The organism is Cohnella silvisoli (assembly GCF_021190915.1).
Taxonomy (GTDB): Bacteria; Bacillota; Bacilli; order Paenibacillales; family Paenibacillaceae; genus Cohnella; species Cohnella silvisoli.
This window is the reverse complement of the sequence record NZ_JAIOAP010000016.1, coordinates 115,344-173,014: the sequence shown is the minus strand read 5'-3', so window position 1 is coordinate 173,014 and position 57,671 is coordinate 115,344. Positions and strand designations below refer to the sequence as shown.

The following is a 57,671-nucleotide window of genomic DNA, read 5'->3' as shown; positions in this document are numbered from 1 at the left end:
TCCCGATCAGCGGGACGAATTAAAGATAGGGGGTATCCGGTCCATGACGAGACAGCCGGTGGTAGTTCGGCTTAAAACGGGTCTTCACGCCAGACCGGCGGCACTTTTCGTGCAGGAAGCCAATAAATTCTCCTCAGACGTCTTCGTGGAGAAGGATGACAAGAAAGTTAACGCGAAAAGCATCATGGGCATTATGAGCCTGGCGATCAGCTCCGGTACGGAAGTCGCGATCAGCGCGGAAGGTTCCGACGCAGAGCAAGCTGTAACCGCTTTAGTGCAGCTTGTAAGCAAAGAAGAGCTGGAAAACCAATAAGCGTTATTCGCATCAAGCTCCCGACAGGGAGCTTTTTGCATTTTTATTGAATTTAATGAAACCTTTGGAGGGCTAATTGCGTCATAAGGTCAAACAAGCTGAAAGGGGTAATTAATCATGAAAAACCGGACGTTGCAAGTGTTAATGGTTACGATGGCGGCTGTCGTTATCGGATGGTTCGGATTCGGAAGAGGGGCAGGGGATGTCGTGTCTGCAGAATCGTCTCCGGCGGCGACAACGCCGCCCTATACGGTAACGGTGGGGGCCAGCGGTTCAATCATGGTGGAGCCGGACGTCGCGTATTTGAACTTGGCGGTTGAAACACGCGGCACTAAAGCCGCGGATGCGCAACAAGCGAATGCGGATAAGTTCGCCGGAGTCGAGAAGACGTTGTACGAGAAATTCGCGATCGATAAGAAAGACGTGAAAACAACCGGATTTAATGTGCAGCCGGAATACAACTACACGGAGAAGGACGGCCAAGTTCTGAAAGGGTACATCGCGGTTCATTCCATTCAAGTTACCTACCGGAAACTGCCGGAAATCGGCAAGCTGTTCGATGCGTTGACCGCGGCCGGCGCGAATCGTCTGGACGGAGTGCAGTTCGCAACGGAGAAAAACGATCAATACGAATTGGATGCGTTGAAGAAAGCGATGACTAATGCCGCGGCTAAAGCGGGCGTGCTCGCGACTTCGGCGAATCGTCAGTTGAAAGGCGTCGTTAATATCGTGCAAGGCGATGTTTCGAGCAATCCGATCTTGTACGTGCGGGAACAGGCTAAGATGCAGATGAACGATATGGCTGCGAGCGGAGCTTCCTCATCCGTGCAATCCGGGCAAATTGAAATCAGAACGCAAGTAACGGTTCAATACGAAATGCAATAGGTTTGTAGCGAAAAGGAAAAGAGGCGGGAGTTATTCCGCCTCTTTTCCTTTGTGTTATGGGGGTCAACATGACATGTATGCGGGAGAGCCCCATCTAGGTGTACTAGCGAGCTTTAAGCCTCTTTGTAATGACCCATCTCGCGGATGGAAAGCGCCTCTTCCAACAACTCGATGAATTCGTTGGACAAGTTCATTTTCTTAGCTTCCCTGTAAACTTCCAGCAGATGCTCATCTTTCAACGGGCGAAGCAGTGAAGCTTTATCACTCAACCGACGAGCGGCTACCATGTCGATATGGCTTCCGTTGGCGCTTCTTATGGGCATTCTGTCTTCAGATGACTTGTTTACAAGGTGAGGATAGGACTGTGGTGACATAAAGATCCCTCTCTTCCAGAGTTCCTAAGAGATAACTAGAATTGGATGTATATGGTATAACCTTATAAAACAGTCTATCATGGATTGTCCGGCTCGCAGAGAGGGCATTCAAAGTTTTGAATTTTTATTGACATGGGAAACAATGTATGTTAAAAACCTCTTCGCCCCTTATTACAGGGAGGAAGAGGTTTTATTTTCAAGCGATCCTGATGGATTAAACAACTTTGTCGATGACTTTGTCGATCAGTCCGTATTGCTGGGCTACTTCGGCTTCCATGAAATTATCGCGGTCCGTGTCTTTCTCGATACGCTCGAGGGGTTGACCGGTGCGCTCCGCAAGAATGCCATTCAGCTTATCGCGCAGCTTGAGGATCCGGCGGGCCCGAATTTCGATGTCGCTTGCTTGACCTTCTGCTCCGCCGAGCGGCTGGTGAATCATGACCTCGCTATTCGGAAGGGCAAACCGTTTGCCTTTGGCGCCTGCCGCTAGCAGGAAAGCGCCCATCGATGCGGCCATGCCGACGCAGATGGTGGAAACGTCGGGTTTGATGAACTGCATCGTATCGTAAATGGCCATTCCGGATGTGATGGAGCCGCCGGGGCTGTTGATGTAGAGGTGGATGTCTTTTTCCGGATCCTCGGCCGCCAAGAACAGCAGCTGAGCGATGATGGAGTTGGCAACCACGTCATTCACCTGTGTACCCAGAAATACGATTCGATCTTTAAGCAATCGGGAATAAATGTCATATGCCCGTTCTCCGCGGTTAGTTTGCTCGACAACCATAGGTACGAAACTCATGTTTGACGTCCCTCCTCATGTTTTTGTTTTATTATCATAGCGAATCCGAATGTAAAAGTCAAAGAAAGTCAAAGAGGTTATCGAGTTGCTTGGAGCGTGGACACAAAAAAACCGACCGTATGGAACGGTCGGTTGTGCTGTATGCTATTGTTTGGTGAAAAATTGGCGCGCCCGTGAGGAATCGAACCTCAATCTCAGCCTTCGGAGGGCTGCGTCATATCCGTTGGACCACGGGCGCTCATTGTAACAGCAAGAGTTATTATATGGGATGACGGGAGAAAAAGCAAGCAAATAGACGATGGTAAATTTGTTATTTTGGTGTACGGAAAGGGTTGCAACAGGAGAGCAAATTGGATAAAATAAGAGTGGGACTTAAAAATGCATAGCGGGACGTTTTTCGTCCAACATTCCAGATGTTCGCATGACTGCCGATGATGGCCATCCGGTCACAGGAGGATACGCGAAGAGAATGCGGAAAATCGTAGAGATTCAGAAGAAATTGTTGCCGGACCTCCTGCAAGTGATGGAGAAAAGGTATGAAATTTTGCACCGGATACACTTGGAGGGAACGATAGGGCGGCGCACGCTGGCAACTAGCGTTGACTTAACGGAGCGCGTGCTTAGATCGGAGCTCGAGGTATTGCGGGCGCAAGGGCTGCTTGATACCGCTGCGGCAGGAATGACGCTTAGCGAAAGCGGACGGCAGCTAGTGGAAGAGATGGAGCCGATCGTGAAGGAACTGTTCGGGCTCTCGGCTTTGGAAGAGGCGGTTCGTACGGCATTCGGACTGAAGCGAGTCATTATCGTGGCTGGCGATTCCGATACCTCCGATCATACTAAAATGGAGTTAGGCCGGGCGGGAAGCCGAGTCTTGCGGGATAGCCTCACTGCCGGCGATGTCGTTGCGGTGATGGGCGGATCGACGATGGCCCGAATGGCGTCGCAATTCGCTACCCCTTCGCAGATGAAAGACAATTGGTTCGTGCCAGCTCGGGGCGGTTTGGGAGAAAGCGTAGATTACCAGGCGAACACGATTGCCTCGGAGTTGGCCAAACGCACCGGTGCACGATATCGAATGCTCCATGTACCCGATCATCTGAGCGAAGAAGCTTATCAGACCATTATGCAAGAGCCCAATGTTCGCGAAGTGGTCGATATGATTCGGAGCGCGCGCATAGTTGTTCACGGTATCGGGGATGCGGCGACAATGGCTAGAAGACGGAAGCTCAAGGACGAGACGAAAGAAGAGCTCGTCAAGGATGGCGCGCTTGCGGAAGCATTCGGTTATTATTTCGACCGCAACGGCAAAGTGGTTCATCGGATGGCGACGGCAGGCTTACGGCTGGAAGATATCGAAGCGGCGGGCATCGTCATCGGTATCGCGGGCGGAAGCAGCAAGGGTGACGCCATCGCGTCGGTAATGAGATTCGGGCATGACGACGTGCTTGTGACCGATGAAGCGGGAGCAACGGAGGCATTGAGACACGTTTAATCTTGATCATTAAGTTACAAGCTGGAAAATAGGGTAATCCTACTCATAGTGGTCTCGGCGTTAACGACGCCTGATATATAGATCAAAAAAATCGTTATCATCCCAAGGAGGAACCAAACATGGCTGTAGTAAAAGTTGGAATTAACGGATTTGGACGTATCGGACGTAACGTATTCCGCGCTTCGCTGAAAAACCCGAACGTAGAAATCGTTGCAATCAACGATCTGACCGACGTTAGCACGCTTGCTCACCTATTGAAATATGATACGACTCATGGCAAATTAGACGGAACGGTTGAAGTGGGCGAAGGCGCGCTTATCGTAAACGGCAGAACGGTTAAAGTATTCGCTGAACGTGATCCCGGCAACCTGCCTTGGTCTTCCGTAGGCGCTGAGATCGTTGTCGAGTCCACGGGTATTTTCACGGCTAAAGAAAAAGCAGAACTTCACTTGAAAGGCGGCGCGAAGAAAGTTATTATCTCCGCACCTGCTACGAACGAAGATATCACGATCGTTATGGGCGTAAACAACGACAAATACGATCCATCCGCCCATACAATCATCTCCAACGCTTCTTGTACGACGAACTGCTTGGCGCCTTTCGCTAAAGTATTGAACGACCAATTCGGAATCGTTAAAGGCATGATGAACACGATCCACTCTTACACGAACGACCAAAGCGTTCTGGATCTTCCGCATAAAGACCTGCGCCGCGCGCGCGCTGCCGCCGAGAATATCATTCCTTCTTCCACGGGTGCCGCTAAAGCCGTTTCTCTCGTATTGCCTGAATTGAAAGGCAAGTTAAACGGTATGTCCATGCGCGTTCCTACTCCTAACGTTTCCGTTACGGATCTCGTAGCAGAGCTGAAAGTAAACGTTACGGTTGAAGAAGTGAACGCGGCTCTGAAAGCTGCTTCCGAAGGTCCTCTTAAAGGCATTCTTAACTACTCCGAAGAGCCGCTTGTTTCCAGCGACTACAACGGCGATCCTGCTTCTTCCACGATAGACGCATTGTCGACGATGGTTGTCGAAGGCAACATGGTTAAAGTCATCTCCTGGTACGACAACGAGTGGGGCTATTCCAACCGCGTTGTTGATTTGGCTGCATTCATCGCCAGCAAAGGCCTGTAAGAAACAATTTCATGCTCATATCGCTAGCGTCCCGGGTTGCCCAGCAAACCGGGACACGCTTTTGCAAGGAGATTTGCAGCCACCCGAGGAGGTTTGACTCTTGAACAAGAAAAGCGTTAGGGAAGTCGATGTTGCAGGGAAGAAAGTATTCGTACGGGTTGACTTTAACGTACCGTTAGAGAACGGCGCCATTACGGATGACACTCGTATTCGCGAGACGTTGCCAACGATTAAGTATTTGATCGAGAAAGGCGCGAAAGTTATTCTGGCCAGCCACTTAGGTCGTCCTAAAGGCGAAGTCGTGGAAGAGCTGCGGTTGACTCCCGTTGCCGCTCGTCTTTCCGATCTGCTAGGCAAACAAGTCGTTAAAGCGGACGAAGTCGTAGGTTCAAGCGTACAGGCTAAGGTGGACGCGCTACAGAACGGAGACGTGCTCCTGCTTGAAAACGTTCGGTTCCACCCGGGCGAGGAAAGCAACGACGTAGGCTTGGCCAAAGCTTTTGCCCAATTAGCGGATCTGTTCGTGAACGATGCATTCGGCGCCGCTCACCGCGCGCATGCTTCAACGGAAGGCATCGCTCACCATATTCCGGCCGTATCCGGCCTTCTGATGGAGAAAGAGCTGGAAGTACTCGGCAAAGCTCTGCACAACCCGGAGCGTCCTTTTACGGCTATCGTGGGCGGCTCCAAAGTCAAAGATAAAATCGACGTTATCAACAAAATGATCGAGATCGCCGACAATATCATTATAGGCGGCGGACTTAGCTATACGTTCCTTAAAGCGCAAGGCAAAGAAATCGGCAAATCCTTGCTCGACAATTCCAAGCTGGAGCAATCCCTCGGATTCATCGAGAAAGCGAAGCAACTCGGCAAGAACTTCTACATTCCGGTTGATATCGTCGTAGCCGACGGCTTCAGCGCTTCCGCGAACACGGATATCGTGGATACCGACCACATTCCTGCGGAGTGGGAAGGTATCGATATCGGGCCGAAAACTCGCGAAATCTATGCGGACGTCATCAAGAATTCTAAGCTAGTCGTCTGGAACGGACCGATGGGCGTATTCGAAATCGAGCCTTTCTCTCATGGTACTCGTGCGGTTGCTCAAGCTTGCGCAACTACCGATGCATATACCATAATTGGAGGCGGAGATTCTGCAGCCGCAGCGGAGAAGTTCAAATTGGCGGACCAGATGGACCATATTTCCACGGGCGGCGGAGCGTCGCTAGAGTTCATGGAAGGCAAAGTCCTTCCAGGCGTTGTAGCGCTAAACGACAAATAGAGGTGACCTAAGATGAGCAGAACACCGATTATTGCGGGCAATTGGAAAATGTTCAAGACGGCAGGCGAGGCTACGGCTTTCGTTGCCGAGGTAAAAGGCAAGGCGGAGGTTGCCGGCGTGGAGAGCGTCATCTGCGCTCCATTCACCGCGCTGCCGGCTTTGGCAGAAGCGGTTAAAGGCACGACGATCAAGATCGGCGCGCAGAACTTGCACTTCGAAGACAATGGCGCATACACGGGCGAAATCAGCGGTGTGTTCCTGAAAGATCTTGGCGTTCACTACGTCATCATCGGACACTCGGAGCGCCGTCAATATTTTGCCGAAACGGATGAGATCGTCAACAAGAAAGCCCATGCGGCATTCCGCCATGGCCTTACTCCGATTATCTGCGTTGGCGAGAAGCTCGAAGAGCGCGAAGCCGGCCAGACGAAAGAAGTCGTGCGCGTTCAGACGGAAGGCGCTCTCGCTGGACTGTCTGCAGAGCAAGTTGCAGCTTCCGTTATCGCATACGAGCCGATCTGGGCGATCGGAACGGGCAAATCTTCGACATCCGAAGACGCGAACGAAGTAACGAGCTATATTCGCAACGTTATCGCTGGACTATATAGCGCCGAAGCAGCCGGCAAAGTTCGCATCCAATACGGCGGAAGCGTTAAGCCGAATACGGTTGCCGAGTACATGGGCCAATCCGATATCGACGGCGCTTTGGTCGGCGGCGCTAGCCTTGAGCCAGCTTCCTACGTGGCGCTAGTCGAAGGGGCGAAGTAAGATGGCAGCTCCGAAACCGGTTGCTCTCATTATTCTCGACGGCTTCGGCTTACGCGAAAGCAAGCACGGCAACGCCGTGGCGCTAGCGAACAAACCGAACTTCGACCGCTACTGGAATACTTACCCCCATACGACCTTAACGGCAAGCGGCGAAGCCGTCGGACTGCCTGAAGGCCAGATGGGAAACTCCGAGGTTGGACATCTCAACATCGGTTCCGGACGTATCGTGTACCAGGATTTAACCCGTATTTCCAAATCGATTCGCGATCAGGATTTTTACGATAACTCCACGTTACTCGGTGCGGTTAGACATGCGAAGGACAACAACAAGAAGCTTCATTTGTACGGATTATTGTCGGATGGCGGCGTACATAGCCATATCGCGCATTTGTTTGCTTTGCTGGAGCTAGCCAAGAAGGAAGGGCTGGAGCAGGTTTATATCCATGCTTTCCTAGATGGCCGGGATGTGTCGCCGGATAGCGCGGTTGGATACTTGACTCAACTGCAAGCGAAGATCGAACAAGTTGGCGTCGGTCGAGTTGCGACCATCCAAGGCCGCTACTATGCGATGGATCGGGACAAACGCTGGGAGCGGACGGAGAAATCTTACCGCGCCATGGTGTATGGAGACGGCCCGACGGCTGTCGACCCGGTTCAAGCGGTGAAGGAATCTTACGAGAATTCGGTATACGACGAGTTCGTTATGCCGACAGTGATCGTAGGAGCCGACGGCAAGCCGGTTGGCCTCGTGGAATCCGAAGATGCGGTTATATTTTTCAACTTCCGTCCGGATCGCGCGATTCAACTGTCGAACGTGTTCACGAACGAAGATTTCCGCGGTTTCGATAGAGGGTCGGGTTTTCCGAAAAACCTGTATTTCGTCTGCATGACGCTTTTCTCGGAAACCGTTGGCGGGTTCGTTGCGTATAAGCCTAAGGAACTGGACAATACCCTAGGCGAAGTTCTCGTGCAGCATGGGAAAAAACAGCTCAGAATCGCCGAGACGGAGAAGTATCCGCATGTTACGTTCTTCTTCAGCGGCGGACGGGACCATGTTCTGGAAGGCGAGACTCGCATCCTCATCAATTCGCCGAAGGTCGCTACCTATGACCTGAAACCGGAGATGAGCATCTACGAAGTAACGGATGCATTGCTCAAGGAAATCGAAGCCGAGCATCATGACACCATCATTCTTAATTTCGCTAACGCGGATATGGTGGGTCACTCCGGGATGCTAGCGCCGACGATCAAAGCGGTGGAAGCGACGGATGAATGTCTCGGCAAGGTTGTCGAAGCGGTGACGGCTAAGGGCGGCGTGTGCGTGATCATCGCCGACCACGGCAACGCGGACATGGTGATCGACGATAACGAGCGTCCGTTCACGGCGCATACGACGAACCCGGTTCCATGCATCGTTACCCAAGCGGGGCATACGCTCCGCGAAGGCGGCATTCTTGCAGACGTCGCGCCGACGATTCTTAAGCTGATGGAGCTTCCGCAGCCGGAACAGATGACGGGTAAGGCACTATTTTAACAAAATATAATCCCAAGGAGTGTTACTCATGACAATCATTTCTGACGTGTACGCGCGCGAGGTATTGGACTCCCGCGGAAATCCGACGGTAGAGGTTGAAGTACGTTTGGAATCCGGCGCGTTTGGCCGCGCAATCGTTCCATCCGGAGCATCCACGGGCGCTCATGAAGCGGTAGAGCTTCGCGATGGCGACAAAAACCGTTACTTAGGTAAAGGCGTTCTTAAAGCGGTAGATAACGTTAACACGATCATCGCTCCGGAAATCATCGGTTACGAAGCACTTGAACAAGTCGTTATCGACCAGAAGTTGATCGAGCTGGACGGTACTCACAACAAAGCGAAGCTGGGGGCTAACGCTATTCTTGCCGTTTCCATCGCTGTCGCTCGCGCTGCCGCTGAAGCTTTGGACGTTCCTTTGTACACCTATCTCGGCGGATTCAACGCGAAGACGCTGCCGGTTCCGATGCTTAACATCATCAACGGCGGAGCGCATGCGGACAATAACGTTGACGTACAAGAATTCATGATTTTGCCGGTAGGCGCTCCTACATTTGCTGAAGCTCTTCGCACGGGCGCGGAAATTTTCCACTCCCTCAAGAGCGTATTGAAAGCCAAAGGCCTTAACACCGCTGTAGGTGACGAGGGCGGATTCGCTCCTAACTTCGGTTCCAACGAAGAGGCGATTACAACGGTTATCGAAGCGATCGAGAAAGCCGGTTTCAAACCGGGCGTTGACGTATTCCTCGGTATGGACGTCGCTTCAACTGAGTTCTTCAAAGACGGCAAATACCACCTCGAAGGCGAAGGCAAATCTTACACGCCTGCCGAGTTCGTCGACCTGCTTGCTAGCTGGGCTGACAAATATCCGATCATCACCATCGAAGACGGCTGCTCCGAAGACGATTGGGAAGGTTGGAAGCTGCTTACCGACAAATTGGGCGGCAAAGTCCAACTCGTCGGCGACGATCTGTTCGTAACGAACACTGAGCGTCTTTCCAATGGAATCGACAAAGGCATCGGTAACTCTATCCTCGTTAAAGTGAACCAAATCGGAACTTTGACCGAAACTTTCGATGCGATTGAAATGGCGAAACGCGCAGGATACACGGCTGTTATCTCTCACCGCTCCGGTGAATCCGAAGACAGCACGATCGCGGACATCGCGGTTGCTACGAACGCCGGCCAGATCAAAACGGGCGCACCTTCCCGCTCCGACCGCGTCGCGAAATACAACCAATTGCTTCGCATCGAAGACAGCCTAGGCTCCACTGCGATCTATGCGGGCAAAAAAGCATTTTACAACCTTAAGAACTTCAAGTAATCCGAAGCAACACTTAATGACAACATAGATAAACACCACGACAACAAGAAGGCCGGACCCTTGTGCTTAATGCACGGTCCGGCCTTTTTATGTTGAGACCGTTACAAATGCAACGCTTGCAGCAACATGTAAATCATTTTCACCGTTTCGGCTCTGGTTGCGGGTGACCCTGGACGGAACGAACCGTCCGTATAGCCTCCGACAATCGCTTGGTCTACAACCGTCGCGACCGCATCAGAAGCCCAAGACGGAATGCTCTGCTGGTCGGCAAAGGCGGCACGGTCACTTGCTGGCGGGATCGACTCTCGTCCCAGCACCCGGGACAGAATGACCGCCATCTCGACCCTGGTAATCGTTTGATCGGGATGAAAGAACACTTTGCCATTTGCTTCATATCCTCGAATGAGTCCAGCCTCTACAGCCGAAGCAACCGCGTTTTTAGCCCAATCCGGAATGGTGGGACCGTCGGAGAACAATACCGTTCCCGAACCAGCGGGCTTCAACGCCATTGCTACCGCCAGCATTTTCACGAATTGCGCCCGGGTCACTTGCAGGTCGGGACGGAAAGTTCCGTCTCCAAAGCCATTGATGACGCCCATTCCGATCAGGCGATCCGCAAAGGCCTGCCCCCAATGACCTGCCAGGTCGGTGAAATTTGGTTGTACGGAAGCGAAAACGCCGAATTTCGTAAAGTGATTGACCGAAACCTCAAGGGTATCCGTCCCTTTTCGTACTCCTCCGATATAAATCCATCTTCTTTGCGTTTCGTTGAAATAATATACTGCGGGTTCGGCTCCGCTCGGCAGATCGTTCACCGAGAATCGAAGGGTCAACTGCAGCGGACGTAGAAATCGTGTTCCCGAACTGCTCGTAAATTCGATTACAGAGCTAAGCCTGATCCTATCTCCTGCGGAAGGTACCTGATCGGAAGCGGCTACAGATGCTTCAATCGTTCCATCTGCATGGAGCGCGCCGGCGGGAATGGAGACGGAAGCGACATCGCCCAACGAGACTGAGCCGCCTTCGCTCGTTTTGATGGTTCGCTCGACATGATCCGATGGTCGCGAGGGTATACTCGGCGGATTAGATGGTGCCGGATCTGCCGGCACCGGAGCCGGAGCAACCGCCGCATTCACCGTAACCGCTACGGATACGTTTACCTTATGACCGTGTCCATCATCCGCAATCGCCGTTACGGTGGCAGAACCGGCGCCGGCGCCGACTATTTTCAATGCCCCCGATTCGATCGATGCCGTAGCAACGGCACTATTCATTGATCTTGCGTCGCTTAGAGTCAGAACGTCCTGGTCCGGATCCGTCGCCAGATCCCCGGCCGCAAGCATTGTAATACCGCCCACCGTCGTCGTTCGTGTCAATCCCCCTAGGGCCTCGGGCGCGGCATTCGCAGCGGAAACGGTGACCTCGACCGTCGCCGTTTGCCCGCCGTACGACACGGCAACGGACGCAAATCCAGGTTTGTTCGCGGTCACTATGCCTCCCTCGACAGAAGCGATCGCGCTATCGCTGGACGTTATTAGGGCTTCTGAGGTTACCTGATGCAGGGAACCGTCGGAATAAGTTGCCGTTACCTCAAGCGGGTAACGCTGCCCCGCAGTAACGTTGATAGCCTCCGTAACCAGCGCAACCTTCGTTACCGTCGCGATGCGATGGACGATAAAGGATTCGGTCGTCTGCTGATCAAAGACGCTGTCTCCCGTATAGACGGCTGAAATGGAATGGTCGCCAGCCGGTAAATCATCAAGCTCGAATGAAGCTATTCCATTCGTTAAAATCGCTTGTCCCAGAATATTCGTCGTGCCCCCGGCTTCCTCGCCCAGCATGACGATCCCGTTCGGTTTTCGGGTTCCTGATTCCGGAACGACGGTAACGGTAAACCGCGCCGTCTGTCCCGCCAGAGTCGTGCCCGCGGACTGCTCCAGCAGCACTTGAACGGGCCGACGGTTTACAACGGTTTCCACCGGATCGCTACCGCTCTCCGCATGAGCCTCGTCACCCGAATAGTAAGCCCGTACGACATATGCGCCTCTCGCCATGTCGGACAAAGTTAACACCGCTTTGCCGTCGTTACTCAGCTCGGCCTGACCCAATGAATCGCCTTCGGAATTCCGGAAATCAACTGTTCCATTCAATGCGCCAGATCCGCCGCTTGTCACCGTTGCCGTCCAATTGACCGTATCGCCGACTTGGGGGTTGTTTGCCGATACGGCAACGGTTGTCGTCGTCGCCCGTTTGACGACTTCTTGAACCAATTGTCCCTTTGCGGACGTATACTGGCTGTCCCCGTTGTAAACAACGGTAACCGGATATGAACCGGCCTTTAGCGTCATCGGTGAGCCGGCGCTTGCCTGGGCAAGATCGCAAACGGCTTTGCCCGTGGCGTCTAATGGAAGAGCTCCGCAAACAAGGGTATAACCTATTAGGAAAGTCACGCTGCCCGTCTGAACAGCCCCGCCCGATTTGTTCGTCACTTGCGCCGTCCAAACCGCCGTTTCCCCGACCTTGATACTCTCGTTCGAGCTGGCTGCCTTCACGGTCGCCGTTCCTCGTCCTATGGCAACAGGGACAATGTCCGATCCGCTTTCCAAGAAATCTCCGTTTGCCAAGTAAGAAGCTGTGAAGGAATGATCACCGACGATAAGCGCTCCTACCTTAAGCTCCGCTACGCCGTTTTCATTTACGTCAGCAGTTCCCAGCAAGTCGTCTCCGTCATAAAAGGCAACCTGGCCGCTGGTTACGGCAACGCCCGAAGTCACGACGGCATGGAGCGTAACGGCGCCCGGGTAGGAAGCGTCGACGGATTGCACCTCAAGCTGCGTCGACGTCATGGATTGGGACGAAGGCGCAATGGATACCCGGCCGCTCGTTTCCGAACCTCCGTATCTTTTAGCCTCAATGGCGACCGTGCCCGGCTCGAGCGCCACGTTCAGCGCTGCAGCCCCCGATGAGGGGTCAAACTGGGCGTTGCCCAAGTTTTTCTCGTTCCCCGCGCTGTCATATCCGTAGAAAACGACGGAAAACGGAAAAGGAGTCAGACTGTTCGAGCTCCCGGGATAAGGCGTTCCGGACGCAGCCATATGCATTTGCGCCGCCAACTTTACCGGTACGCCAGGTATATATTCGGTCGGAGCGTTTGCGGTCAGGGTGAAGCTCTGATTTTGCGCAAGTGCCGCCCGCCCGTTCCCGTATACATAAAGCAGACCGCCGAATGAGCCCTCGATGGTGCCGATAGGAGGATTGCCGGCCAACGAAACCTGATCCGTTACGACCAAAGCTTGAGCGTCGAATTCTTCCACGATTCCTGTACCATTGGAGTTTCCGGAAACGAACAGCTTGCCGTTCTGCGCGACCAAGCCATTTACCGCAAACGGCAGCGAATCTGTTGCGGCTTCGAACGCGAGGCTGGGGTGGCCGGATTCCCCGTAAGACAAGGCATACCGAAGGATTTTCCGCGAGCCGGAATCAGTCGCATACAACATGCCGTCCTCGCTAACGTACAGCTTGGACGGAGCCAAGGAGGACAGGCCGTTATCCGGCGTATGATAGGAACCAAGAGGCGTTCCGTCAGCCCCGTACAGGTCGATTGCGTTCGAGCGGGCGATATAGAAGTTGCCGCGCCCGTCTACGGCATAATCGGTCAAGCTTCCGACTGCTGAAACGCTTGTCTGCCGGGAGAACGTGCGGTCCGTGCCGTTTACAATCAGCTTTACGATGTCGCCGTCGGCGATGATATAATTGTTTCCGTCTGCACCGTGCTTCAGCAAGGAATAAGAAACATCCCCTGAGGCGCTCGTCAAATTGGCGTCGCAGGTGTCATTACCCATGTAACATATCTGCCACATATAGAGAGAGCGGTCCATGCCCAGATAAACGAGTCCGCCGTTCGGCAGCGGAGCCGCTTGCTCGATTCCCGTACTGGACGAATTCAGGACTTTATTGGCCCACTCCGACAAATCTTTGACAACGGGATTCACTCGCTGCCGAATGTCGGGAGAATCCGATGGCAGGAATTTGTCGCTGCCGACATAATGAGCCTTGACGTAGCGGGTGCCCGCCGTCAGGCCGCTCGGTTTAAAAGACGCAACTCCACCGTTCAGCGGTACGGTGCCGACCTTCGACCCGTCCGCATAAAATTCGACGTCGCCCGTTACGGCCGATCCGCCCCCTGCCGTAACCCCGGCGGTCCAGGTCGGATCGTGCCCGAACAACACCGAGGCGTCCGAAGTGTCCAGCGTAACGGTAGTCGAAACAGCAGGAGCTGCATCCACCGTAATTGTCGCGTTCGCGGATGAGCTTCTCGAGTACGCAGAGGTACCGTTGTACTCCGCACGAATGGAGTGAGCTCCCGTAGTCGTCGGCTGCCAGTCGAACGAGGCGGAACCGCTCGAACTAACCGAAATCTCGCTGCCAATGAGGGTACTGCCATCGTAGAAGGAGACGGTACCGGAACTTACGGAGCTGCCTTCCGCCGAAACTCTCGCTTGCAAATGCACAGTTTCGCCCTTAACCGGACGAGTTGACGGATTCCCGTCCACGTCGGTTATCTCCAACTCGGTAGACGTCGCATACTGAACCTTCAGGGTCGCTTGGTCGACTAAAGGGTTGCCGTAAACGGAAATCTCATAGACGTCGGCCGGCAAATTCGCAACGACCGTCGCCTTCCCGTCCGAATCGACATAATTCAAGTTTTCGCTCACGATCAGGCTATTCGAACTACTTTTGACATAAAACCGGACATAAGGATTAGTGGGGTTATAGCTATGAATCTGTCCGGGGAACGGCGTACCCGCCGTCCGCATGGTTAACTGCGTTGTCAGCGTTACCTCCATGTTCGGCACGACCGTTGATGGCCCCGCAAACTTGGCCGAATAGGCCGTATCCTGCATCCGGTAAGCTTTCCCGTCGTTGGAGGCGACGATATACAAGTTGCTCCATGATCCTCCGGCCAAGGAAGCGATGCCGCCCGACACGGGAATCGTTTGGAGCAGGTACAGGTTGGAGTCTTTGTATTGACAGATACTGGATCCGAAGGATGCGTAGACATATCCGTTCTGAACGACTAATCCGCTTACGGTATCGCCGGCTGGGACGTTTTGTGCATTCGTTGCGGAATAATGACTGAAATCGGTCGAGGTATACTTGATAACGGAATGAGAGATGTCATCGTACAAATAAAGAGCGCCGTTCTCGCCCGGCTTTACGAACTGAACGCTGAGGGTGTCAGTAGGCCCGAGGAAATGCTTGATGCTGCCCAGCAATTGGTCGTCCGGACTATAGATGTCGACGGATGACCCTTTGTTCAGATACAATCTCCCCCCGGAGTCGACGCCGAAAGAAGTGATCCCTTGCTCGTTATGACGAAGCGTTGCATTGAGAATCCATGGCGGCTGATTCTCGTCCGTCGTCAGTTTATAAATATTTCCCATCGACTCGTAATACAGATTTCCGTCCGCGCCATATTCCAGATCGCTGCCGTAATACGACGTATCCTGGAAACCGCTCCAGTAAGAAGTCGTATAGTAGATTCGATAGTCCGAGCCGAGATAGTAAATCCCTTTGGGCGTTTCGATTGCTTTTTTCACGAATAGATTTGGCGGAAGCAAGTCATTCGTCACCCAATAATTCGTATCTGCGCCGGATGCGGCAGCCGGCCGTACCGGATCCGCGAACCACAAACCGTACAAGCCCACCGCCATGGCCAGGGCAACTCGTAACCATTTCTTCAAATGAAAATCCTCCTTTATCAAAACGTACGTCAAACGAATAATAAGCCGTCCAGTTTAAAATGCGTTTAAAAAAGGAGGGAAGATGTCTATTTTTGTAGAACGGCGAGTGATATTCTGATAGTAAGAAATCCCCCTTTGCGAGCAGGTGACTTCCTCTTGATCGTTAAACGAATCGCCTTCCTGCTTTTCCTTTGCTGCGCTGCGATTCCAGCGGCGTTTCCTGCTATCGCCGCAGCCGCGGGCCAGGCTGAATGGTCGGTCGGCAAGGCGGACCTTACCGGCTGGCTGCCCGACCGGGATGGTCCGGTCATCCTGAACGGCGCTTGGGAGCTTTATTGGCACTCGCTTCTTACGCCGCAGCAGCTTGCCGACGGACAAACCGACGTTCAACCGATCGCCGTCAAAGTTCCGTCTCCATGGAGCTCTTCCCGAATCGGAGGCGGCAAGCTGCCGAACCAGGGCTATGCCACCTACCGACTGCGGATTGAGCTGCCGACTCATTCGGAGCTGAGGACGCTGGCGCTTGAAGTTCGCGGCATCGCTACCTCCTATCGACTGTGGATCAACGGTAAGCTGCGCGCCTCCAACGGCATCGTCGGCACCGATCCCTCTTCGATGAAGCCGGCCAATTATCCGAAGCTCGTCTTCTTTGAGCCGCAAGCCGGGACCAATGAGCTCGTCGTTCAAGTGGCTAACTACGTTCAGCGCAAAGGCGGCATCTGGGAATCGATCCGCATCGGCGGCGCGGAACAAATTGCCTTCTCGCACAAGCGAAGTTACGGTGCCGAGATGCTGCTGACCGGAAGCCTGCTGATCATGGGGCTTTACCATCTCGGATTGTACGCCTTCCGCAGAAAAGAAGCGTCTACGCTTTATTTCGGGCTGCTAAGTCTTTCCATAGCCGTGCGGACGATCGTGCAGGGACAAGCAATCGTCTACACTCTGTTCCCGGGACTGCCTTGGGAGATCGGAGTGAAGTTCGAATACCTCTCCAGCATTGTCGCTTTTCAAGGGTTGCTCCTGTTTGCCCGCGCCGAGTATGGGCGTCGGCTCAACCCTTTGGTTACGAGGGTATCGTTGTTCGTGAACGGCTGTATCTCTATGTGCGTTCTGTTTACGCCAGCAATCGTCTACACCTATATCATGCTGCCCTATCAGCTGTTTGTCGCCCTGCCGATTCTCGCGTATTCATTGATCTTATTCATTCGGGCATCCCTGCATCGGAGAATCGGCCTTCTCATCAATCTGATCGGCATGGCGGCGCTCAGCATGTCTATCGCTATCGATATTCTGTACTATAATCATGTCATCGGCTTTGGCGATTACGTCCCCTACGGGCTGCTTGCGTTCTTGTTCACGCAATCCGTGAACCTGTCGATGCGATTCGCGCGAACCGCCAGGCATGCGGAGAAATTGGCAGAGCAGTTGCAAGCTTCGAACGATTCGCTGGAGATCAAAGTAAAGAAACGAACGACCGAATTGCAGGATGCAAACGAGCAGCTTGTACAGGCCAACGAGGAAATGTCCCGAATGGAGCTATTCCGCACGCGGCTCATTTCGGACATTTCGCATGAACTCGGCACGCCGCTGACGTCTATTAAAGGCTTCTCGCTGGCGATGATGGAAGGCGTCGTGACGGACGACTATTTGAAATACGCACGCCGGATCCATGAGCGGTCGCAGTTGCTGGAAAGGCTTCTCGATGATTTGACGGAGCTTGCGAAGCTGGAGAACCGCCAAGTCCGCTTTGATTACCGGAGAACGGAAGTCGTGCCTTTTATCCGGCAGTTGTTTCACAAGTACGAATGGGACCTATTGGAACAGGGGCTGTCGTTCGAGTGGGAAGAACCGCCGCTTGCGGAAGAGAGGCGCACAGCCTATGCCGAATTGGACCCGGTGCGTATCGAGCAGGTGCTGGCGAACCTGCTGTCCAATGCTCAAAAGCATGCGCCGGCGGGCGGGACAATTCGTCTCCGCCTGGAGTTGGTCGACTCCCATCATGCAGGGGGTATCGCGATCGTCAGCGTAAGCGATACGGGGCCAGGCATTCCGCCAGACGAGACGGAGCGTATTTTCGAACGGTTCTACCGACTGCAGGGCGATTCGGCCGTCGTTAAGGGCAGCGGGCTCGGACTTGCGATTTGCAAGGAAATCGTCAGCTACCATCGCGGAGAGATCGGCGTGGAGAGCTCGCCGGGAACGGGCAGCCGGTTCTACTTCCGCTTGCCGGTCCGCTTTGAAGGCGCGAAGTTGGAGAAGGGGGCTTGAAATGGACAAACAGGGGCGCATTCTGCTTGTCGAGGACGACGAAGATATTCGCGAGCTTCTCACCCTTTATTTGAGCAAGCAGGGCTTCGCCGTCGAAGCTGCATCGAGCTTCAGAAGAGCGTCGGAGGCGCTCGCCGAAAGGATGCCCGATCTGCTGCTGACGGATATTTTGCTTCCCGACGGGTTCGGCACGGAACTGGCCCGCCGGATTCGCGAGCAATCGAACATCCCGATCGTTTTTATAAGCTGCAAGCGGGAAGCCCAGGATATTATCGATGGGCTGGAACTCGGCGCGGACGATTATATTACGAAGCCATTCGAGCCGGGCGTTGTCGTCGCCCGCGTCAAAGCGCAGCTTCGGCGGGCGACGACAACGCCGGTCTGGAGAGACAGCTGGCTGAACATCGATCCTGTCGGCTGCACGGTCACGGCAGGCGGCCTTCCCGCGACGCTGTTCGCCAAAGAGATGCAACTGCTTCTGTGGCTTGCGTCCCGGGAAAATCAGGTATTCGGGGTTGAGCAGCTATACGAGCAGGTCTGGGGATGGGAGAAGGACAGCAACATCCGGACGGTAATGGTGCACATCAGCAATCTCAGAAAAAAAATCGAGCCGAATCCGGCTTTTCCCCGATATATTGTCACGATTCGAGGGTTTGGCTATAAGTTTTGCTGGGGACCGGAATGATGCTCGCCGCGATTGCTTCGTCGTTACCAGCCAAGCCGGCCGGACTCTTGTGCTTAATGCACGGTCCGGCCTTTTTATATTGCTTTAGGGATCATTTCCCTCCAGCGCCGTGGGGGCAGTTTATTGGCCTTGGCGAAGTCGCAGCAATTCATTTCGTAAGCTGTTCCTTCACGTACTCTTTAATCTGCAGCGGATCGACGACCAGGACGTCCATTTGACTAATGGTCTGCGATTGGAATTGTCCTTGGGGCGGAATTTGTATTCCTGCAAGACGAGACGTGTCGAGTTTCATACCTAATCTTGCTAGCTTCAGGAGATCGTTCGGCGGGATGTTCGTCTCAATGTAAGGAGCAATGCCGTTAAGTACCTGAGGCAGTTTGAGCAGCGAGGTCGTGCTTTTCATTTTATCGGCGATGGCGCTTAGGAATTTCCTTTGTCGGTCGGCTCGCGCGAAGTCGGACAGGGCGTCGCTTCGGTAACGGACATATTGCAAGGCGGTTAAGCCGTCGAGGTGCTGCATCCCTTTGTCCAACTTGATGTTGTATCTGGGATTATCCGCGTTATCGGTGCGTTTCATATTTTTATCTACTTCGAAGTCGATGCCGCCGAGCTCGTCGATCAAGGAAATGAAGCCTTCGAAATCCGTGTATACGTAAAATTGAATAGGAAGATCGAGCAGATTGCCGACGGTTTCTATCGAGAGAAGCGGCCCGCCCATCGTAATTGCGGAATTGAGCCGATTAGAGCCGTGATGTGGAATTTCAACATAGGTATCTCGTAAAAGGGAAAAAAGATGAGTGCTCTTGTCGACGGGATCGATGGAAACGAGCATCATCGTATCCGAACGAGGTTTGGCGTTGCTCTTCACACCCCGTGAATCTCCGCCCAGCAGCAAGATGTTAATGCGTTCATCCCCGTTCCATTCCGGTGGCTGGGCTATAGGAAAAGGGCTGCTGCTGCCGTCTGTGGGTACTGCTGCTGCTGTAGTTGGCTGATTTTCTTTGGGATCGACATAGATATTATTAGCGAAAGAATAGAAGGAATAGACATAATACGTCGCGATCGAGCCAAATAGGAGTACGACGCCAAGCAGGCTATATAGCCAGATTCGTCTCTTGCTGCTTTTCGGTTTTGTGGATCTTTTAGGAGGGGGTGCGGGCTGCGTGGATTGTTCTTCCATGACGGCGTCAATCCTTTCCGAAAAAGGGTCAACTATAATACGAAGCAGCGGGCAGGAAAGTTGTTCCATTTTGCATAAAACCTATTCGTTTCATCCGAGGAAAGTCTATGTTAATGTAAAAAGATGACGCTTGACGGCGCTTGGGAGTTTCTTGGGAGCGCCGGGCTGTATGGTAATAAGGAATCGGGCAGACGGGGGAACGACGGTGGAAAGCTTGAGTAGCGGATTTCGGTATTTCAATCGCATAGCGGGGATAACGATCATTCCGATCGTGGCGATTGCCGTATTGCTCGGGATCTATACTTACACGGAGTCGAATAAGAGCGCGCCGCCGGCGAGTCACGGGGTACTTGACCTGAGCGGGTGGGATTTCCATGAGAAGGGGATCGTTAATCTCGACGGGGAATGGGAGTTTTACCGGGATCGGTTGATATCTCCCGAACAGTTCCGCGAGGGGGCCGCAGATCAATTCATCTATATGGATGTTCCGGATTCGTGGTACGGGGGCGAGCCTTCTAACGAAGGAAGTAAAGCGGAATACGCGACGTATCGACTTAAAGTGAAGCTTAGAGACAATAACGACAGTTATGGGATAAAAATAACGAACATTCAGATGTCGCACAAGCTATTCGTGAACGGCGATCTGAGAGGAAGGGGTGGAAATCCAACTACGAGCGTCGAAGGTTATGTGCCGGGGGATGCCCCCTACACAACATTCGTGCAAGCTGACGGAGGCGAGATGGATATCGTCATCCAGGTTGCCGACCATACCTACTCGGCTGGCGGCGGGGTTGACTATATTCAGTTCGGCTTACAGGAAGATATGCTTCGATCGGGCCAAGTCACTTTTGGAACCGAATTATCGGGCATATTCATTCTGCTCTTGTTCGGCGGGTATCATATTAGCATCTACATGATGCGCAGGAAGGATAAGGCCTACCTGTACAGCGGTTTATACTTTTTATCGATGTTGGTGCTGCTTAGCATGAACGGGAATAAGCTGCTTCTCCAGCTATGGCCTGGGGTTCCTATCGACGTGGCTTATAAGATGTATGATATCGGGGGTTTCTCGAATATCGCCATTCTCGGTTTATTTCTGCATCATCTGGACCGGAAGCTGCTGACGAAAAAGCACCTCCTCTATTTAGTAACTCCAATCGTTGCCTATTTAATTGCTATCATCGTGTTACCCTATTCCTTATATCAATCCATGGGAAATTTGCCCTGGGAATATGCGTTATTTGTCGTTTCATTTTATTTCTATCGGATTGTTCGCCTGTATATCAAGCAGGATGGAGAGTTGTTGAATCGCAAAGAGATCGCGCTGCTGACCGGAATGATACTGTCTATCGCCATGATCTTGGTCGTCGGGTTATTCTACTCGTTAGGTTGGGTGGAGACGGAAGTTGGACGCAAAATCGCGATGATCGCCATCATTGCCTTTATGAACACCTTGTTGGCGCTTCGCCTTACCCATGCCACGGAACAGACGGAGAAACTTACGGACCAGTTGATTCTTAGGGATCAGTTGAAGGATGAGTTTCTGGCGAATACGTCCCATGAGCTTAAGACGCCGCTTCATGGCATTCAGAATATCGCTTCCTATCTTCTTGAAGAGAAGGCGGGGCAGCTAACGGACAAGCAGCGAAGCGAGCTTACGCTCATTCAGGATACTTCCACGAAAATGTCGGCGCTCGTTAACGATTTAGTGGATGTCGTTCAGATGAAGCACGGGGATTTGCGACTGCAAGAAACGGTTCTGGACGTGCATGTCGTCGCCCAAACCGTATTTCAAGTGCTTGAATTCGAGCTTACAGGCAAAGATGTGCGCTGGAGCAACCGGATCCCGCCGCATACTTTGGTGAAAGCCGATGAGAACAGAGTTCGGCAGGTGCTTTACAACCTAATCCATAATGCCATTAAGCATACGAAGAGCGGCTGGATCGAGATCTCGGCGCAATCGGCGGGGGACCTGCTCGCCGTGTCCGTAGAAGATACCGGGATCGGTATTCCGAAGGAAAGCCATGAGGCGATCTTCGGATATTTCGAGCAAGCGGAACGGTCGTTACCGCAGGACGGATATACGGGTATGGGGCTTGGCCTCTACATTAGCCGCCAGCTCGTAGAGAGAATGGGCGGGTCTATCGCCGTAGAGCGGTCGGAGCCGGGCAAAGGCACGAGGATGGTGTTCACGCTTCCGGCCGTTAAGGCTGAAGGAAGATCCGCGGATGAAGAAGGGTTGTTCACTGGGGGACAAAAAGAAGTTGCCGTTACGCGTGAGAGTCTGGACATCATGGACGAGCGATACGAGCATACCGTGCTCATCGTCGATGATGAGGCGTCCAATATTCGCATCTTGCTGAATTTGCTGGGCGACGACTACAACGTGCTTACGGCGTTCTCGGCCAGGGAGGCGCTTCGCAGGCTGGAGGATCATCCGAATATCGATCTGATGATTCTGGACGTTATGATGCCGGAGATGTCCGGGATCGATCTATGCCGCACCATTCGGGAAACCCGCTCAATAATAGAGCTGCCCATACTATTCGCTACGGTGAAGGATTCCCTTCACGATATCGAGCTTTGCTTCCGGGCGGGAGGGAACGATTTCATCGCGAAGCCATTCGATCAGAAAACGTTGGCCGCCCGGGTCCGCACCCTCCTGTCTATGAAGACGTCGATGGACCAAGCGCTCAAGAACGAGTTGGCTTTTCTGCAAGCGCAGATCAAGCCGCATTTTCTCTATAACGCCATTAGCAGCATTATCTCCTTCTGCTATACTGACGGGGCGAAAGCGGCTTACCTGCTGTCCATGCTGAGCCGATATTTACGCTTCGTGTTCGAGAGGGATCAAAAGTCCATGTACGTACCGCTTAGAGTGGAGCTTGAGTTGGTGCAGGCATACGTGGAAATCGAGAAAGCCAGATTCGGAGAACGGTTGGAATTTAGGCTGTACGAAGACCCTGGGCTGGACGATGTGAGGATTCCATCCCTATGCATTCAGCCGTATGTCGAAAATGCGATCCGGCATGGCTTGTTCGAGAAGGAAGGGCCCGGTACGGTGACGCTGTCGATCACGGACGGGGACGGCTACATTCGTTTCGATATCGTGGATGACGGAGTCGGGATGGCGGATGACGTGCTGTATCGGCTAAGCGCGGGAGAGCGGCCAGGCGGCGCGGGCATCGGAATGACGAACGTGCGCAGACGCCTGATGGCGATTCCCGGCGCGAGTATAACCGTCGATTCCGCTCTGGAGCAGGGAACGAAGGTGACCGTCTTTCTGCCGAAGGATGAGGAAACGGCGGCGGATTCCGCCGCGGGCTAATGACTGCGACGCCTGAATGACGAGGAGGATAAGGCATGCTTCGCGTAATCATCGTGGAAGACGAGAAGCCGATATTGGACTTAATGGAAAGGCTGGTCGGGCAGCATCCGATGCTTGAAGCGGTTGGAACCTTTACGAGCGCGGCCGAAGCCTTGACGCGGTTTGGAGAGCTAAGGCCGGACGCGGCGTTTCTCGACGTGGAAATGCCGAGGATGGGGGGCATCGAGCTCGCGGAAAAGCTGAAGGCGATCGACGAGGAGCTTCAGATCGTGTTTACGACGGCGTATCCCCAGTATGCGGTAGATGCTTTCCGGGTTAGCGCGGTAGATTATTTGCTGAAGCCGGTGACGCCCGACGCGATCGAGAGAGTCGCTGCGCGCTTGAGCAAGAATCATGCGCTTCGATCCGCTAAGTCGGATGCCGCTGCCGCGGAAGAGCCGCCCGTTCGTTGCTTGGGCACGTTCGAGACAAGAGGAGCAAGCGGAGCACTTATGGGCTGGCCGACCCGGAAGACGGAGGAGCTGTTTGCTCACTTGCTCGCATATCCGAACCGGATCATGGGCAAATGGCAGCTGGCTGACCTTCTCTGGCCGGATCTGGAGGAAGAACGGGCTATCCATAACGTCCACAACACCGTCTATCGCTTGAAAAAAGCGTTCAAGGAAGCGGGCATCGCGGTAGAGGTCACGAACGCGAACGACGGGTATCATGTTCAGTTGCCCGCGTCCTTGTCGGATCTGGGCATTTTCCGGGAATTCATGGGGCGTACTGCGGCAGTCGATCAGTGGAACGCGGACGAGGCGGAAAGACATTTCCGGTTGTATCTGGGGACGCTGTTCGGAGGCAAAGATTACGTCTGGAGCACGGGATTGGCTACGGAGCTGAGTGAACAGTACGGCTCGTTGGCCCGGATGCTGGCGTCGCATTATCGCGAGACGGGAAATCGTGCGGCGATGAAGGAAACGATGCGCATGTACTTATCCTACGAACCCCTCGACGAAGACATGAACGCCCGGCTGCTTCGACTGTATGCGGAGAACGAGGAGGAGGAATCGTTCCGCAGACATTATGCGCATTATACGAGGCTGCTGGACGAGGAACTCGGAATCGCCCCGTCGGCGGAGCTTCGGATGCTGTCGGAGCGCATACTGTAGGCGTGGAGCGGGGGCCGGTTCGATCGTTGCTTTTGTTTCCGACCCCTGCGTCAATTGGCGTGGGGTTTTCGCGTATCCGTCGATCTTGTGAGAATTTTGGGAGAATCGTTTGCTAGATTTGCCATAACGAGGCGAATAATCAAATTCGTTGTGGGAAGAGGTAGAAAGATGGCAGTAAAAATAGCATCTAAGGCTACAGGCAATAGGTTCTTAGCTTTCATTATCGTAGCGGCAATGGTGGTCGGTCTTATTGCACCTATCGGCAACAAGGCTGAAGCGGCGGTTGGGGACGTGATTGTTCAAAGCGTGTCTCCAACAAACGGAAGTGTGATGAAAATGTTGGATTACATGAGTCTGAAATTGTCCGATCCGGAGGGACATACCCTTCTACAGCCGACTTTAGTCATTCGGAGAATCAGCGATGGCAAATTTCTGCTTAAGGATTCAGATCCCGACCCCGAGCGGTCTTGGACTTCGGTCAAGCCGGGAGGCCTTGTAATGAATATAGATGGCGGCAGCAGCGGTAGCTATTTTATATATACGGATGCAGGCATACAAAAGGCTCTTTATAAAGATGACGATTACGAAATCCTTTATGAGATTTATGATAACGATGGAACGTCGACCGGTACCAGGTATCTTACTGTCCCATTTACTATTGATAGAACGCCGCCAGAAATTAACGGAGGCTACATTGATGGAAACACGCTGATTTTCGATATTAATGAAGCGATTGTTAAAGATAATTTGAATGTTTTACCGACGGATTTCGTCATGGAAGCGAGTGGCGTTCCGGTTGAGTTTGACTTTATTAGCCCTATAGATAATTCCAATTCTTTTCTGGCGCTTACGAAGAGTCCGGTAGCTTATAACGATTTAGTGAAGATTCATTTTGCCGCAGGCTCGAATGCTATAACCGACTTAGCGGGCAACGTGCTGAGCACGGATGTATTCACGCTCGAAAATCGAACGGTTCAGCCTGTTCAGCCTCCGCGCGCGTTTCAATCCGATCCCGTTATCCATTTGCCTTTGAAAACGGGTTATCAGCTTAAGGCCAATGATGCGATCGCCACTTTCATCCCTTCCGAAGATTCGGCCTACGTGCTGCGATTCGAGTTTCCGAACGACGGATTGAACAAATCCGTTCTCAAGAACGCGCCGAACTTGGCAAATACGGATTTTATTATTCGCAATAATACGGATTCCGTGAATATGATTCCTATCTCTATGATAATAAATGAGAGAGATGTGGATCTCGTGTTTTCGTCAGGTTTTCAAAAAGACAAATCCTATACGCTCGCGATGTCCGCAACGGCAAGCGGCGACGAGATTACCTTTCCAATGAGCGCCACGACATCGGCCACTGTTTATGTCGGTTTGTTCAATCCCGCCGGTCCCGGTACATCAATCACGGCGATAAATGAACACCGTTACCAAAATATGAATTTACAGGCTTCCGAAGTTACGCAAGCCCCTCAGTCATCGGACATTCACATCGTGAACAATGATTTTGGAACGGATGTCCTTACGGTAGATAATGTGATGGCCGGCGGGATCGTGAAGGTATACGACGCGCCGTCGGGAGGCAATGAAATCGGAAGGTTCGCGCAAGGAGTCGTGTCGGGAAAGGTCACGATCAATATTGTTGGAGGTAGTGTCGTCCCAACCCTATATGTTACGGTTACGGATGTGGCCGCCGGTAATTTGGAGAGCAGTCGCGTAGCGTATGTTTTACCGGCGCCTGTGCAAAAAGGCGCTCTGTCGGTCACGATCATTGTCGCTCAATCCAACCATGACACTGCTGTCGAAGGAGAAAGGGACGGTCAATATGCGGCGGGCTCGAAAGCTGCGTTTCAAACTGCGATCGATGCGGCTGTAGGTGTGAGAAATAGTTTGATCGCAAGCCAGGCTCAAGTAGACACGGCAGTCGCAGCGCTCAATGCGGCGGAATCGCTCTTTAATTCGAAAAAAATCGTTATCGATCGCTCCGTGCTAAGCAGTTCGATAGTCGCTGCTATCGCGAAAATGGGTGGGGCAATCGAAGGGGGAGCGGACGGGAATTTTGCAATTGGATCGAAGGATATTTTTGCAGCTGCTATTGATGCAGCGATTATTGTAAGGGATGACAATTCGGCAACGCAAGTGCAAGTGGATACAGCGGTTTCCGTATTGAATACGGCAGTTGCAGTTTTTGAATCCAAAGTCGTAAGGGTCACTAAAACGGCGTTACAAGCCGCAATTGTCGCTGCTCAAGCCAAACACGACGCAGCTACGGAAGGCTCGGCGAACGGCCAGTATCCAACAGGATCCAAAGCCATCTTGCAGACCGCGATAACGGTAGCGACGACGATAGCAAGCAATGTCTCGGCAACGCAAGCGCAAGTAGACGCAGCGGTGGCGGCGCTGAACGCTACTGCAGCGGCATTCGAAGCGAAGAAGATCGTAATCTTGCCGAGCAGTGGAGGTGGCGTGGATAGCGGCCCGTCAACTCAGCAACCAAGGAGCGTCCAATTAACGGTAGAAAGCGGCGGAGTCGTTCTCGGCAAGCTTCCACTTACCCGAACAATAGACGCTAACGGGCGCGCCAAGGATCAACTGGATCTTAAGAAGGAACAAATATCCGAATGGGCGGACCGGTTGAATGCTGCTGGCAAGCTGAGCCTAACGATTCCGGACGACAACAATATCGTGGACGAATACAACGTCACGATTCCGGCAGAGGCTGTACTGCTTCTGGCAGAACGTAATCTTGCTTTCAACCTCATGATGAACGGTGTGGAGATTACTATACCCGCGAGCTCCTTGAAGGACATTAAGGAAGCGATCAAGCTGAAGATAACTCCGGTCGCGGCGAAAGAGAAGCAGGATGAGCTCGAACGGCGTGCGGACGGGAATGCGCAGGTCAGAAGCATAGTCGGCAAGGGCGCGCTGAAGCAGATCGGCCTTCCGGTATCGATCGAGACGAATTTGCAAAATCGCAAGGTGACGCTGATCCTCCCAACGGGCAGCCCGGCGCTTAGCGAGGAGCAGCTTCGGAATAGTGGAATTTACGTTGAGCATAGCGACGGAACTCAAGAATTGATTGTGCCGCGCAAAACCAATAACGGATTGGGATTCGACGTAGACAAGTTCAGTACGTTTGCCATCGTTCATGTGGAAAGATGGCAGGAGTTCCGAAATTCTCAGGCTGGAGAAAACAAGCTGCCTTATATTTCAGGCTACGCAGGAGGTTTGTTCAAGCCGGAGGTCGGCATTACGCGGGGAGAGCTGGCGGCAATCTTAGCCAAAGTTATTAAAGGTGAAGCGACGAAATCCCCGATAACATTCAAAGATGTCCCTGACATCCTTTGGGCAAAGGAAGCGATCGACAAAGTCGTGAAGCTAGGCCTGATGAAAGGCTCTCCAGACGGCAGCTTCATACCGGACAAGCCGATTACGCGGGCGGAGATGGCGGTCATTGCGGCGGCGATTGTCCGAAACGGAGCGAGCGGCAGAGAAGCAAGCTTCAAGGACGTGGCCGGCCACTGGGCGGAAGCGGAAATCCGCACAGTGAGCACGGCAGGCATCTTGACCGGCTTCAAGGACGGAACGTTCCGTCCTGGCAAGGCGCTCAGCCGTGCCGAAGCCGTCGTGCTCATCAACAGGCTTATCGGCCGCAAACCGGATCCATCCGAAGAACCAAGATACAAGGACGTACCTGCCACGCATTGGGCTTACGGCGACATTCAAGCCGCAGCAAACCCTTATCAGCCATAACCACAAACCTCAGATTACTCCCCTATGTCGGAAGACATGGGGGTTTTGCGCTGCTAGATGCACCATTTTCCAAAATGCCATATAAAGAGGACAAAAACCCTTATCGTGAGAACGCATACTTAGGTCTATAATAGATTGGAGAAGACGAATATAAGGACGCCCGGACTGCTGGGCGATACGATTCAAATCATAGGGATGGTGGGAATGAAATGAGTAAACCGCAGGTTGGCATTCAGTTATATTCCGTACGCGATCGCAGCGAGAAGGACTTCTTGGGAACGATCAAGGAAATCGGGGAAATCGGTTACCGCAACGTGGAGCTTGCCGGTTACTACGGCCATTCGGCTAAAGAAGTTCGTCAAGCGTTGTCCGATGCAGGATTAAATGCTCCTTCCGCACACGTAGGGCTGTCCGTTGGCGACACTGCGATTTGGGATAATCTGAAGCAACAAGTCGAGTACGGCTTGGAGCTTGGTTTGAAGCGTTTTATCGTTCCGTGGTATCCACTCGGCGACAATCCATCGCTGGATGACGTGTACAAAATGGCGGATACGCTTGAGCAAGCCGCGAAGATCGTGAAGGAATCCGGCCTTTCGTTCGGTTATCATAACCATGCGTTCGAGTTTATGCCTGTGGAAGGCAAGCTCATTATCGATCACGTGTTCGAGAGAGTTTCCCCGGACCTGCTGTTCGCGGAATTCGATCTCGGTTGGGTGAAGGTAGCGGGCCAAGATCCAGCAGAGTACGTGAAGAAGTACGCGGGACGGCTTCCGGTCGTTCATGCGAAGGATTTCAAAGCGGACGGCAAAGATACCGAAATCGGAAAAGGTACGGTCGATTGGGATTCCGCGTTGGCAGCATGCGAATCTTCAGGCGTAGAATATGTCATTATTGAGCAAGAGCAGTATGACGTGTCCTCGCTAGAGAGTGCGAAGCTCAACTACGTTTGGTTCAAGAATCGCGGTTGGCTGTAAGTAACTAGAGAATACGAAATGTTAAACCCGGCGGATGCCGGGTTTTTTGCATGTGAACTATTACCCGTACGTGTCGTGTGCTGGTCGCGATTTTACTCGGATGAAGTTAATTTGTTAGTATAGTGGTGTGATGTACAGAAGGAACGGAGGCAACGTGGATTATGGAAATAAGACAGATGCGGGCGGATGAGTTCGAGGAAAGAATGGCGTTATCGCAATTCGCATTTCAATATCAAATGACTGCTGAGCAAATAGAATCTCGAAGGAGCACCTACCAAGCGGAGAACGATTGGGGCGCTTTCGATGAACAAGGAGCGCTGTTATCCGCTCTGATTATCATCCCTCTGGAAAGCTGGGTCCAAGGCAAGAATCTGAAGATGGGCGGGATCGCGGGCGTGGCCACCTGGCCCGAGGCGCGGAGGCAAGGTTGCGTGAGTAAGCTGCTCGTCCACTCCTTGGAGACGATGAAAAATAACGGCCAAACGATTAGTATGCTGCACCCTTTCGCTTTTTCTTTTTACCGCAAATACGGTTGGGAAATGACGATAGAACGCAAGAAGTATACGATCGAAACGCGCCAACTGCCGCCTCGGGTTGAAACTCCGGGTCAAGTTAAGCGGATGACTAAGCCTGATTTCGCGGAGCTTGACGACATTTATTCGAGTTACGCGTCGCGATATAACGGCACTTTGGTTCGGACGCAAGAGTGGTGGGAGAACAGAATTCTGACCCAAACCGGCACCGTAGCCGTTTACTATAATGAAGGAAATGTGCCAGAGGGTTATGTTTTTTATCACATTAAGGACAGGACGTTAACGGTTCACGATTGGGTGAGCACGAACGAAACTTCCCGCAAGGCGTTATGGACTTTCATCGGCAATCACGATTCGATGTTCGACCAGATGACGATTACCGCGTCCGCCGATGATCCTGTGCCGTTCTTGTTGCCCGACCCGAGGATCAAGCAAGAGGTTATTCCGTACTTCATGACTAGGATCGTGGATGCGGAGGCATTTGTCAGGTTGTACCCTTGGGCGCCGGGGGAGCGGGAGGAAGCGGTTATAATCTCCCTGACTGACTCACATGCTTCTTGGAACAACGGCGTTTATCGGCTGAATTGGAGCAAAGAGGGACTGGCGCGGATTGAGCGGTTAGAAGGGGCGGCTGCGTCTGAGAGCGAGGGGATTTCCTGCGATATTCAAGCGTTGGCGGCCATGTTGACGGGAAATCGGAAGCCTTCTTTGCTGCACGAGGTAGGGTGGATTAGCGGATCTGAGGAAAATATAGCGTTATTGGAGCGGCGGATTCCGGAACGGACGGCGTACTTGATGGATTTTTTCTGAGTCGGGTGTCTACGGAAACGGCATTCCTTTCCTCTAAAACTTACATGGTTGTCAACCTGCAGGGCGTTGTGATAAAATAAAAATACTGTTTTCGTTTCGGTATCAGGGAGGTGTAAGCGATGGACGTCGTACTTAAAATAATCTTGGTTATTTTCTCGCTGGGACTAATTGCAGTTGTTCTTCTTCAAAAAGGTAAGAGCGCAGGCTTGTCAGGCGCGATCTCCGGTGGAGCTGAGCACTTGTTCGGTAAGCAGAAGGCCCGCGGCATTGACTTGTTCTTGCAGCGTCTGACTGTCGGATTAGCGGTTGGTTTCTTCATCCTTTCTTTGGTGGTCGCATATTTCGTTAAAGCGGCTTAATGAACAAACAGAGATCAGGCAGGAAGCGATAGCTTCCTGCCTTTTTTGTGCAAATGCGCATGAGATTGGTTGTTTGATCCGATTGCCGAGGACGCAAAATGTACATACTATAATTAGGACGAGGTGATACGGATGCCGATGTGCACGGAGCAGGAGCTGCTCGACTTCATGCGGGAAACCGCTTATAAACCGATGACTTACAAGGAATTAGAGAAACATTTTGGCATAGAGGATGCGGCCGAGTTCAAGGCTTTCCTGAGAATGTTGACCGAAATGGAGCAAGACGGCAAGATCTTATTAACCCGTACGGATCGCTATGGCGTTCCGGAACGGATGAATTTGCTGCGCGGTCGTATCCAGTCCCATCCGAAAGGCTTTGCCTTTCTGATCCCGGACGATAAGGAGCATCCCGACCTGTACATTCACGCGAATGACATGAAGGGAACGATGAACGGCGATATCGTGCTGGCGCGAGTATCCGCGAAGAACGAGAACGGCAAGCTGGAAGGCGAGATCGTACGCATCGTCAAACGTGCGGTGACGCAAGTCGTCGGCTTGTTCCACAACCATGAGAGCTACGGCTTTGTGGTGCCGGATGACAAGCGGATCAACAAAGATATTTTCATCCGGGGCGAAGGCTTCAAGGGTGCGGTGACCGGTCAGAAGGTTGTCGTTAACATCATTACGTATCCCGAAGGACGTTCTGCCGCGGAAGGCGAGATCGTCGAGATTCTGGGACACAAGGATGATCCCGGAGTAGACATTCTGAGCATCATTCGCAAGCATGGATTGCCGGAGAGCTTTCCGGGAGATGTGCTGGCGGAAGCCGATTCGGCTCCTGACACAATTACAGAAGAAGAAATCGTGCAGCAAGGGCGCCGCGACTTGCGGGACAAGGTCATCGTGACGATCGACGGCGAAGACGCCAAAGATCTGGACGATGCGGTTAATGTGGAGAGGCTGCCGAATGGCAACTTCGTGCTTGGCGTTCATATCGCCGATGTCAGTTACTATGTGCGAGAGAAGTCCAAGCTGGATGAGGAAGCCTATAATCGGGGCTGCAGCGTATACTTGGTCGATCGGGTCATTCCGATGCTTCCGCACCGGCTATCCAACGGGATTTGTTCTCTGAATCCGCAAGTGGATCGGCTTACGATGTCTTGCGAGATGGAGTTCGAGCCGGGTACGATGAAGCAAGTGCGCCATGATATTTTTACGAGCGTGATCCGGACGACGGAAAGAATGACGTACACGAACGTCCGTAAAATATTAAACGATGAAGATCCGGAAGTGACGGAGCGTTACTCGGGATTGGTGGATACCTTCAAGCTCATGCGCGAGCTGGCGATGGGTCTTCGCGGGATGCGGATGCGCCGCGGCGCGATCGATTTCGAATTCCAGGAATCGAAGGTCATCGTGGACGAGCAGGGTAAGCCTGTTGATATTGTAAAAAGGGAACGTTCGATCGCCGAGCAGATTATTGAAGAGTTTATGTTGGTGGCGAACGAGACGGTGGCTGAGCATTTCCATTGGCTGAAGGTGCCGTTCATCTATCGGATTCACGAAGAGCCGTCCGCCGAGAAGCTGATGACTTTCATGCAATTCGCGGGCAACTTCGGATATGCGGTGCGGGGCAAAGGGAACACGGTACACCCTCGCGCTCTTCAGACATTATTGGAAGAGATTCAAGGGACGAAGGAAGAAACCGTCCTCAGCACGATGATGCTGCGGTCGATGAAGCAGGCGAAGTACGATTCGGAAAGCTTAGGCCATTTTGGTCTTGCTGCGGAATACTACTCGCATTTCACATCGCCGATCCGTCGTTATCCCGATCTTGCGATTCATCGCGTCATGCGCGAGGTGCTGGAGAACGGGGGCGCGTTGCCGGATAATCGTTACGATTCGCTTAACGCCCGCATGCCGGATATTGCGTCGCAATCGTCGGAGCGCGAGCGAGTGGCGGTCGATGCGGAGCGAGATACCGAAAAGCTGAAGAAAGCCGAGTATATGCTCGATAAGATCGGTGAAGAGTTCACCGGAATTATTAGCGGCGTGACGAGCTTCGGGATGTTCATCGAATTGGAAAATACAGTGGAAGGACTCATTCGTCTTAGCGATCTGACGGACGATTATTATCACTTCCATGAATTGCATATGGCGTTGATTGGCGAGCGTACGTCGAAGATTTACCGGATCGGCGATGAGGTTAAAATTCGCGTAGCCCGGGTTAACATGAGCGATCACACGATCGATTTCGAGATGGTGGACATGAAGCCGCGCAGCGGAAACCGCGTCAACTTGGTTGATGTGCGGGGCTCGGGCGGCTTCGACCGCAAGCGCAAGAATAAGCGCGGCGGAGGTTTCGCTGGAGCCGGCGGCAGGCAGGCGGCGGGACGCGGTGAACGGGGCGGCCGTGGCGGCCAAGGCGAGCGCGGCGGTCGCGGGGATAGCCGAGTCGCGAAAGCGGGCGACGGGAGCGTGAATGCCGCCGTGCAGAACGATGGCGGTCAAGGCGGCAGACGCAAGAAGAAATCGGCGGCGAATAAAGGCGTATTGGAAGCTCAGTCCAATGTAGTCGAACCGATAGGAATTCAAGCACCGCCTATTGCGTCCGGCAGCCCGCGTGCACGTTCGAAACGCAAGGGCGATGGTGCGGATACTGTCGTAGCTGCGGGTTCGAATAGCGTAGGAACGAAAGGCTCGGCATCCAATGGTGCGAGATTAAGCGAATCGGGCGGTGCGACAGACAACGCTGCTCCGGCGAGACGCGGCAAGCTCGACATGTGGGGACTTCCGCGCTCCGGCAATTATCCTAAAAATGCCGACGACGGCACGGATGGCACTAAGCCGTTAGGCTCACGCAAAGGCGGCGGCAACGGCGGCAGTCGGATTAATCGTGCGCCGAAGCCTTTCACCAAAGCGGAAGCCTCGGTTCCGAAACCAAGCAGTGACAAGCCGAGAAGACAAAGAAAACCGAAAGAATAAAACGATAAGGGAACCTTCCGGCGATAGGGCCGGGAGGTTCTTTCTTTTCAGCTTCGGAATGCTTTTCGACAATGCGGATACCAATTTACAAACTTCGCCGTATCTTATAGGATAGTACTTAGTGTGAACGGAGATGTCGGGGAGGCTGGCAGAGTTGAAACAGTTATATCATGTGCTAGGGGCAAAGCAATTCGAGAAGGAAGAGTTGGAGCAATTGTTCGATGCTGCGCGGGCAATGGAAAAAGTCGTCGCGCGCGGCGGGGATAGAAGGCACGAGGGTCGGATCATGACTTCGCTGTTCTTCGAGGCAAGCACGCGGACGCGGTTGTCTTTCGAATCGGCGATGCACCGGATCGGCGGCGGCGTTATCGGAACGGAGAATGCGGCGCAGTTCTCTTCCGCGATCAAGGGAGAGACGCTGGAGGACACCATCCGAATCATCAGCGGCTACAGTGATATCATCGTGATGCGGCATACGGACATCGGCGCGGCTAAACGGGCGGCGAAAGTGTCGGACATTCCGGTTATCAACGCGGGCGACGGAGCAGGCGAGCATCCGACTCAGGCGCTTCTGGATGCTTACACGATCCGCAAGGAGTTCGGCAAGATCGACGGTTTGAAAATCGCAATGGTTGGGGATTTGGCGTATGGGCGAACGGTGCACTCATTGAGTTATATTTTGGCCAATTATCAGGACGTCATGGTTTACTACATTTCCCCCGACAACGTGCGGATACCGGATAACGTGAAGAAGTACATGGACGAGAAGGGTATTCGATATCAGGAGACCAATGATCTGGATTCGGTTGTCGGCACGATCGACGTGCTGTACCAGACGCGGATTCAGAAGGAGCGTTTCCCCTCGGTCGAGGAGTACGAGAAGGCTTCCGGCCAATATATCGTCGACGCCGAGCTGATGGATCGGATGCGCAAAGACGCGATCGTGCTTCACCCTCTGCCGCGTGCCGGAGAGATCACGGAAGAGGTCGATTCCGATCCTCGCGCCGCCTACTTCCGCCAAGCCGTGAACGGCTTATATATCCGGATGGCGCTGATCGATAAGTGCATAACGGAGTCTCAAGGCAAATAGAATAAAGTTGGAGTCCGCCTCTGTTGATGGCGCGGGTCGGCGCGTGCTATAATGAATGTCCGGCGGGCGTTAAACCCATGCCATTAACGGATGGACAGGTAAGGAAGGTGAAGGAAAATGGGCAAAAAAGACCAGTACGACAAGCCATTAGCGCAAAATAAGAAGGCGTCCCATGATTACTTCATCGAGGACACCTACGAAGCCGGAATGGTGCTGACCGGCACGGAGATCAAATCTCTGCGGACTGGCCGCGCGACATTAGGCGACGCTTTCGCGACAATTCGTAACGGCGAGATGTTTTTGCATAACATGCATATCAGCCCGTTTGAGCAAGGAAACCGTCACAATCCCGTTGATCCCACCCGAGCCCGCAAGCTTCTGCTGCATAAGGTGCAGATTCATAAGATGCTCGGACTAGTTAAGCGGGATGGATATACTCTCGTTCCTCTTCGCGTCTACATCAAGAACGGCTACGCTAAGTGCCTGATCGGGGTCGGCAAAGGGAAGAAGCAGTATGATAAGCGTGAATCTGACGCTAAGCGGGATTCCCAGCGGGACATTCAGCGGATTCTTCGCGAGAAGCAGAAGGTCAGCAGTTATAATTGATTAAATAGTGGTCATCGCTGTCGCGGGAATGAAGTGCCAGTATTGCCAGCAACAACTTAGGATAATGTAAGCCGCACGTGTTATAATAGATGTTGTAAGGATGCTTGATCTTCGCCTTCCTTAAGGGAGGGCGCCTGGGAAGTCCAACCGCAGATGCGGTGGCGACCAGCTATTCGGGGGCGTTTATGGATTCGACGGGGATAGAACGAGCGTGGGTAGCGGGTAGTAGGGCTGCGTCTGCTTCACTAACGCGGAAAGCCTATTAAACGGCAAACAACAACCAACTTTAGCAGCAGCCTAAGAAACTGACTGTTAAGCTTCTACTCTCCATCGCCCATGTGGCGGGATAGGGGCCAACTCTAGTGGGATACGCTGTCTAGTCTCCGCCTGGGGCTAGCGGAAGAAGACAATCAGGCTGACCCGAAGGGAATCCGGTGACAGGGAGTCTCTAGGGTGACATCAAATCTGTCACTACACCCGTAGAAGCACATGTGGCGTTGTCTTCGGACAGGGGTTCGACTCCCCTCGCCTCCACCATAAAAACACTGACCGCAAGAGGTCAGTGTTTTTTTGTGGAGCAGAATGGGAGTCGTCACAGTCCGAAGGAGGACAGAGTGGGTTCGTTCCGCGCGCAGGTCTGCAAGGCAGACCGAGCACGGCATCTCATTCTACCTCTAAGAACGTCATCCGCGAATCAACCTCGTCAGAAACTTCAATGAAGAATGGGATACCCCTGAGCCGAATATAGAATTGCGACACAAGAAACCGACACGAAGTAGTCGGTTTTGTATGGGGAGCAAAAAAGAATGCCTCCATGGCTTGGCTTTAAACATAAAAATCTCCGACTGTAAGAAGTCGGAGTTTTGCTTTGTATATGCAACTATTAACTATGATGAATTTCTAGTTTTCTAGTATCAATTATGATGCCTGCAAGCTGCATAAAATCAAAACCTAGGATTCCATCAATCGGAAATCCATAGTTCATTTCTCCAACCTCAATCTAAAAATGGTCGAGTCGAATATCTTCGATCTTAATGGAGTTAACAGTTTTGAAAAAGACGACTTCTGAACCGCCAATACCTCTAATTGCACAGGTATAATCATTTGATTCAGGATAAATTCCAATATTGCGCAACAATTCAGCTTTAAATATTGTGCCAGCAGACCCTGTATCTACGAGGACATTATTGAGAGTAATTTCTTGATCTCGGAATGAAACCGTAACAGAAATGAAGGGCAGGCCATCAGTGAGTTCAATGTTCATCCTCTACCTCTGATTCCAAGCCATCTACGTTCACGAATTTCGACCCGCGGTCTAGAAGTATGGAAAAAGTAAAATTCGTTAGAAGGGCGACTTCTTTGTAATTCATTACATTGTTTCATGGCCTCAAAGGAGTCATCGAACTGTTGTACAATTGCCATATCATCTACAAAACGCAGCCCTTCTTCAGAGTGGGCTTGAATTGCTTCAATGACGACCCATTCGTTAGGGTATAGATTTTGCACCTCGCTCCACTTCATGAAAAGCCTCCGTTCATTGCTTTTAAATTTAGTATATACCAGCGCAGCATTACCTTCAATCGTGACAGGGAGTCTCTAGGGTGACATCAAAACGTCACTACACCCGTAGAAGCACATGTGGCGTTGTCTTCGGACAGGGGTTCGACTCCCCTCGGCTCCACCATCACGAAAGCCAGCCGCAAGAGGCTGGCTTTTTTGTGTTGGTGGAGGCGATTTTAATAGGGGGAGTCTCCCCAGTCCGAAGGAGGACAGAGTGGGTTCGTTCCGCGCGCAGGGAGCGCAGCGGACGAGCACGGCATCTCATTCTACCGCTAAGAACGTCTTCCGCGAGTCAGCATCGTCAGCAACTTCAATGAAGAATGGGATACCCCTGAGCCTCATATAAAATCGCGACACAAGAAACCGACACGAAGTAGTCGGTTTTGTATGGGGAGCTATCGTGCGAGGGGCGGCGATTGCCCTGATTCCGAAGCAGGACATTGGGGTTCGATCGCGCTCAGACTGCGGAGCAGTCTGAACACGCAATTCAATTCCACCGCTAAGATCGTCTTCGTCAGCAACTTTAATCAGGAATTGGATACTCCCCTTAAGCCGCCGCCATAAGAATCGCGACACAAGAAACCGACACGAAATAGTCGGGTTTCGTTTGGGGAGAAATAAAGGCGTTATTCTAAGTGTTGAGGGGATTGGAAAGCTCTGGTTCTTTGTACCATGGATTCAATATTGCCGATAATTGATGTATAGTGGAATACAGTGATATGAATAAATTCTTGAGCTAATGGAGATTATAAATGGCATCTCTAATAAATGTATTTCATGGAACAACTAGCAGGCATACAACTTCATTATACCAAGGTATTGATTTAACGAAGAGTGATAAGTATACAGATTATGAGCAAGTTGCATAATGATAAAGAACGTAGGAAGCAGCAACGGGATGCTGCATACAAAGCTAATATGGTACGTGGAGTGGTGTTCTCTTATTCATTGGATATGGGTCGATTGCAGAGACTGCCGGGATACACATTTTGTGATGCCGATGACAAGGCGTAAATTTGTTTATAATAATCGTATAGACCATTCCAAGCATTTGAGGTGTGAAGCTGGATCTAATCAGCAGGTACCTCCAAAGTATCATTATGTATCGGGGCCGCTAGCTGATGGTAACATGGCTGATTTACTCTTGGTAAGAGAGAGAATGATGAGTGTGGAGGACTTCTTAGCCGAAGTGGTTTCGATTGGCGAACAGATCTCTCTGCATACAAAAGAGGCAGTGAACTGCCTCACGGGAACTGGGGTGAGATTATGTTGAAGATGGATACTGCTGAGCGCACTTGTTTAGCCGTAGAACTTGTATTAACTAAGAAGCATGGCTTGAAGCCAGCCGAGGCTAAACGGATGTTACAGAACTCAGTCTTTTATCAAACGCTTCAGGAAGATCCGATTTTCGTTGGCCATAGATCAGCTGACTTTTGGGCCAAAGAAATTCTGGATGAGTACAGCGTGCCGCACTAAGAACCTTTTCCTTCAAATAACAGGAGGAAGGTTCTTTTTTGTTTTGTAAAGAATGCACCCTTCAATTGAAATGCGGTTATCCGTAACAACGCGATTGACTAACAAGTTCAGCGAGTAGTCAGGGACCTCTCTGCGGATGGCATTAGAGTAGTCGGTCACGGCATGGGTGCAAGATGCGTATTGGATCGATGAATAAGGACGGAATAAGGACATAAAGAATATAGTGAAACTTGTAGAAGGTCTGAAGGGGAGTCGCCCCGGTCCGAAGGAGGACATTGGGGTTCGATCGCGCGGAGGGCTGCCTCTTGAAGGACCAAGTGCGCTGCAAGCAGAATGTTTCCAACAGCGCAGTAATTCCCACACCCCCGGATATTCCAATAACTCCAGCTGTGTCGCGAAATAGCCAACAAATAACCCGCAGGCGGCCTGGGCGGGTTATTTGTTACGAGACTGACTCGCTTGACGTTTTCCTGAATACCCTCGGGGACATCCCCGTATGTTCCTTGAATACTCGGGAAAAAGTGCGGAAAGAATCGAATCCCGAGTCTACGGAGATGTCCAGGACGGACATCTCCGTAGTCAGTAATAGCGATGTTGCGCGCCGCACTCTCAGTAAATGAAGATAATCCAGAAAGTGTATATTCAGTACCTTCTGAAACAAGCGGCTGATATAGGCGGGACTGACATTGAACTTCTTGCATAATCCGTCTTGCGTGAGTTCATTCAAATAATTCGTGTGGACAAATTGAATGATTTCCCAATCCAACTTTTTCATATTCGCGCTTTGGTTGTTGGATTGGTTCAGAATCGCGGTAGAATAGGAGCGCGTATAGAGAACCAGGGCTTCGATCACTTTGGAGCGAATCACGCTGTATTTGCCTATTTTTGAGCTATGATACTCGTTAGCTATCGCGCTGCAAAGAAGATTCATCTCCCGGGCTTCATTCTCGTTCAAATCGTTATAGGAAGGCAATTGATTACCGGCTTGAAGTAAAATTCGGCCGAGATCGGCATCAGTCGTGGATTCGAAGATAAGGCTGATATCAAACATACAGCAAAAAAGCTGGAGCGGAGCCTGCGGATTGGTATGGATTTCATGGATATGGTGGGGCAGCAGGAAGCTGATCGATCCGGGCTTCAATTCGTGGGTAATTCCGTTAAGCGTTTCTGTTCCGTAGCCGTTCATAACGAAAGACAATTCAAGAAAGTCGTGATGATGAAGCGGGATGTCGTCCTTGAGCAGATTGGTCAAGCAGTAGAAAGGAAGTTGTCCCTTTTTGAGATTCGGATAGTTTACGGAATCCGTATATTCGAGATATGCGGTCATCGGTTTTCCCCCCCCACATTAAAACTCGTGAACCCTAAGTTATAATCATGGACCCGCGTTTGAGGTGAGTTTACCTTATAACCCTCGAAACGCGCAATTTATTTTTCCACAAGCGTCTTTTTTGGCGTGTTTTGAAAAAAAATGACCGAAAAATATTCCGCGCAATAAGTACAATGAAATCGTGCGACAAATGCATAAATTCTGAATAGAGGAGAGATGGATGATGTTATCTTTACGGCAAGTTCGCCTGACCGCTTTCATTGTTTTCCTGTTCTCTTTGCTTGTTGTCGTATGCTGGCTCGATTCGCGCTCTGCGTCGGCTGCATCCGGACCGTCCGTGCCTTCGATTACGAATGTAAAGGGCAGTTATAATGTCGGTATCCTTGAAAGCGCTCCACGCGCCGATGGGAAGATTCACATTAATACACCGGCAACGATCGCCAGGCTGCAGCAATTAAACATCACGACGTATTCGTATCAGTTATGGACCAAGGGGCATTACTGGGACGATCTTCGTCTGGAGTTCATGCCGGCCGCGCAGGCGGCGGGCATTAAGGTGTGGGCGTATCTAACGCCTCCATCGGAAGGAGTGCCTCAGCCATTCGGCGGAAATTACACGGAATGGGTTAGACAAATTGCCACGCTGGCCAATACCTATCCTAACCTTGAGGCATGGGTAATGGATGATTTTACGGCAAATCTTGGAGTGTTTAATCCCACAGATACAACCGCCCTGATGAATTATGCGCACACAATCAACCCGAAGCTGGCTTTTTTCGTTATTGCGTATTACGAAGCGGCAACGAGTACTTTTGCCAATGATTATAAGAATTGCATTGACGGCATTATTTATCCGCATGCCGAGAGAACAGCGCTTAATTTTGATGCTTATGTAGACACTTTGTACAGCCGTTTCCATCCTTATAATATACCCATCTATTCTATTCATTATGGCACGTTTGCCAATTATACGACGATGAAATCGGCGGAGACGATACAGACCGAGATGCAGAAGGCATTCGCCAAACAAGCTGCGGGCAAGCTGCAAGGCATTTATGTATACGCCACACCTTTGGAAACAACGGATGAGCTTTGGTTGAATCCCAATGATCCGCATCCTTATGCCACGAATGGGGATTGGTATTACGAATTCGCGAATGATGAGCTAACCATTCCATGGGCAACGCACAACACGGCGAAAGGCGCCAATTCCACCGTGAAGCAGACGGCAACCGTAACTGCGCCTGCAGATTCCAGCATCGAGTTCGATGCCTATTCGTATGCTCCGAATGGATACGCGTTCGGCAGCGACGGGAATATTGCCCGCATCTCCTATCCCGCGAATACGCCCGGCGCAGCAGGTATATGGGGCGAGCTGTCGCAAACAGTTGTGGTCACAGACGGAGCGAACTCGTCCGTCACGTTCAAGGTCAAGGATGATTATACCGGGGGCACATCGGGATACATCTTCAAGCAGTTCCTCGTGGACGACGTGGTTGTCTGGCAGGAGGACGTTGCGGGCCAGAACGGAAATTGGGAAACCGTCACCTTGAATTTGAGCCCCTATATGACGGGCAAATCGACGGCTAAAATTCAACTGCGCCTGAAAAATGTCAATGCAGTTACGTATTTTAATCTCGTGTCCTCGTGGGACGATATCGTTGCCACAGGTTTTAAAGTCGTCAATCCTTATTTCGACGGCGATACAGGCTGGACGAAGTCGCAGTCGACGACCGCAACCGCAAATACATTCAGCATCAACTGGCCCTGGGGGAAAGCTTCCTATGCCGGGACTGCCGGCTCCAAGGTCAAGACCGCGACAATCTCGCCTGCCGGTTCATACCAACTGAATATGAAAGTCAGAGACGATTATGTATTTTCGGTTCCCGGATATCACTTTATGCAGCTATTGGTCGATGGCGTCGTGGTATGGGAACGCGATGTTTCGGGAGGCAGCGCGGATTGGCAGAACGTAAGTCTGGACTTGACCAGCCGGCTGACCGGCAAATCGACGGCCGTCTTTACATTCCGCGTCTATGACAAGGCAGGCGTCAGCAATTTTGGGGTGAACACGGAGTGGGCCATCACTTCGACGACAGGCTTTACGTTGGATGAAGGGAGCTTTACCAGCCTTCTGAGCACATCGGACATATGGGTGTATTCGAAAGACCCTACACTTTCCATCTCCTACCCATCAGGCGTGGCGAGCTCAAGCGGCAGCCAGGGCGGCGTTAATATGGGCGTGGCCATCACGCCGGGCCTGGGCAGCAAAACGCTTGACTTCCAGGTAAGAGACGATTATACCTCCCCTACTTATCCGGGCTATCACTTCGCACAGGTTGTCGTAGACGGCGTTGTCGTCTGGGAAAGGGATGTGGCCGGCGGCACTACGGCATGGCAGTCGGTTAATCTGGATTTGACCAGCGTATTAGCCGGCAAGCTTACAGCCAATATCATGTTCAGGGTATACGACAAAGCGGGCGTAACCTGGTTTCCGGTGAAGGTAGACTACACCAATATCGTGGCTAACGGATTCACCTTGAACAATCCGACCTTCCAATCGACCGGCGGATGGATCTATGCCGACAACAATGCGGCTTACCTGGGACCCTATACGACGGAAATCGTTACGCAAGGCCCGGGCATGGTTCTGCTGCAGATGCTCATCGACGGGAAATTGGTTTGGAGTCAGGATGCCTCCAGACTGAGCGCAAGTCCATGGAAAAGGTACAAGGTGGATACTTCCCCCTATACGGCGGGGAAGAGCTCGGTAGAGGTCCAGTTCCGCATGTATTTTACGCAAGCTGTCAGCGGTTTGGCCGAGATTATCCGCATCGATAATCTTGCGGTTACGGGAATGACGATGCAAAATCTGAGTTTCGAGGATACGACAGGTTGGACTTCTTCCTTCACCGATCAGAATGTGGCGACGGGTTATGGCGGGCCGAAGCGAGGCGTAAGGGTATTCAATAATGTTCAAGCTCTGTTTCAATGAGACGAGTGTTCACGCTCGCAGATCCGACAGGTCCGGGGACTCCCCCCGGTCCTTTTTTTGCGGCACATCCACAACCGCGAGCAGAATGTCGAACTGCTCGTCGTCGCTTGCGAGTTCGGCCAAGTTTCGGGCACGGACGAAATCATCGCGGAAATTGAAGCGAAATCCCGGGCTCGCGCCAACTTTTGAGGCAAGCTGCGTGTGAAATCAGACGATAAACCATAAAGAAAGCGGAACTCACCGGACGGAGTTCCGCTTTCGTTTTTGCGTGCCGATTGCCGTTTCTCAACACGTCGCTCTCACATCGCCGGTCTCGGATCGGGTTGTCCTGTTCGCAAAACTGTTATACAACAAAATAATTTTAACAAAACAGTATTGAACAGTTCGTTAACTTGTTGTACAATAATCACACAAAACTATAACTGTTATATAACAAATGGTGAGGTGAACATCATGGACTGCCCCACATGCCACGGAAATGGCGAACTCGCATGCGGCGAATGCCGGGGGGATCAGAAGGGCGATCATGGCGAATGCGACGAGTGCCGGGGAACGGGCTGCCTCCCCTGCAGCTGTTGCGGCGGGAGCGGCTATTTGGAACAGATGGCTTGAGAACAACGACTGATCTTGTACATTACGAAAAAATGAGGGGATAGGGACATGGCGAACGCATCGAACACAACGAACACAACGAACACAACGAACACAACGAACACAACGTGGAACAAGCAGTGGGAGGAGCTGACAACGAGCTGGGGAAGCGACAGATACCGCGGTGTAAAACGGCCGTATCGGCCGGAGGATGTTTTGAAGCTGAGAGGTTCTGTGCGGGTAGAACATACGCTCGCGGCCAGGGGAGCGGCCAAAATGTGGAGCCTGCTTCAGACCGAGAACTACATCAGCGCCTTGGGCGCCTTGACCGGCAACCAAGCCGTGCAGCAAGTGAAAGCGGGTTTGCAAGCCATTTACTTAAGCGGGTGGCAGGTGGCCGCCGACGCCAACCTGGCTGGTCAAATGTACCCCGATCAGAGTCTGTACCCGGCCAACAGCGTCCCCCAAGTCGTGAAAAGAATCAATCAGGCGCTGCAGCGCGCGGACCAGATTCAGCATTCCGAACGGAGAGGCGATATCGATTTCTTCGCTCCGATCGTGGCGGACGCGGAGGCCGGCTTCGGCGGCCCCCTGAACGTATTCGAGCTGATGAAATCGCTGATCGAAGCGGGGGCCGCCGCCGTTCACCTGGAAGACCAGCTCTCCTCCGAGAAAAAGTGCGGCCATTTGGGCGGGAAAGTGCTCCTGCCGACGGCGCAGGCGATTCGCCATCTGATTGCGGCCAGACTAGCGGCAGACGTGATGGGTGTGGATGCGATCCTCATCGCCCGAACGGACGCCCATGCGGCCAGGCTGCTGACGAGCGACGTCGACGCGAATGACCACCCTTTCTTGACTGGAGAACGGTCACCCGAAGGATTTTATTATGTGAAGGAAGGGTTGGACCAGGCCATTTCCCGGGGACTCGCATACGCTCCTTACGCCGACATGATCTGGTGCGAAACATCCGAGCCGAATATCCCGGAAGCGGCGGCATTTGCCGAAGCCATTCATGCCCGGTATCCCGGCAAGCTGCTGGCGTACAACTGTTCTCCGTCCTTCAATTGGAAGAAGAAGCTGAGCGAACAGGAAATCGCCGCTTTCCAGACCAAGCTGGGCGAACTGGGCTACAAGTTCCAATTCGTGACGCTCGCCGGGTTCCATGCGCTCAATTACAGCATGTTTACCCTTGCCAAAGGCTACAAATCCCGGGGAATGGCGGCGTATTCCGAGCTGCAGCAAGCAGAGTTCGCGATCGAAGGGAGCGGCTACGAGGCGGTTCGTCACCAACGGGAGGTCGGCACGGGCTACTTCGACGAAGTGGCGCAAGTGATTGCAGGCGGAGCCTCCTCGACGACGGCGCTGGCGGGCTCGACCGAGCGGGATCAGTTCACGCCTTGACGGAAACGGGATCGAATTTCACGGACAACATAAGGGGGAACGGCATGGAAAACCGCACAAGCGAGGTTAACTGGGGAGTCATCGGCGATCAGTCGTCGGAAACAGATGCGGACATTTTGACGGCGGAAGCGCTGACTTTCGTGACAGAGTTGGAGAAGCGGTTCGGCAGCCGGCGCAAGGAGCTGATGCAGGCCAGAGCCGAGCGCCAGCGGCGGATCGACGTGGGCGAGCGGCCGGACTTCCTGCCGGAGACGGCTGTCATTCGCAGCGGGAGCTGGGCCGTGGCGCCGGTTCCTGCCGACCTGAGGGACCGGCGGGTCGAAATCACCGGACCGGCCGGCGACCGGAAGATGGTCGTCAACGCGCTGAATTCGGGCGCCAAAGCCTATATGGCGGACCTCGAGGATGCGAGCTCCCCAACGTGGACCAATACGATCGGCGGCCAGATCAATCTTCGGGACGCGATCAACCGGACGATTCGTCACGAGGAGCCAAGCGGCAAAATTTACGAGCTGAAGGAACGAACGGCGACTTTGATCGTTCGGCCGCGCGGCTGGCATATGGAAGAAAAGCATATGCAGGTAGACGGGGCGCCGGTGTCGGCCAGCCTGTTCGATTTCGGCCTGTTCTTTTTCCATAACGCCGCGGCGCTGCTGCAGCAAGGAACCGGCCCTTACTTTTATTTGCCCAAGCTGGAAAGCCGGCTGGAGGCGAGGCTGTGGAACGACGTATTCAGCTTCGCGGAGCTTGCACTCGGCATTCCGCATGGCTCGATCAAAGCGACGGTGCTGATCGAAACGATCCTGGCCGCGTTCGAAATGGATGAAATATTGTATGAGCTTCGCGAACACATTGTCGGCTTGAACTGCGGACGCTGGGACTATATTTTCAGCTTCATCAAGAAGATGCGGAATCGGGATGATTTCATTTTGCCGGACCGCGCTCTGGTGACGATGGAATCGCCGTTCATGACGGCGTACTCCTTGCTCGCCATTCAGACGTGCCACAGACGGAAGGCGCATTGCATCGGGGGCATGGCAGCGCAAATACCGATCAAGAACGACCCGGAAGCGAACGAGGCAGCCATGGGCAAAGTGAGGCGAGATAAGCTTCGGGAAGTTCGCAACGGTCACGACGGCACTTGGGTAGCGCACCCCGGACTCGTGCCGATCGCCATGCAGGTGTTTGACGAGTGGATGTCTACGCCGAACCAGGTGGACCGTCTGTTGGAAGACAAGCGGATTACGGCTGCAGATTTGCTGGAAATCCCGGAAGGCCCGATTACCGAGGCGGGGGTGAGGATGAACGCATCCGTCGGCGTGCAATATTTGGAGGCGTGGTTGCGCGGTTTCGGAGCGGTGCCTATCCATCATTTAATGGAAGACGTCGCAACGGCGGAAATCTCCAGAGCGCAGCTGTGGCAGTGGATTCATCACCCGAACGGCAAGCTGGACGACGGTCGGAACATAACGCCGGATCTGTTCGAAGCGATCCTGGCCGAGGAGCTGAGCCGCATCCGCGGCGCGATGGGCGATGAACGGTATGCTGGGTCCCGGTTCGAGCAGGCGGCTGCGTTATTTCGGGAAATGACGGTCGCTGACGCCTTCGAGGAGTTTTTGACCGGTCCCGCCTACTCGTATTTGGCTTAAAGCAGCTTACAATTTCATAAGGAGGAGATCACGATGCTCATGAGTGCAGCCGGCGAAATTGAAACGAAGGAGCAGGAGTCGGCAGCCGCCGATTGCGCGACTCGCCAAACAACCGTGTTTTATCCGCTATCCCCGGTTTATCTCGATCTGTATTACGGAGTTCTTTGGCTGAACGAGGAGGGATCGTTGGGATGAGAGAACCTGGGAACTCCAATCCGATAAACTTTGCTCATATATGCAGATTGACGAAAGCATAACGTCCGAATAGAGGAGAGCGGCAAGGAACATTTGCCGTTCTCTTATTTTTGTCCTCTGCGTCACACCGTTCCTGTTTCCTGTCCTCCATCTTGATATATAATAGTCCTATCAACTATTCAACAGAGGTGCGTGCGATGGACGCTCAGGAACTAACGACGAAGCACGAGCAAATTATCCAGCATATCGAGAATCTGGAGGTCGGTTCGCGCATTTCCGTCCGGAAAATCGCGCAGGCGCTCGAGGTCAGCGACGGCACCGCCTATCGCGCCATCAAGGAAGCCGAAAACCGCGGCATCGTGAGCACCCGGGAACGGACGGGCACGGTTCGCATCGAGAAAAAGGAACCGCAGCGCATCGACAAGTTGACGTTCGCGGAAATCGCTGGCATGGTCGACGGCCAGGTGCTCGGCGGAGCTTCGGGTTTGCAGAAGACGCTGAACAAATTTGTAATCGGCGCCATGCAGTTGGAAGCGATGATCCGCTACATCGAGCCCGGCAACCTGCTGATCGTCGGCAACCGCAACAAGGCGCATCAGAGCGCGCTGACCCTAGGCGCAGGCGTGCTCATTACCGGAGGTTTCGGTACGACGCCGGAGGTCAGACGTTTGGCGGACGAGCTGGGGCTGCCAGTCATCAGTTGCAAATACGATACGTTTACGGTGGCGGCGCTCATTAATCGCGCGTTGTCCGACCGGCTGATCAAAAAGCAGATTTTGCTTGTCGGCGATATTATGAAGGCGGACGCGCTGCCAAGCTCGATTCATGCATCGGAAACGGTCGCGTCCCTCAAGAAGCTGATCGAAGCGACGAACCACAACCGGTTCCCGGTCGTCGACGACGCGGGCAGACCCGTGGGCATGATCATTGCCAAAGACATTATCGGGGAGCCCGACAACCAGAAAATCGAAAAGCTCATGACGCGAAATCCGCACACCGTAACGTCTCATACTTCGATTGCGACCGCGAGCCATATGATGGTTTGGGAAGGAATCGAACTGCTGCCCGTCGTGGACGCCGGCAAAACGTTGATCGGGGTCATCAGCCGCAAAGACGTGCTGAAGGCGATGCAGACGGTCCAGTCCCAGCCCCAGATCGGCGAAACGCTCGAGGATCAAATTTGGTCCGCCTTCGAGGAAGTCAGGAACGAGAGGGGGCAACTGCACTTCCGGGGACCTGTCGCGAGCCAGATGATCAACCAGATGGGCTACATCTCGGAAGGCTTGCTGGGAGGCTTGATTACCCTGGCAGTAACGCGGACGATGAAAGAGCATAAGAAGGGCGATCTGCTGATCGACAGCACCGCGACCTATTATTTCGCGCCCGTCGAGATCGACAGCTTGGTGGAAATCGTCCCGGCCGTTATCGAGCTCAGCCGGAGGTTCTGCAAACTCGAGGTGGACGTGTTCGTGAAGCAGAAAAAGGTCATCAAGTCGATCGTGGCCGCGAGGGTTTTGGATTGAGTGGAGAATGCATATCCACCAAACTCCAATCGACCGGCGGATGGATCTATGCGACAACAATGCGGCTTACCAGGGCCCCTATACGAATGAAATCGTGACGCAAGGCCCGGGTATGGCGTTGATGGTTATTTATTTCATTAATGGGAAAATATGCATGTAATTCTCATGAAAACTCGTTTTCGATGAAATACTGGGATTTCGTGCAACTAATTTCTTTAATATCCCTTAATGCAGGGATGTGGAGTTTAAAATAGTGGGATTAAATCCAAGTAGGCCCACCCATTATAGTAAAAGTCGCAAATTTACAAGCATGAAATCCATCTAAATTTGGTGCTTTGCTCAGCAAGCCCAGCTTTTATATTCTTTTAAAGAAGGGGGCTGAAAGTCATGTGCCTATTTTACTCAAGTTACCTTATTTTCGTAAGCGATTGCCCTTTTCCCCCTATACGGCAGGGAAGAGTTCGGTAGAGGTCCAGTTCCGCATGTATTTTACGCAAGCTGTCAGCGGTTTGGCCGAGATTATCCGCATCGATAATCTTGCGGTTACGGGAATGACGATGCAAAATCTGAGTTTCGGGGATACGACAGGCTGGATTTCTTCCTTCACCGATCAGAATGTGGCGACCGGTTATGGCGGGCCCAAGCGTGGCGTAAGGGTGTTTTATAACGTTCAAGCTCTGTATCAATAACGCACAGATGCAAAAGGTCCGGGTCTCCCCCGGACCTTTTTGCGGCATCGTTGCTTGGCTCATGCGGCACATTAACCTGCAACATGCCGCCTCGCCAACAAGGCGAGTGGTTGTTTCCCAGCTGTAGGTCGGCCGCGCAATTTCAGTACGGTTGGAGCTGATTGTCCATGGATCGCTCATGGAGGCAATGTACAGGTTTTGCCGCACATTGGTGTCGCCTTCCCAGCCGGACCAGATGAAATAAAGCTGGCTGCCTACCTGCAGCACTGTACCATCGATCGCCCATTTGTTGGTTGAGTCCGTAATTTGTCCCTTGTTCACCCAAGTGCCTTGCATCGGATCAGCCGCTGTGTTTTGCAGCACATACATGCGATGGTTGGCATTGTTGCCGTCGTCTTTGGCGTAATAGATGTACCACGCGCCGTTAATGTAATAAATTTCCGGAGCCCATATATTGCAGCAGCCAGTACTGATAACGCGTGAAGGGGCAGCGTCGATGCCAGTCAGCGTTTCACTTTTCCAAATGGTTACGTTGTTGCCGGTTGTTTTGGTGAAATAATAGTAGCCGTCCGTATGCCGATAAACCCACGGATCCGCGCTTTCCTGCATAATGACGTTGTAGAAATTGCCTTTAACGAGGGACGCGCTGGCTGATCCTGCCGGCAGCAGCAATACGGTAAGCAGCAGCATGATGAGCGCGCGGCTGCATAGACCGCGCCAAGTACGAGAGCTCGTTTTCATTCCTAATCAATTCCTCCTTGTTTTTTGCGCACACTCAGAAGTATGCGCTTTCAATATGTGAATCTGATTATTTGTCGTACAGCTTCATTGTAGTTAATTCGCGGCATCTATTACGGTCATTTTTTTCCGGAACAGGCTAAAAGAGACGCTTGAGGGGGGAATTGATTGTGCGTGGAACAACGATCTTAAGACAATTGTCTCATCATTGGGCTCGCCAGTTGCACAGGATGGCTTTGAATATAAATTTATGGCATACCGGGCATGGATAAATTGCTTATAATCTCAGGTAGGTTATTCTTTGTAACCGTATACAAAATCCAAGGAGGGTCTTATCCGCATGAGAAAATTATTATTCGCTCTGCTAGCGCTTTGTTTGACAGCCGGACTGGCCGCATGTTCAGGCAGCAGCAAGAACGGTTCATCCAAGGTGACGCTGACTTACGCCATTTGGGATCAAAACTATCAGCCTGCGATTGAACAAGCTATCCGTAAATTCGAAGACTCGCATCCGAATATCAAAGTCAAAATTGAATTGACCCCCTGGAGCCAGTACTGGACGAAGCTGGATACCGGGGCTACGGGCGGTGAACTGCCCGATGTTTTCTGGATGAACCAGATCAATTATGTCAAATATGCTGCCAACGGGATTATTATGCCTTTGAACGATCAAATGGAAGCGGGTCAGATTGATGCTTCAATCTATCCCGATGGCGTATTGGATTATTACACAAACGAGGGCAAACATTATGGCCTGCCGTTTGAAATGTCATCGATCGGGCTTTTCTATAACAAAAAGCTCTTCGATGCCGCAAACCTCCCGTATCCGGATGAAACCTGGGACTGGGATGACGTTCGCAAAGCGGCGGAGAAGCTGACGGACCCGGCCAATGGCGTGTGGGGCATTGCTTCAACCATGAGCACGGAAGCCAATTATTATAACACGATCTATCAGAATAACGGATTTATCATTTCGGAAGACAAGAAGACCTCGGGCCTTGATCGGCCGGAAGCGATTGAAGGGATCCAGTTCTGGGTGGACTTCATCGCCAAGAAGCAGTCGCCATCGGCGGCCCAGATGAGCGAAACATCTAGCGAGAAGCTGTTCGAGTCCGGCAAGATTGCGATGCTCTACGATGGCTCCTGGATCGTGAAGGAGTTCGCCGACATTGATTACACCAAGGAGAATGTGGATGTGACGGTGCTTCCCAAAGGCAAAGTCAGCGCCAATATCGTTGCGGCTACGGCCATGTCGCTTAATGCCAAGACCAAGCATCCCCAGGAAGCGTGGGAATTGCTGCGCTATATGGCATCCAGGGAAGCGGCGCTCATCTATTCCAGTACGGGCTCTTTTATCACAGCGGTCAACGGGACGCAGGAGGGCTGGGTGAAATCCGTTCCATTCTTTAACCTGCAAGCTTTCATCGATTCTGCGACCAAGTTTCCGAAGCCATTCCCGACATCCAAGGATACGATGAAATGGTTTACCCTGGAAGAAGAATACATGTTGAAGGCATGGTCTCAAGAGATGAGCGTGGATGAAATGGCGAAGCAACTTGCGCAGAAAGTGAACGAGCTCCTGGCGCAAGAATAATCGGCAAGCGCAGTGCAAGGGCTCTATCTTGCCATAGAGCCCTTGCGCGAATATAAAGCGGTGCGGGATGCGGCGCTTCGCCTGGAAGGAGAAGATCGAGATGAAAGCGATTGCCGGAAGAAGTCGAATCAAGAAAGAAAATTGGCTGTGGGGATATTCCATGATCGCGCCCGCTATGCTGGGAATCGGATTCTTTTTTATTTGGCCGATGATTCAAACCTTTTATTTCAGCATGACCCGGTGGGGAGACTTTGGAACGTACAAGTTCGCCGGCTTCGATAACTATCATCGGTTATTCGCAGACCACGATGTTTGGAAGGCTGTCCTGAACACATTCCGCTACGTTGTCCTGGCAGTCCCGCTAAGCGTCGCGATTTCCATTCTTGTCGCTGTCATGTTGAACCAGAAAATAAAAGGCCTTTCCCTGTACCGCACCCTTTTCTTTCTGCCGGTCATCACGATGCCGGCCGCTGTAGCCATGGTGTGGAAGTGGTTGTACAACAGCGACTACGGATTGCTGAATCATATGCTGAACGAGTTCTCGATTCAAGGCTCCCGGTGGCTGACCGATCCCCAGCTTGCCCCCTACTCCATTGTTGTCGTTATGATCTGGAGCAGCATCGGATTCAACATGGTGATTCTGTTGGCAGGCTTGCAGGGGATATCCAAAACATATTACGAGGCGGCGAGAATTGACGGCGCAGGCGTTATGGCGCAATTTCTTAGGATCACGCTGCCGGGGCTGACCCCGACCGTTTTCTTCGTTTTCATCATTTCGCTGATTGGCACGCTGCAAGTGTTCGACTTGATCTGGATGATGGTCGGGAATCCCAGCATCGTTAAATTTTCTACGCAATCGGTCGTTTACTTGTTTTATGACGCGGCATTCCTGACTAACGAAAAAGGCTATGCGGCTAGCATCGCCGTTCTGATCTTTGTCCTCGTTATGGTTATGACCATTATTCAGATGGTCTTTCAAAAAAAATGGGTCCATTACGAATAAGGGAGATCCTTGAATGAGAGCGGAGAATGTTTCACAAAAGCCGAAGTTTTGGATCCTGCACACTCTTTTGATTGTCCTCGCTTTTTTTATGCTGGTTCCGTTTGCTTGGATGATACTGACTTCGTTTAAATCGTTGGGGGAATCCGTGCACGTTCCTGTCATCGTGTTTCCCAAGTCGATTCATTGGGATAATTATATCGATGTTCTTTATACCATGCCTTTCTTAACTTTTTATTTTAATACGATTGCCATCACAGCGCTCAAAGTCCTGGGAACGTTGATCTTCAGTTCGTTGGCCGCTTATGCCTTTGCCAGAATCGAATTCCCCGGAAGAAACGTTTTGTTTGTGATTTTGATATCGGTTCTGATGGTGCCCGGACAAATTTATATTTTGCCGTTATTTCTGATTATGCGCGATTTCGGTTGGCTGAACACCTTGCAGGCGGTAGCTGTCCCGGGGATGTTTGACGCTTTCGGCGTCTTTTTGCTTCGGCAATTTTTCTTGTCCTTAATGAAGGAGCTGGAAGAATCGGCCAAGCTGGACGGGTGCAATCATTTGCAAATTTACTGGCGGATTATGCTTCCATTAGCGAAGCCCGGACTGATCGCGCTGACGATTTTCACCGTGCTTGCTTCCTGGAATGAACTCCTGTGGCCGATGATTGTGAACAGCAGTCCCGCCAAGATGACGTTGGCAGTCGGATTGTCCTGGCTTCAAGGCCGACACGGCACGAATTATCCTGTTTTGATGGCCGGCTCCCTTATGGCCTTGTGGCCGATGGTTCTCTTATTTTTGACTCTGCAAAAGCATTTTATCGAAGGCATTGCCATGACCGGAACCAAATGATCCAATCAGAGAAAGGGATGGAGCGAAATGAGCTTGGCGATCAACGGAGGAACGCCGGTACGGACGAAAGGATTTGCGAAATGGCCGGTATTTGACGAACTGGAACAAGATTTCTTGCTTCGCGCGCTGAAATCGGGGAAATGGGGAGGCGTCGGCGGCACCTGGAATGGAGAAGAGCCGTTCATTCCCCGGTTTGAACGGGAATTTGCCGCGCTGCAGGATTCGCAATATGGCGTAAGCTGCGTCAACGGCACGGTGGCGATTACCGTTGCCTTGCAGGCACTCGGCATAAAGCCCGGAGATGAGGTCATCGTTCCGCCGTTTACTTTCATCGCAACGGCAACAGCAGCGCTTGCCTTTGGCGCGATACCCGTGTTCGCGGATATTGAGGAAGACACGCTGCTGATTGATCCGGTTGAGGTTGAGGCGGCGATTACACCGAAAACGAAGGCGATCATTGCCGTACATGTGGCGGGAGCTCCGGCCAATATGACGCGGCTGTTGGAGATTGCCCGCAAGCATAATCTGGCATTGATTGAAGACGCGGCGCAAGCGGTCGGCGCCCGGTGGGAGGGCAAAGGTGTAGGCGCCATCGGCGATATGGGCACTTTCAGCTTCCAATCCAGTAAAAATTTGAACGCCGGCGAAGGCGGCATCGTGCTTACAAACAGTGAAACGTTGTGGACCACAGCCTGGTCCATCTGCAATGTGGGTCGAATCCCGAACGGGGGTTGGTACCAGCATGAAATGTTGGGCCAAAATTATCGCATCACCGACATCCAGGCCGCGCTATTGCTTGCGCAGATGACGCGTCTGGAAGCGCAGATGAAGCAACGCGAAGCCAACGTAGCGCTGCTTAATCGGCTGCTCAGCGGGATCAACGGCATTTCCCTCTTGAAGCTTGACCCGCGGATCACGCGGCATGCCAATCATGTGTATGTGTTCAAGCTGGCTCCCGATTTGGCGCAAAGAGTGAACAAGGAAGAATTTATTCGCAGAGTGGCGGCGGAGGGGATTCCCGTGTTCTACGGCTATGTGCCTTTGAACCGCACCAATGCCGTTCTGAACGCGACAAAGGATTGGCTGGGCGAGGAACGGGTGTACGAATGTCCTGTCTGCGAAAGGCTGTGCAATTCGGAGGTTCTGATGCTCAGTCAGAGTGTGCTGCTGTCCGAAGAACAAGCGATGTACGACATTGCGGAAGCATTAGATAAGGTGATTCGTTCTTATGGGAGCTAATCGACCTTCCAAGGTGGAAAAATGATCACGATTGTCAAAGACGGCGCGGCGCAAGCAAGTATAATCGTCGAACAAGAGCCGACCGCATGGTTTGCTGCTGAAGAACTGCAAACTTATCTATTTAAGATCTCCGGCTGCAAATTGCCGATCAAGAGCGAATTTGAGATCGAGGGGCAAACTTGTTTATTCGTCGGGAGTGTACGTTGGTGCAAGCATCATGCTTCTTGCGACATAGATAGCGATTCGTTAAGATATGACGGTTTTATCCTGCAAAGCTTTGAACAAGGGTTAATCATGACCAGCCGCGCAGGAAGAGGAATTTTGTATGCTGTCTATGCGCTGTTGGAACGAATAGGGTGCAGGTGGTTTTTTGCAGGGGAACTGGGGGAGGTGATTCCATCCTTACAAGATATTCGTGTAGAAGAATTGAACTTGCTGGACAATCCGGATTTCGAATATCGCGGTCTTACGGAGGATGCTTGCAAAAGCTCCATCGCATCGTGGTGTGAAGAAATGAAAGAGACGATTGATTGGTGCGGCAAAAACAAAATCAATTCGTTTCATATTCACTGGAGTCCGGCAAGCCCTCTCGAAGGCATTGACGAAGTCGTCCGGGAAATCAAAAAACGCGGCATGAGATATGAATGCGGCGGACATGGCGGAGAGCTTCTCCTTGATCGGGAATGGTTTGAGCATAAGCCGCACCTGTTTAGAGAAAAAGCGGGAATCAGGGTGAGGGATGGCAATCTTTGCGCTTCTAATGAAGAAGGAATCGAACGGTTGGTTAAAGGCGCCAGGGAGGTGATGGTCAAGCATCCTGAAATCGACTTGCTTCACATGTGGTTTGCGGATGTAAGCGGCGGCAGTTGGTGCGAGTGCGGGAGCTGCAAGGATATTCATCCGGCAACGCAGCAATTAAAGGTCATCAATCGCATCGGTGAAGGTTTGCGCCAACTGAGACCGGAACTGGAAATCGATATGCCGCTATATCATGATACGGTTGACCTCAACAACATGACTTGTGATCCGGGAAGCAACGTTTATGGTTTTTTTGCCGGCAGGGAACGATGTTATGCCCATAGTATGAGTGACGACAGCTGTCAACTGAATCAATGGTATAACCGGATGCTGGAAGAAGCCTATGTGAAATTTAGAGGGAACTTGTGCGTGTATGGCTATTATGCGGATATGATCTTGTTTGCCAAATTGAAAATCAATATTCCGCATATCATCTCGGACGATTTAAAGCATTATCGAAAAAAGGGTATCCATAAAGTCGCTGCTCTGATGTTCGGCAAATATAGCTGGCGAGTATACCCAACCAATTTGTTCGTGTTCGGCAAAATGGCGTGGAATACAAATTTCCGATACAGCGAAGGGTTAGAAGAGATGTATGAGAGATGTTTCCCGGAAATCTCGAACGTTATGATGGAATACCAACAGCTAATCGAGCGGGCATCCTATGGATTGTTGACCTTTTGTGGATATTCGGATTCCACCGGCGAGCTAAGCCATATTCCCTCACAACCTCATGAATTCCGCCTGAAGCATATCGAACAAATGGCGCGCAGCTTAAGGCTGTATAGACAGGGGTTTAGCTTGTTGGAGGAGCATATGGACACCTGTGTTGGAAAAGCCGGAAAGCTATTGGTCGAAGAGAAGAATATTCTCCTGATCACGATAAAAGAAGCCGAAGCGATCTATAACCGGATTTCGAATTTTGAATCGGGAGGGGTTTGGCGATGAAGATCGTCATCGTAGGCGGGACGGGCCACATCAGCAGCCGGATTGTCCGCTTGCTGCTGGAGCAAGGTCATGAAGTCGTCTGTTATACGCGCGGCGGCCTGGGCAGCCCGCCCAAGGAAACACGCCATATTCAGGGCGACCGCAGGGACCGGGAGTCGTTCGAACGCACGATGCGGCAGGAGGCATTCGACGCGGCGATCGACATGATCTGTTATACGCCGGAAGACGCCGCCAGCAGCATCCGCGCATTTCAAGGCGTGGGACATTTTGTCCAGTGTTCCACGACATGCACCTATGGGGTCGATTACGACTGGCTGCCAGTCAGCGAGGATCATCCGCTGCGCCCGATTACCGCTTATGGCAGAGGGAAAGTGGCGGCGGATCGCCTGTACCTTGAATCGTATTACAGGGAACAATTTCCCGTGACGATCCTGAAGCCGTCGACAACTTATGGGCCGCAGATGGGGCTTCTGCGCCAAATCGCCGCGGAATTTTCCTGGATTGACCGCATCCGCAAAGGAAAACCCGTCGTCGTGTGCGGGGACGGGCTCGCCATCCACCAGTTTCTGCACGTCGACGATGCTGCGCTAGCGTTCGCGGGCGTGTTGGGCAAACGGCATTGCATCGGCCAAACTTACAACCTGGTCAATCGGGGATATTGCACGTGGCGGGACCATCATCGCGCGGCGATGCGCGTACTGGGGCAGGACGTCGAGCTTATTGGCGTGCCTCTGCGAGATTTGGTCGTGTCGGACGCCAAGAGATTCGCCATCTGTGAAGATATTTTCGCGTATAACTGCTACTACAGCGCGGACAGGATTTTCCGGGACGTGCCGGAGTTTCAGCCCCGTATCTCGCTCGAGCAAGGGATGGCGCTGACGATCGACGCCCTGGACAGGGAAGGGCGCATCCCGGATTCGTCCGCCATGGACTGGGAAGAACGGCTGATCCGGGTGCAAAGTGACGTAAGAAAAAATCTAGATTGTGGGGGAAAACAAGATGATTAAAAGAATGAATATGAAAACGATTCTGATTTCCATCATCATGGTTGTGTTGATATCTGCGACAGCTTGCGGCAAGAGTGCAAGTCCAACAGCAAGCGGGAATAAAGAAACAGGGAATACGGCAACCGGCGATACGGCAACAGGGGAGAAGGCGGCTGAACCGACGGACTTGACCGTATGGTGGTATGCATTTTGGAACGGGAAAGACGGCACACCTGAAGGCTGGATACGGGAAAAGGCGGACGAATTTATGGCGCTGCACCCCAATGTCAAAAAGATCAATATTGAGATGCTTCCCGGGGATACAGGACCACAAAAAATCGATACCTCCATTGCAGCCGGAAGCCCGCCGGATGTGACATACATTGATTTGGCGTTTCTGCCCAAGTATTTGAAGCAGAAAGTGGTCATTCCTGCTTCGGATTATATGACACAAGAAGAAATTGACGATTTTTTCAAGAGCCTGTCGGATTACGCGACATATGACGGTAAATTGTATGCGCTTCCAATTTTGATTGCTCCGCGAGTCTTATATGCGAATAAGACGATGCTGGAAGAAATGGGCTTGGCCGATAAATTGCCTCTGGAAGGGGACCGATCCTGGACCATTGAACAATTTAAAGAAATCGCCCAGAAGTTCCCTTATAAAAAGGGCGGCAAAACTTATTATGCCGAGCAAATTAATACGACCGCTCTAAACTGGACACATCTCTTCTGGTTCTGG

At 52.3% G+C, this 57,671-nt stretch carries 41 protein-coding genes, 1 tRNA gene, 1 other RNA gene and 1 pseudogene (1 of these 44 only partly in view); 35 read left to right on the top strand and 9 right to left on the bottom strand.

What is annotated here, in order from left to right:
- Positions 1-43 precede the first annotated feature (43 nt).
- A complete protein-coding gene (locus K7P76_RS25640; RefSeq protein WP_027086334.1) occupies positions 44-313 on the top strand; it encodes an HPr family phosphocarrier protein in 270 nt (89 codons plus the stop codon).
- Between the two features lie 117 nt (positions 314-430).
- Positions 431-1,198 (top strand): SIMPL domain-containing protein, encoded by a 768-nt coding sequence (locus K7P76_RS25635; RefSeq protein ID WP_232188806.1) that lies wholly within the window; start codon positions 431-433, stop codon positions 1,196-1,198.
- A 113-nt stretch (positions 1,199-1,311) separates the two neighbouring features.
- Here K7P76_RS25635 and sda read toward each other — a convergent pair whose 3' ends face one another.
- From sda to K7P76_RS25620, 3 genes are all read right to left on the bottom strand, one after another.
- The gene (sda, locus tag K7P76_RS25630; protein ID WP_232188804.1) at positions 1,312-1,572 is read right to left on the bottom strand and encodes a sporulation histidine kinase inhibitor Sda; all 261 of its coding nucleotides are present in this window, start codon (positions 1,570-1,572) and stop codon (positions 1,312-1,314) included.
- 214 nt (positions 1,573-1,786) lie between these two features.
- On the bottom strand, positions 1,787-2,371 hold the full coding sequence (gene clpP / locus K7P76_RS25625) for an ATP-dependent Clp endopeptidase proteolytic subunit ClpP (RefSeq protein ID WP_232188802.1): 585 nt from the start codon (positions 2,369-2,371) through the stop codon (positions 1,787-1,789).
- A 163-nt stretch (positions 2,372-2,534) separates the two neighbouring features.
- A tRNA-Arg gene (locus K7P76_RS25620) sits at positions 2,535-2,609 on the bottom strand.
- Between the two features lie 231 nt (positions 2,610-2,840).
- On the opposite strand from K7P76_RS25620, the gene K7P76_RS25615 reads away from it, so the two are divergent.
- From K7P76_RS25615 to eno, 6 genes are all read left to right on the top strand, one after another.
- Positions 2,841-3,863, top strand: coding sequence for a sugar-binding transcriptional regulator (locus tag K7P76_RS25615; RefSeq protein ID WP_232188800.1), 1,023 nt, complete (start codon positions 2,841-2,843; stop codon positions 3,861-3,863).
- A gap of 119 nt (positions 3,864-3,982) precedes the next feature.
- Complete coding sequence (gene gap / locus K7P76_RS25610; protein ID WP_232188798.1) at positions 3,983-4,993, top strand: type I glyceraldehyde-3-phosphate dehydrogenase; 1,011 nt, start codon at positions 3,983-3,985, stop codon at positions 4,991-4,993.
- A 100-nt stretch (positions 4,994-5,093) separates the two neighbouring features.
- A complete protein-coding gene (locus K7P76_RS25605) occupies positions 5,094-6,275 on the top strand; it encodes a phosphoglycerate kinase (RefSeq protein WP_232188796.1) in 1,182 nt (393 codons plus the stop codon).
- A 12-nt stretch (positions 6,276-6,287) separates the two neighbouring features.
- The gene (gene tpiA / locus K7P76_RS25600) at positions 6,288-7,043 is read left to right on the top strand and encodes a triose-phosphate isomerase (RefSeq protein ID WP_232188794.1); all 756 of its coding nucleotides are present in this window, start codon (positions 6,288-6,290) and stop codon (positions 7,041-7,043) included.
- A 1-nt stretch (position 7,044) separates the two neighbouring features.
- On the top strand, positions 7,045-8,577 hold the full coding sequence (gpmI, locus tag K7P76_RS25595; protein ID WP_232188792.1) for a 2,3-bisphosphoglycerate-independent phosphoglycerate mutase: 1,533 nt from the start codon (positions 7,045-7,047) through the stop codon (positions 8,575-8,577).
- A 28-nt stretch (positions 8,578-8,605) separates the two neighbouring features.
- Entirely contained in the window at positions 8,606-9,898 is a 1,293-nt protein-coding gene (gene eno / locus K7P76_RS25590; RefSeq protein ID WP_232188790.1) for a phosphopyruvate hydratase, read from the top strand.
- Positions 9,899-9,999: 101 nt separating this feature from the next.
- Here eno and K7P76_RS25585 read toward each other — a convergent pair whose 3' ends face one another.
- Positions 10,000-15,642, bottom strand: coding sequence for an Ig-like domain repeat protein (locus tag K7P76_RS25585; protein ID WP_232188789.1), 5,643 nt, complete (start codon positions 15,640-15,642; stop codon positions 10,000-10,002).
- A 156-nt stretch (positions 15,643-15,798) separates the two neighbouring features.
- Here K7P76_RS25585 and K7P76_RS25580 point away from each other — a divergent pair, with 156 nt between their 5' ends.
- Together K7P76_RS25580 and K7P76_RS25575 are read left to right on the top strand one after the other, a co-directional pair.
- Entirely contained in the window at positions 15,799-17,910 is a 2,112-nt protein-coding gene (locus tag K7P76_RS25580; protein WP_232188787.1) for a sensor histidine kinase, read from the top strand.
- 1 nt (position 17,911) lies between these two features.
- Positions 17,912-18,595 (top strand): response regulator transcription factor, encoded by a 684-nt coding sequence (locus K7P76_RS25575; RefSeq protein ID WP_232188785.1) that lies wholly within the window; start codon positions 17,912-17,914, stop codon positions 18,593-18,595.
- 148 nt (positions 18,596-18,743) lie between these two features.
- Here the strand turns inward: K7P76_RS25575 and K7P76_RS25570 are convergent, their stop codons facing one another.
- Positions 18,744-19,775, bottom strand: coding sequence for an LCP family protein (locus K7P76_RS25570; protein ID WP_232188784.1), 1,032 nt, complete (start codon positions 19,773-19,775; stop codon positions 18,744-18,746).
- A 169-nt stretch (positions 19,776-19,944) separates the two neighbouring features.
- Between K7P76_RS25570 and K7P76_RS25565 the strand changes: the two genes are divergently transcribed.
- The 10 genes from K7P76_RS25565 (at position 19,945) to ssrA (ending at position 35,907) form a co-directional block, all read left to right on the top strand.
- Positions 19,945-23,103: a hybrid sensor histidine kinase/response regulator gene (locus K7P76_RS25565; RefSeq protein ID WP_232188782.1), complete on the top strand. Its 3,159-nt coding sequence runs from the start codon at positions 19,945-19,947 to the stop codon at positions 23,101-23,103.
- 35 nt (positions 23,104-23,138) lie between these two features.
- Positions 23,139-24,257: a response regulator gene (locus K7P76_RS25560; protein ID WP_232188774.1), complete on the top strand. Its 1,119-nt coding sequence runs from the start codon at positions 23,139-23,141 to the stop codon at positions 24,255-24,257.
- A gap of 168 nt (positions 24,258-24,425) precedes the next feature.
- Positions 24,426-28,013: an S-layer homology domain-containing protein gene (locus K7P76_RS25555; protein ID WP_232188756.1), complete on the top strand. Its 3,588-nt coding sequence runs from the start codon at positions 24,426-24,428 to the stop codon at positions 28,011-28,013.
- A 209-nt stretch (positions 28,014-28,222) separates the two neighbouring features.
- The gene (locus K7P76_RS25550) at positions 28,223-28,987 is read left to right on the top strand and encodes a sugar phosphate isomerase/epimerase family protein (protein ID WP_232188754.1); all 765 of its coding nucleotides are present in this window, start codon (positions 28,223-28,225) and stop codon (positions 28,985-28,987) included.
- A gap of 161 nt (positions 28,988-29,148) precedes the next feature.
- Complete coding sequence (locus K7P76_RS25545) at positions 29,149-30,330, top strand: GNAT family N-acetyltransferase (protein WP_232188753.1); 1,182 nt, start codon at positions 29,149-29,151, stop codon at positions 30,328-30,330.
- Between the two features lie 119 nt (positions 30,331-30,449).
- A complete protein-coding gene (gene secG, locus K7P76_RS25540) occupies positions 30,450-30,689 on the top strand; it encodes a preprotein translocase subunit SecG (RefSeq protein ID WP_232188751.1) in 240 nt (79 codons plus the stop codon).
- 138 nt (positions 30,690-30,827) lie between these two features.
- A complete protein-coding gene (gene rnr, locus K7P76_RS25535; protein ID WP_232188913.1) occupies positions 30,828-33,674 on the top strand; it encodes a ribonuclease R in 2,847 nt (948 codons plus the stop codon).
- Positions 33,675-33,828: 154 nt separating this feature from the next.
- On the top strand, positions 33,829-34,764 hold the full coding sequence (pyrB, locus tag K7P76_RS25530) for an aspartate carbamoyltransferase (RefSeq protein WP_232188748.1): 936 nt from the start codon (positions 33,829-33,831) through the stop codon (positions 34,762-34,764).
- A 117-nt stretch (positions 34,765-34,881) separates the two neighbouring features.
- A complete protein-coding gene (gene smpB, locus K7P76_RS25525; RefSeq protein ID WP_232188746.1) occupies positions 34,882-35,370 on the top strand; it encodes an SsrA-binding protein SmpB in 489 nt (162 codons plus the stop codon).
- Between the two features lie 175 nt (positions 35,371-35,545).
- Positions 35,546-35,907, top strand: a transfer-messenger RNA (tmRNA) gene (ssrA, locus tag K7P76_RS25520).
- 463 nt (positions 35,908-36,370) lie between these two features.
- On the opposite strand, the gene K7P76_RS25515 is transcribed toward ssrA, so the two are convergent.
- On the bottom strand, positions 36,371-36,634 hold the full coding sequence (locus K7P76_RS25515) for a retropepsin-like aspartic protease (protein ID WP_232188744.1): 264 nt from the start codon (positions 36,632-36,634) through the stop codon (positions 36,371-36,373).
- On the bottom strand, positions 36,631-36,891 hold the full coding sequence (locus tag K7P76_RS25510; protein WP_232188742.1) for a hypothetical protein: 261 nt from the start codon (positions 36,889-36,891) through the stop codon (positions 36,631-36,633). The genes K7P76_RS25515 and K7P76_RS25510 overlap by 4 nt, the downstream gene beginning before the upstream one ends.
- Before the next feature lie 426 nt (positions 36,892-37,317).
- Between K7P76_RS25510 and K7P76_RS25505 the strand changes: the two genes are divergently transcribed.
- Both K7P76_RS25505 and K7P76_RS25500 read left to right on the top strand, forming a co-directional pair.
- Positions 37,318-37,494, top strand: a complete 177-nt coding sequence (locus tag K7P76_RS25505; protein WP_232188734.1) for a hypothetical protein — start codon at positions 37,318-37,320, stop codon at positions 37,492-37,494.
- Between the two features lie 702 nt (positions 37,495-38,196).
- The gene (locus K7P76_RS25500) at positions 38,197-38,406 is read left to right on the top strand and encodes a hypothetical protein (protein WP_232188732.1); all 210 of its coding nucleotides are present in this window, start codon (positions 38,197-38,199) and stop codon (positions 38,404-38,406) included.
- Between the two features lie 442 nt (positions 38,407-38,848).
- Here K7P76_RS25500 and K7P76_RS25495 read toward each other — a convergent pair whose 3' ends face one another.
- The gene (locus K7P76_RS25495) at positions 38,849-39,733 is read right to left on the bottom strand and encodes an AraC family transcriptional regulator (RefSeq protein WP_232188722.1); all 885 of its coding nucleotides are present in this window, start codon (positions 39,731-39,733) and stop codon (positions 38,849-38,851) included.
- Between the two features lie 220 nt (positions 39,734-39,953).
- Here K7P76_RS25495 and K7P76_RS25490 point away from each other — a divergent pair, with 220 nt between their 5' ends.
- The 6 genes from K7P76_RS25490 (at position 39,954) to K7P76_RS25465 (ending at position 48,247) form a co-directional block, all read left to right on the top strand.
- Positions 39,954-42,728, top strand: coding sequence for a hypothetical protein (locus tag K7P76_RS25490; RefSeq protein WP_232188720.1), 2,775 nt, complete (start codon positions 39,954-39,956; stop codon positions 42,726-42,728).
- A 660-nt stretch (positions 42,729-43,388) separates the two neighbouring features.
- Positions 43,389-44,720, top strand: coding sequence for an isocitrate lyase (gene aceA / locus K7P76_RS25485; protein WP_232188718.1), 1,332 nt, complete (start codon positions 43,389-43,391; stop codon positions 44,718-44,720).
- Positions 44,721-44,764: 44 nt separating this feature from the next.
- Positions 44,765-46,369, top strand: a complete 1,605-nt coding sequence (gene aceB, locus K7P76_RS25480) for a malate synthase A (RefSeq protein WP_232188716.1) — start codon at positions 44,765-44,767, stop codon at positions 46,367-46,369.
- A 33-nt stretch (positions 46,370-46,402) separates the two neighbouring features.
- Positions 46,403-46,564, top strand: coding sequence for a hypothetical protein (locus K7P76_RS25475; protein ID WP_232188714.1), 162 nt, complete (start codon positions 46,403-46,405; stop codon positions 46,562-46,564).
- Between the two features lie 197 nt (positions 46,565-46,761).
- Positions 46,762-48,087: a DRTGG domain-containing protein gene (locus K7P76_RS25470; protein ID WP_232188911.1), complete on the top strand. Its 1,326-nt coding sequence runs from the start codon at positions 46,762-46,764 to the stop codon at positions 48,085-48,087.
- Positions 48,088-48,094: 7 nt separating this feature from the next.
- On the top strand, positions 48,095-48,247 hold the full coding sequence (locus tag K7P76_RS25465; protein WP_232188712.1) for a hypothetical protein: 153 nt from the start codon (positions 48,095-48,097) through the stop codon (positions 48,245-48,247).
- 640 nt (positions 48,248-48,887) lie between these two features.
- On the opposite strand, the pseudogene K7P76_RS25460 reads toward K7P76_RS25465, so the two are convergent.
- A pseudogene (locus tag K7P76_RS25460) lies at positions 48,888-49,466 on the bottom strand (glycoside hydrolase family 43 protein); the annotation flags it as partial.
- Between the two features lie 388 nt (positions 49,467-49,854).
- On the opposite strand from K7P76_RS25460, the gene K7P76_RS25455 reads away from it, so the two are divergent.
- The 7 genes from K7P76_RS25455 to K7P76_RS25425 all read left to right on the top strand — a co-directional run.
- Positions 49,855-51,108, top strand: a complete 1,254-nt coding sequence (locus tag K7P76_RS25455; protein WP_232188710.1) for an ABC transporter substrate-binding protein — start codon at positions 49,855-49,857, stop codon at positions 51,106-51,108.
- 100 nt (positions 51,109-51,208) lie between these two features.
- Positions 51,209-52,111: a carbohydrate ABC transporter permease gene (locus K7P76_RS25450; RefSeq protein ID WP_232188708.1), complete on the top strand. Its 903-nt coding sequence runs from the start codon at positions 51,209-51,211 to the stop codon at positions 52,109-52,111.
- A 13-nt stretch (positions 52,112-52,124) separates the two neighbouring features.
- Positions 52,125-52,958, top strand: coding sequence for a carbohydrate ABC transporter permease (locus K7P76_RS25445; protein WP_232188706.1), 834 nt, complete (start codon positions 52,125-52,127; stop codon positions 52,956-52,958).
- A gap of 27 nt (positions 52,959-52,985) precedes the next feature.
- Positions 52,986-54,197, top strand: a complete 1,212-nt coding sequence (locus K7P76_RS25440; RefSeq protein ID WP_232188701.1) for a DegT/DnrJ/EryC1/StrS family aminotransferase — start codon at positions 52,986-52,988, stop codon at positions 54,195-54,197.
- Positions 54,198-54,218: 21 nt separating this feature from the next.
- The gene (locus tag K7P76_RS25435; protein ID WP_232188699.1) at positions 54,219-55,943 is read left to right on the top strand and encodes a DUF4838 domain-containing protein; all 1,725 of its coding nucleotides are present in this window, start codon (positions 54,219-54,221) and stop codon (positions 55,941-55,943) included.
- Positions 55,940-56,950, top strand: coding sequence for an NAD-dependent epimerase/dehydratase family protein (locus K7P76_RS25430; RefSeq protein WP_232188697.1), 1,011 nt, complete (start codon positions 55,940-55,942; stop codon positions 56,948-56,950). Before K7P76_RS25435 ends, K7P76_RS25430 begins: the two co-directional genes overlap by 4 nt.
- A protein-coding gene (locus K7P76_RS25425; RefSeq protein WP_232188695.1) for an extracellular solute-binding protein crosses the window boundary here: on the top strand, positions 56,943-57,671 show its 5' portion. The gene runs 660 nt beyond the window's last position; the window shows 729 of its 1,389 coding nt (coding positions 1-729); it begins with the start codon at positions 56,943-56,945; its stop codon lies beyond the right edge, outside the window. The genes K7P76_RS25430 and K7P76_RS25425 overlap by 8 nt, the downstream gene beginning before the upstream one ends.

Excerpts from the sequence above, each read along its gene's own strand:
- K7P76_RS25640 (WP_027086334.1), top strand. The coding sequence starts at position 44 with ATGACGAGACAGCCGGTGGTAGTTCGGCTTAAAACGGGTCTTCACGCC.
- K7P76_RS25635 (WP_232188806.1), top strand. The coding sequence starts at position 431 with ATGAAAAACCGGACGTTGCAAGTGTTAATGGTTACGATGGCGGCTGTC.
- sda (WP_232188804.1), bottom strand. The coding sequence starts at position 1,572 with ATGTCACCACAGTCCTATCCTCACCTTGTAAACAAGTCATCTGAAGAC.
- clpP (WP_232188802.1), bottom strand. The coding sequence starts at position 2,371 with ATGAGTTTCGTACCTATGGTTGTCGAGCAAACTAACCGCGGAGAACGG.
- K7P76_RS25615 (WP_232188800.1), top strand. The coding sequence starts at position 2,841 with ATGCGGAAAATCGTAGAGATTCAGAAGAAATTGTTGCCGGACCTCCTG.
- gap (WP_232188798.1), top strand. The coding sequence starts at position 3,983 with ATGGCTGTAGTAAAAGTTGGAATTAACGGATTTGGACGTATCGGACGT.
- tpiA (WP_232188794.1), top strand. The coding sequence starts at position 6,288 with ATGAGCAGAACACCGATTATTGCGGGCAATTGGAAAATGTTCAAGACG.
- gpmI (WP_232188792.1), top strand. The coding sequence starts at position 7,045 with ATGGCAGCTCCGAAACCGGTTGCTCTCATTATTCTCGACGGCTTCGGC.
- eno (WP_232188790.1), top strand. The coding sequence starts at position 8,606 with ATGACAATCATTTCTGACGTGTACGCGCGCGAGGTATTGGACTCCCGC.
- K7P76_RS25575 (WP_232188785.1), top strand. The coding sequence starts at position 17,912 with ATGGACAAACAGGGGCGCATTCTGCTTGTCGAGGACGACGAAGATATT.
- K7P76_RS25570 (WP_232188784.1), bottom strand. The coding sequence starts at position 19,775 with ATGGAAGAACAATCCACGCAGCCCGCACCCCCTCCTAAAAGATCCACA.
- K7P76_RS25565 (WP_232188782.1), top strand. The coding sequence starts at position 19,945 with ATGGTAATAAGGAATCGGGCAGACGGGGGAACGACGGTGGAAAGCTTG.
- K7P76_RS25560 (WP_232188774.1), top strand. The coding sequence starts at position 23,139 with ATGCTTCGCGTAATCATCGTGGAAGACGAGAAGCCGATATTGGACTTA.
- K7P76_RS25555 (WP_232188756.1), top strand. The coding sequence starts at position 24,426 with ATGGCAGTAAAAATAGCATCTAAGGCTACAGGCAATAGGTTCTTAGCT.
- K7P76_RS25550 (WP_232188754.1), top strand. The coding sequence starts at position 28,223 with ATGAGTAAACCGCAGGTTGGCATTCAGTTATATTCCGTACGCGATCGC.
- K7P76_RS25545 (WP_232188753.1), top strand. The coding sequence starts at position 29,149 with ATGGAAATAAGACAGATGCGGGCGGATGAGTTCGAGGAAAGAATGGCG.
- secG (WP_232188751.1), top strand. The coding sequence starts at position 30,450 with ATGGACGTCGTACTTAAAATAATCTTGGTTATTTTCTCGCTGGGACTA.
- rnr (WP_232188913.1), top strand. The coding sequence starts at position 30,828 with ATGTGCACGGAGCAGGAGCTGCTCGACTTCATGCGGGAAACCGCTTAT.
- smpB (WP_232188746.1), top strand. The coding sequence starts at position 34,882 with ATGGGCAAAAAAGACCAGTACGACAAGCCATTAGCGCAAAATAAGAAG.
- K7P76_RS25515 (WP_232188744.1), bottom strand. The coding sequence starts at position 36,634 with ATGAACATTGAACTCACTGATGGCCTGCCCTTCATTTCTGTTACGGTT.
- K7P76_RS25510 (WP_232188742.1), bottom strand. The coding sequence starts at position 36,891 with ATGAAGTGGAGCGAGGTGCAAAATCTATACCCTAACGAATGGGTCGTC.
- K7P76_RS25505 (WP_232188734.1), top strand. The coding sequence starts at position 37,318 with ATGGGGAGCTATCGTGCGAGGGGCGGCGATTGCCCTGATTCCGAAGCA.
- K7P76_RS25500 (WP_232188732.1), top strand. The coding sequence starts at position 38,197 with ATGTTGAAGATGGATACTGCTGAGCGCACTTGTTTAGCCGTAGAACTT.
- K7P76_RS25495 (WP_232188722.1), bottom strand. The coding sequence starts at position 39,733 with ATGACCGCATATCTCGAATATACGGATTCCGTAAACTATCCGAATCTC.
- K7P76_RS25490 (WP_232188720.1), top strand. The coding sequence starts at position 39,954 with ATGATGTTATCTTTACGGCAAGTTCGCCTGACCGCTTTCATTGTTTTC.
- aceA (WP_232188718.1), top strand. The coding sequence starts at position 43,389 with ATGGCGAACGCATCGAACACAACGAACACAACGAACACAACGAACACA.
- aceB (WP_232188716.1), top strand. The coding sequence starts at position 44,765 with ATGGAAAACCGCACAAGCGAGGTTAACTGGGGAGTCATCGGCGATCAG.
- K7P76_RS25475 (WP_232188714.1), top strand. The coding sequence starts at position 46,403 with ATGCTCATGAGTGCAGCCGGCGAAATTGAAACGAAGGAGCAGGAGTCG.
- K7P76_RS25470 (WP_232188911.1), top strand. The coding sequence starts at position 46,762 with ATGGACGCTCAGGAACTAACGACGAAGCACGAGCAAATTATCCAGCAT.
- K7P76_RS25465 (WP_232188712.1), top strand. The coding sequence starts at position 48,095 with ATGCATATCCACCAAACTCCAATCGACCGGCGGATGGATCTATGCGAC.
- K7P76_RS25455 (WP_232188710.1), top strand. The coding sequence starts at position 49,855 with ATGAGAAAATTATTATTCGCTCTGCTAGCGCTTTGTTTGACAGCCGGA.
- K7P76_RS25450 (WP_232188708.1), top strand. The coding sequence starts at position 51,209 with ATGAAAGCGATTGCCGGAAGAAGTCGAATCAAGAAAGAAAATTGGCTG.
- K7P76_RS25445 (WP_232188706.1), top strand. The coding sequence starts at position 52,125 with ATGAGAGCGGAGAATGTTTCACAAAAGCCGAAGTTTTGGATCCTGCAC.
- K7P76_RS25440 (WP_232188701.1), top strand. The coding sequence starts at position 52,986 with ATGAGCTTGGCGATCAACGGAGGAACGCCGGTACGGACGAAAGGATTT.
- K7P76_RS25435 (WP_232188699.1), top strand. The coding sequence starts at position 54,219 with ATGATCACGATTGTCAAAGACGGCGCGGCGCAAGCAAGTATAATCGTC.
- K7P76_RS25430 (WP_232188697.1), top strand. The coding sequence starts at position 55,940 with ATGAAGATCGTCATCGTAGGCGGGACGGGCCACATCAGCAGCCGGATT.